The sequence below is a fragment of the Bacillus cereus group sp. BfR-BA-01380 genome (assembly GCF_022663535.1).
Classification (GTDB): Bacteria; Bacillota; Bacilli; order Bacillales; family Bacillaceae_G; genus Bacillus_A; species Bacillus_A cereus_BB.
The window spans coordinates 1-57,671 of sequence record NZ_JAKUFS010000026.1 but is presented as its reverse complement, the minus strand read 5'-3'; the positions used below and the strand labels follow the sequence as shown (position 1 = coordinate 57,671).

Below are 57,671 nucleotides of genomic sequence, written 5' to 3'. Positions count from 1 at the left end.
CGAAATATTACAAAACGGTTTGACGGACTTGTTGCAGTGAAAAGTGTTGATATGAAAGTAAGCAAAGGATCGATTACAGCTGTAATTGGACCGAACGGAGCAGGGAAAACGACGTTTTTTAATATGGTAACAGGTGTGTATAAGCCAGATGAAGGTGATATTCTACTTGGAGAAGAAAAGATCACTGGTTTGAAGCCGCATGATATTTCAAAGCATGGTATTGCTCGTACGTTTCAAAATATTCGTCTTTTTAACAATATGACGGTACTTGAAAATGTAATGGTAGGACTTCACAATCATTTAAAAAGTAATCTTTTTGGGGTCTTGTTACATTTGCCAGGGGTAAAGAGAGAAGAAGAACGAGCGCAGCAAAAAGCATATGGGCTTCTAGAATATGTAGGTTTAGCCCACTTATTAAATGAAGAAGCGCAAAATTTATCGTACGGGGCACAGCGGCGCCTTGAAATTGCTAGGGCGCTCGCGGCGAAACCGCAAGTATTACTATTGGATGAGCCAGCAGCCGGAATGAATCCAAAAGAAACGAAGGAATTAACAGCTCTTATATACCGTATGCGTGAAGAGCTGGACGTAACAATTGTATTAATTGAACATGATATGAAACTTGTCATGGAGATTTCTGAGCATATCATTGTATTAGATCACGGTGAAAAAATTGCAGAAGGAAGACCGGAAGATATTCGTAACAATCCAAAAGTTATTGAAGCGTATTTAGGGAAAAGCGCAGTGTTAGAGAAGTAATACGGAATAACGTAAAAAATGATACAAAATCGTTCGAAAAAGGTAAAAAAGGGGGGAGTATTTTGCTAGAGCTTACAAATATAAATGCGTATTATGGTGGTATTCACGCATTAAAAGATATTAATATTTCTGTAGGAAAAGGTGAAATTGTAACGCTTATTGGATGTAATGGGGCTGGAAAATCAACGACGTTAAAGACGATTAGTGGCCTTGTTATACCGAGGTCAGGAGAAATTTTGTTTGAGGATAAACAGATTACGAAACAATCTCCGCACATAACAGCTTTATCTGGAATTGCTCATGTACCAGAGGGAAGACGAATTTTTTCACGCCTCACAGTAAAAGAGAATTTAGAGATGGGGGCATTTTCAGTAAAGGATAAAAAAATAGTGAAGGAACGGATGGAGCGTACCGTTCACTATTTTCCGAAGTTGAAAGAACGGCTAGAACAAAAGGGTGGTACGATGAGTGGTGGTGAACAGCAAATGCTTGCAATAGGACGTGCGCTTATGAGCCAGCCTCATTTACTTATGTTAGATGAACCTTCAATGGGACTTGCGCCAATTATTGTTGAGCAAATCTTTGAAATTATTTCAGAGCTCAATAAAGAAGGAATGACGATTTTACTTGTTGAACAAAATGCGTATCAAGCGTTGCAAATTGCACATCGTGGATATGTAATTCAGACAGGAGAAATTAAAATGGTAGGAGAAGGGAAATCATTGATGCATAATGAATTTGTGAAAGAAGCGTATTTAGCATAATATGAGGGCTACCCTAAGTAGGGTGGCTCTTTGTTATATTAATCTATGTTGCCATTATAAAGTGAAACTTTAATCAGTGGGGGTTTTCTTCACCCCCTACTGATTATCAGCCCTCACCAATCGGGCTTTTACGGGCAGTTTATCTCCCACCTAACTTCTTAAGAAAGGCGGAAGCGGCTCGCTCAGAATCGCAGGACGTTGGAGCCCCTGACAGAGAGGCGCTTTCTGCCTCGTCCGAGGGGGCGAAACGACCGGAGATTCTAGCCACTGGAACTGGACAATGCTTTCGCTGAATTTTGAGGTGGGAGTATTACTGCCCACAAATAGCGGGATAAAAAGCAAAACATTATGTAGAAAAAAGATAAGTTGATATAATAAAAGTTCATCATATTCCATACATAATTTGGAGGGGTTTTATGAACAAAATAGGTGTTGGTATTGTGGGTTATGGATTTTCTAGTACAACCTTCCATATTCCGCTGCTACAAACAATCGAAGATTACGAAATTCGCGCGATTGTTTCTTCACAAGAAGCGAAAGTAAAAGCATCATTTCCACATATAGAAGTTGTGACAACAATCGATGAGCTTGTTATGCAAGAGAACATTGATCTTATTATCATTACATCTCCTAACACAACGCACTTTGAATATGCAAAAAAGGCAATTCTCCGTGGTAAACATGTTGTCGTTGAAAAACCTTTTGTCGTTTCTGTTGAAGAAGGAGAGGAGTTGATAGCGTTAGCGAAGCAGCATGGCGTTGTGTTAAGTGTATATCATAATCGCCGCTTAGATAACGATTTCAGAACGATTCAAAAACTATTACAAGATGATAAAATCGGTAAAGTTTATACGTATGAAGCTCATTTTGATAGATTTCGTCCGCATGTTCGCGATCGTTGGCGGGAACATAAATTACCAGGATCAGGAATGCTGTTTGATTTAGGTTCACATCTGATTGATCAAGCGTTACATCTATTTGGAATGCCGAGAGCAGTTTATGCAGATGTTATCAATCAGCGCCCAGGATCGCAAATAGATGATTATTTTCATATCATTCTTCATTACGAAGAAATGCGTGTTATTCTTCATAGCAGTAGTCACGTTAAATGTGCGGGACCACATTTTAGCATTCACGGTGAAAAAGGCTCGATTGTTAAATATGGAATGGATTCCCAAGAAGAGCAGCTAAAGGCAGGAATGAAACCTGGTGATGAAGGATATGGAGAAGATGCTATACATATGTATGCTACTCTTTCCACAGAGGAACAAGAAATTCGTATTCCAACAGAAATAGGGTGTTATGAGAATTATTATAAAGGTGTCCGAGATGCGATGGTGAAACAAGAAATGCCACCTGTTACTGCTGAGGAAGCCCTAAATGTGATTCGTGTTATTACAGCTTGTTTACAAAGTAGTCGCAAGGAATTATAGTGAAATGGTAGAGTCAGTGCATGTGCTGACTCTTTTTGTATGTTAGCAAATCATGTCGGAATTTTACGAGAAAACACTAACGATTTTTATTGTGCAACCTTTATGTATGAATTAATATTTTAAATATTAAAAATATTACGAATTTAGGGGGAGTACAGTGAAGAAAAAGATATCGCTTTTGTTATCAGGAGTTTTATTAGCGGGAATGATGGCAGGGTGTACGGGTAAAGGAAATGATAATTCAGCTTCTACGAAAAATGAAGCAAGGACAAGTAAAGTAATTAAGATTTCTTCTGAATCCCCTCTTTCTGGTGGATCGGCTGCGTTTGGAGAATCTATTAAGCTTGGAACGCAAATTGCGGTAGATAAACAAAAAGAAGAGTTTAAAAAACTAGGTTTTGACTTACAATTTGTTCCGCAAGATGATCAAGGTGACCCGAAAAAAGGAGTTGCTAATGCTCAGTCTGTCGCGGCTGATAAAGAAGTATTAGGCGTTGTCGGACATTTAATGTCAGGTGTATCTATTGCCGCTTCTGAAACATATGAGAAAGCAAATCTTGTTATGGTATCACCATCAAGTACGGCAGTTGAATTAACAGAACGTGGATTAAAAACTGTTGCACGCCTTGTTGCAAGAGATGATTTCCAAGGTCCGGCAGCGGCGAAATATGCGACTGAAACAGTAAAGGCAAAAAATATTTTTGTAATTCAAGATAAAACGGCATATGGTACAGGGTTAGCCGATGCATTTAAAAAAGAAGCAGAAAAGCTAGGTGCAAAAATTGTCGGCTATGAAGGGATTACAGTTGGTGAGAAAGATTTTAGTGGTGTGTTAAACCAAGTTGTCGCGAAAAAACCAGACCTTGTATATTTTGGTGGTATGTATTCAGATGGTAACGTACCTATACATTGAAATAAAGATAGTATGAAACTATCTCAATTTATATCCAGTTATCTCAATTACAGCTTTCTTCCATCTTCCGTTTGCCTTGCTAATTTCTTTAAATTCTATGCTGTCAAAAATACTTCGAATAGCATACATTTTTGTTTCATCAGAAATGATATTCCAATTATAAATCAAGTTTTCAAGTGTTTCTTTTACAACTTCTACAGAAATGGTTTCTTCTTCTTGTGATAGAAGGGTGTACAATTCTTTTTCTTTCTCATTTATAATGTCTATTTTTTCTTTCATTTCATCACGATCTATAACATTGTCGAGATATAAATTTTTTACTCTTTCTTTCTTTTTTGCTAAATTATCTAATTCTTTTTTTATTGAATCAAGGTCTATCTTGTCGGAAATATTAATTTCTATGTTATCTAACGTTAGGTTAAGAGTTTTTAAAAATGCTGTTTCCAGTGTTTCTAGGCTTACGTTATAACCCTTACAAAATCCTTGTGCTTTTTTAGCGCACTTGTAATACTTATATTTTTTACCTTTAATCATGTATGTAACGGCTGATAGTCTTTGACCACAGTTAGGACAAACGAAAATTCCAGAAAAATAATTATATTCACCATATCGTGGTTTTGGTGCATTAGTCTTTCTATTTTCAAATATCTTTTGACATTCATCAAACATTTCTTTAGATATTATCGGTTTAAAACCTTTTGCATTGAATTTTGATATAACAACTTCTTTAGAATCATTACCTTGAACTCCATAACGTCTATAACCACAATAAATAGGGTTTGTTAAGATACGTTTAACGGCTTCCTTATGCCACTTGTGACCACCTCTCGTCTTGTAACCTCTCTCGTTTAACTTTAAAGAAACAGCTAAAAAACCATTTGAAAGAGCTAGTTCAAACATTTCTTTGATAATTACACTTTCATCTTTATTAATGATGATACTATCATTAGTTTTAATATAACCGAATGGAATTACTCCGCCATTAAATAAACCAAGTTCAGCACGTTTGTACATATTTTCTGTAACTCGCTCAGCAGTCTGTTCTCGCTCCCATTGTGCTAATGTTCCAATCATATTAATCATCATACGACCTGTTGCGGTTGTTGTATCTAATGCCTCGGTTGAACTCTTAAACTTAACGCGATATTTTTCGAAATCCTCAATCATATCGTTAAGATCTCGTACTGAACGACATAGACGATCTAATTTATAAACGAGTATTACATCGAATCGTTGTTCTTTCATATCAGTTAATAATCGTTGGAGTTCGGGGCGGTTCATGTCTTTAGCACTATAACCATCATCCATGTAATCATCAATAATATCCCATCCTTGTGATTGTGTATATGCTTCTAATCGCATTTTTTGAGCTTCTAAAGAGAAGCCTTTTTCAGCTTGTATATCTGTTGATACGCGTCTATAAATTGCACATTTCATCATTTATTCCACCTTAATCCATTCTTTCGGAGTATCGATATAACCATCGATTTCGTATTTCGTTTCGCCATCTTCCTCGTAAATGCGTGTAACGATGGGGATTTTCAACATTTCTTTTTGTTTCCTTTTTTCTCTTTCAATAGCTAAGTCAATAATCAAAAATCATCACCTCCTTCTAATAAAACTTATAAAACTCTAATAATTCCACTGGAATGTTATTCTTATATGCTATACATGCTTTTGTATCACCTGGAACAATAGTTTTTTCATCTATTAACAAAAGCGCAGCGAAGATATTTGCTTCAATTTCTAATTTATCAACAGATAAAAACGTGTTTTTTCGTAAGAAAGGGGTATTTGCTTGAGGATGCAAAATAGCATGTCCTAATTCATGTGCGCAAACCGCCCTTTGCATAGTTGAAGATAAGTTACTATTAATAGCAATAAATTTATTTCTTTTGTCATACTTGTAGAATCCATTAATTTCTTCGTGTAAGTCATGGTGAAAAACATTTATATTTAGAGAATTAGCAAGTTCAAAAGGGTCTTTGGTGTTATATTTTTTCCAAAGTTGATTGATTGTGTTGTTTATTACGAATTTCAATATGATCACTCCTGAACTTACGTTAATTATCTTTACGATATTTTTTAGGAATGTATTTTTTATTGATAATCTTTGTTTGTCGAACAATGTACTCCATTGCATCTAATAAAGAATCTACAGCTTCTTCACTCATTGGTTCACCAGAGAACATCAGTCCTTGTGAATCTTTTAGATCGCGTTTTATTTCTTCCATTCGTTTTTCAATATCTTTTTCATCTTTTCGATTTAATTGAGGTTGATTTTCTCTCCCTAATAAGGAATCAATTGTTACATAGAAATAGTCAGCAACCTTTTGTAACTTATCTGCAGATGGTGAGGTTTTATCCCATCTACGTATGGTACCATTACCAAATTCTAATTCACGTTCTAGTGCTGAAATTGTAGTTTTTCGTTGTGCGCATAGACTTTTAATCGTATTAACTAAAGTCATTTTAATCACCTTTCCAATTTAGCGCAGGTTGAATTTAGCATATTTGCTATTTATTTGTTGACTTATAGCAAATATGCTATTAATATATACCTGTAAGCTAATTTATTAGCGAAAAAGGACATAAAAATACCGTATTGATAAAGCAGTAATGATCGCTGGGGGGCGATGTAATATTGGGATTTTTGTGTCTTTTTTTCATACTTTTAATTTAGCATATTTGCTAAATTATAGTCAATGTTTTAGCGAAAATTTTCTCATAAGAAAGGTGTGTACATCAAGATGAAGTATTCTGATTTTGGTATAGAAGTGAGGAAAGTGTTGTTAGAACGGGATTTAACACTTACTTCATTAGCTTCCGATCTAGAAATTTCAGTTTCATATTTATCAGATATTTTAAAAGGTTCTCGAAAAGGGAAAAAGCAAAAGAAAAGAATTGCAGATGTTTTGGGATTAGAAGTATGCGAGGAGGATTTAAAATGACAGATCAATTAACAGTAGTAAATGAAGTTCCACAGCAAGTTTTAGTTTTTGAAAATAACGGTGATGTAGTAACCGACAGTTTAACCGTTGCTGAAATGTTTGGTAAGCGACATGACCATGTAATGACAGACATTCGCAAGCAAATGGAATATGCAGGAGAAGAATTTTCGCTCCTAAATTTTCGGGAGTCAAATTATCGAAGTCGAGGAAAAGAGTACCCTAAATACAATCTAACCGAAGAAGCGTTCACATTAGTCGTATTTGGATACAACACAAGAGAAGCGGTGCAAACAAAAATTAAATTCATTCAAGAATTCAAACGTTTGAAAGAGTACATCCAAAAACAACAAAAGGTTCCTAATGATCCATTTGGACAAATTGAACTTCTCGCAGCTGGTACAAGTAATTTAAATAAACGAGTTTCTACATTAGAAAATGTTGTTGAAAATCAACTAACAATTGATTATGGACAACAACGAGTTATAGAAAAAACGAAAGCAAAGCGAATTTACTACTTAAGAGATAACTGTCATATCAATAGCGAAGTGCATGATTCAACTCGTAAACTATTTGGTTTACTTGGTCGCAATTTAAAAGATGCATTCAATGTAAATAGTTATCGCGACATTTTGAAGAAAGATTTCAACGAAGCGTTAAACTTCATTAACGGTTGGAGACCAATGATTTAGGAGGTAGTAATCTTGAAAATCGTATTAAACGGAGAACAAACAAAAAGATTTTGCGCACCTATTATCAAAGAGATATTAGCGAATCCAGCTAAATTCAAGAAATTAGCAGCTGAACGCAAGGAGGTGGAGCGCAATGAAACTATCAATCAACTACAACAACGTAAAAGTAGCTGATTATCTTAAGCTATTGGCTCATTACAAACTACCAAACAAGAAGCAGCGTCGTCTTATTGAAAATCGGTTCGTGTGTATAAACGCTCTTGTGAAGAGTGGCGGTGAACAATATGTCAATTGAAAATCTGGTTCTTCCGGAAGATGCAGAATTAGCAAAGTCATTGCGCAACAAGAAAGAGAACTACATAAAGAATCAATTCTTACTATCTCGTATCGTTAGTCAGAAAAATGCAGAGGGCAATACGAAAGAATTCTATGAAGCTTATAAAGAGTATGAAGAGTGGGGGAACAAAGCGAAAGAATGTGATGAGCAACTGGCAAAGCTTTTCTTCAATAAGAAAGAACGTGATCGTGTTGAAATGGTTGCTAATCGGATGCGTGAAGTAAATATTCCGGCCCACATTATTGAGTATGTGTTAAATGCATAAAAAGACCCCTGTTGCAGCAGGAGTCATTAAGAAAAAACATATGTCATCAGTATACCAACCACAGAAAGAGAGGTAAAGACATTGTCAGAAGTAAAAGTAAAATGGATTAAACTCTCTACTACTATGTTTGAAGATGAAAAAATCCGTTTAATCGAGAGTATGCCAGAAGCAGATACATTATTAATTATATGGATTAAGCTTTTAGCGCAAGCTGGAAAAATAAATGCAAGTGGATACGTTTTCTTAAATGAAAATATCCCATATACAGAAGAGATGCTTTCTACCCTTTTTAATAGGCCCCTTAATACAGTTAGAATGGCACTTAATACCTTTAAACAATTCGGAATGATTGATATTGATGAAAATCATTACATCAATATCACAAATTGGGGGAAACATCAGAGCTTAGATCGCTTAGATGAGATTAAAGAACAAAATCGAGAGAGAAAGCGCCGCCAAAGAGAAAGAGAGAAACAAGCTCGTTTAAATTCTCCACAAGAATGTCACGTGACAGGTCACGAAGAAGTCACGGACAAAGAAGAAGATAAAGATTTAGATATAGATAAAGATTTAGAAGAAGATATAAAGAAAGAATATAGTCCTGAAGGTAATCAGGACATATCTTCAAAAACATCTATTCCTTATGAAGAAATTGTTTCTTATCTAAATCATAAAGCAGGTAAGTCTTATAAAGATAAAACGGATAAAACAAGATCGCTAATCAAAGCTAGATTTAAAGATGGTTTTACATTAGAAGATTTTAAGTATGTTATTGACGTTAAAACATCTCAATGGCTCAATGATTTCAATATGAATCCATACTTAAGACCAGAAACATTGTTTGGTAATAAATTTGAAGGTTATTTAAATGAAAAACCTATACAACAAAAAAGAGCATTTAAGGGAGGCTCAAATAATGGAAGCTCTCAACAAAGTAATGACCAGGATTTTGAATACATCGGCTTGTGATGAAAACGCAGAAGGTTATGAATGTCCAGAGTGTAAAACATTTATTCCAGCTATTTCGGTAGAAGTAGTATCACTAAATTTAAAACGTAAGGTCTTTCCAGCATGTCCTTGTCATGTAGAAAAAGAAGAAGCGCGTATTCGTGAAGCGCAAAGTTTCCAACGTCGCAAAGAAGTTGAAAGGTTATTTAGCATTAACAATCTTGGAGAACGTTTTAAAAAATCTACATTTGAATCATTTCTAGAAAGAGACAGATCAATAACTGCAGCGCAAATATCCCAAAAATATGTACAAGAGTTTAAAAGTTGGAACGGTGAATCTTTAATGATTTGGGGAGATCCAGGAAACGGGAAAACGCATTTAGCAGCGGCAATAGCAAATGAGTTATCAAAGAAAGGTCATATTGTAGTTTTTCAAAGTGTTCCAGAACTTTTGCAGCGGATTCGAAGCACTTTCAATAGTGAAAACAAAGAAAATGAAGCACAAATCATGCGGGCCCTACTAGAGTGCGACTTACTAATTTTAGATGATATTGGAGCAGAAAAAGCAACTGAATGGGTAGAAGAAAAGCTATTTAACATTATCGATGGTCGTTATCGTAAAGAAATTCCAACATTGTATACAAGTAATTTACATCCAAAGCAACTACAAGAACGGATTGGAAAACGCTCCTATGATCGAATGGTCGAAACAAGCTTAACAGTAGAAAATAAGGCAACAAGTTATCGAAGAGAAATCGCTAAACAGCGTCTTCAGTTATTTGGAAGCTAAGCAGATTTAAATATATCTAATAAACGGGGGGAATTCAGATGAAAAATACAGGTGTTTCAAGAAAAGTTGACGAGTTAGGCCGCGTGGTTATTCCGATTGAGTTACGTAGAACTTTAGGTATTACTGAAGGAACGGCATTAGAATTTCATGTTGATGGTGAGAGTATTGTTCTAAATAAAAATAAAAAGGCATGCTTTGTAACTGGTGAAGTCTCAGATAATAACGTTGAGTTGCTAGATGGCAGAATGTTTGTAAGTAGAGAAGGTGCAAATGAATTAATGAATGCCATTATGGCTCAAGGCGAATCGAAGGGATGGCTAGGTAAATAAATTCCATAATATCAGCTTAATAAGGAGTGAAGTAAGCAATGGCAAAGCAGTTAAATATTTTTGATGTTGAGCCAAATATCATGGAGTTTGATGTAACTAAAGCAAAGGTAAAAAGAGGAACCGGAAATGTTGCATATGCTGATGTGCGTGTTGTAGTTCCTCGAAATGCCAAAAGTATTGATGAGCTCCCACGTACAATCAAACCTGATAATCGTTATGAAACTTTTGAAGAACATGTAATGGGAGCCTGGCGATTTATACGAGCTACAGATAAAAGTTTTAATTGGGAAGCAGCTGAAGAATTATGCAAGGCAGCAAGGGACCATAAAGAAGCCATTCCAGTGCGGATATATTTAGGAAGTGGTTTTTCGCCTCAAACTGTAGTTGAGTATTTGAAATAAAAAAAGATCAGGAAGCTTCTGGTCATGATATAGGGTATTCATCGATAGATGATTACGTTGATTATAACTTAATAGATTGGTGGGACATATATGTCTAAAGAAATCTTTACAAAATCTAAACAATTAACAGCTGAAATAGATATTACGAAAGACCGTATTTTCGTGGTTAAAGGTGGACAAGTTACTCCATACGAAAAACCACAGACGGGATTTGGTGAACAAGTTGTGATTTGGCAAAACGGTAAAGCTGTTCGTGTAGAAACAAAGTACACAGAAAAGATTGAATAGTGAAATTTCATAACTGGAAATAGGAGTTGAAATGTAATGAGCAAAAAAGGAATTAAGTTATCTGAACTGTTCAGAATGCAAAAGATATTGGATCAAGATATTAAATCTAAACATCCGCAAAACTATGGTGATCGTATAGAAGTACTTCAAGATAAAGTGTTTGCCTTAAAAGTAGAAATTCATGAAGCATGGAACGATACAAGAGGGTTTAAGCGTTGGTCTACACAGTACAAAGTAATTAAAGATAGTTTTTTAGAAGAAATGATAGATTCACTTCATTTCGTGCTATCTATCGCTATTGATTACAAATTAGAAAAAGATATGAAAGAGTTTTTCATAACACCAAGCGGATTTGCAAATCTAAACAAGATGTTCTTCTTTATGGATAAATACGCAAGTCATATGCTTAACAAAATAGTTTGTCATGATGTGAGGGGAATTAAAAAGGACCTACTTGCTGTATTAGATGTTTGGTTCAAAATCATTAGAAATCAAGGTTATACATTTGATGATGTAGTTCGAATGTACAAACAAAAGAACGAAGAAAATTTCAAAAGGCAAGCTAGTGGTTACTGAGGAGAGATGAAGATGGCTAAATTAAAGAAACGGAAGATCAGGAAAGCTATTTTACGTCGTGCGAAATCAGTAGAAAACCATCAAGTTGCAAAGGTATGGAGAAATATTTTTGTGAAGTCTGGAATCTTGAAATGATAATACAATTTGAATTTTATTAAGAAAAGGGGAATGGGTATAACAGTTCACATTATTTGAACATTTATTACAATAACGTGATATTAAATTAATAGCACCAAGTAAATGTTTCCAATAAAAGAGCAGCTAGCAAAAACTAACTGCTCGGCTCCAAGGTATCTCCAAAAAGGGGACAGAGAAAGAAATTCAAATGAGTTTTGGCTGGTTGGCCTATCTACAGTATTGACGGAATATTAGGATTCATTCAGTTTGTACTCAAATTACGTTTTAACTTAATGCATATCCTACAATCAAAATAAGTGTTAAAAATACAGACAATGAAAATGTTAGTAGGACTGTTACTACGCTTCTAAGCATCGATATCCAATTATTTATCTTAGAGAAGCCAATCATGCCAGCAAAAAAGGTTCCTATGGTTAAGATCAGTAAAAAAAATAAAGGGTGGAAATATACAGAATTCGTAACATATGGGGATCCTGCTCCAAGATATAAGAGGAATAAACTGATGCAAATGAATGAAAAAATAAAGGACCATAGGTTTATAGTTTGTTTCATTAATTTCTCGCTCCTTTTAATTACCATATTTAGGTTTTAATTCTAATATAAAACAAGGGGAAAATAAACATTTTTTGTTAGTAAGATTTTTAAACAAAATAATCCTTTGAATATAGTCCGGCTGGAAAACCAGAGGACACCAAATTACTAGAGTAGTAACTTATTTGCTGCATAGTGATTGGTGTCCTTTTTATTTTATAAAAGGGAGATGTGAAGAATGAAGGCGCTGAAAGACCAATTATGTGAGTGGAAAAAACAATCGCAGCAGATGAAAAAGAAAAATAAGAAAAAACGTAAGGAGCAGTTAACTAAACGTGATATTGAAGATTTGATGGGAATTCGTGGTCCTAGATATGAACGTCGCCGCGGAGCGTTAAGACAGAAGTAATTAAAAATAAAAAAGGAGTGGTCTTACATGACTAAACAATTATCTTTCTTACCAAAAATCGATAGAGCAGCAACACAGGAACGTTTGGAAGGCGTTCTTGAAAGTGTACGTATATATAGACAGTTTGGAATGATTCGTAAAGAAATGAAAGTCACTCCTTCTTATGAAGTTCGAGAACATGGACCTACACATACAGTTGGTAATCCATTAGAAGATGTTGCAGTAGAAAATTTACAGCAACAACAACGCGAGGAATGGCTTGAAAATATGTCATTTCGTATCGAACAGTTCCTGATTCGTTTAGGGAATAGTCGAGCAGGTAAAATTCAAAGAGATATTATTAATAAGCGTTATTTAGATGAAGAAGATGTGTGTGATTATATGGTTTATAGCGAAATTGGAATGGCTGAACGCACCTATCGTCGTTGGAAATCTAGGACTTTTTATATTCTTGCCTTTGCTCTTAGATTAGAAGTTTATGAGCAAAAAGAGAAAGCTGGAGGTGAAGAACAATGAATTTTGTTCAACCTATACGTGATCCAGAGCAGATACAGCAAATAAAAGAATATCTTAAAGAAAAGAGCGAACGTAATTATATTCTGTTTGTAATGGGAATCAATACAGGCTTACGTATTAGTGATATCTTGAAGCTAAAGGTTGGTGACTTAAAAGGGAGCCACATTTCAATGCGTGAAATGAAAACAGGTAAGCAGAAGCGTATTCAAATTACTGCAGCATTGAGAAGAGAGTTGAAATGGTTCATTGATGAGAGAGAAGACCAAGAATACCTAATTAAAAGCCGACAAGGTAGTAATAGGCCAATAGGTAGGAGCATGGCATATAAGATACTTCGAGCAGCGGCAGCAGAGTTTGGTTTAGATGAGATTGGTACACATACATTACGTAAGACATTCGGATACCATATGTACATGCAGACAAAGAATATAGCATTGTTAATGGAGATATTCAATCACTCATCAGAACGGGTAACGCTTAGATATATAGGAGTAAACCAAGACGCAATGGATAGAGCGATGACTAAGTTTAAGATTTAGTAATTCGCTTTTTATTTATGTAGATGGGCAGGTACAACATAAAAAGTATCGAATAAATACATTCAATAGTATTGTTTGCTTTGGATATGAATATTAGTTAAAGGTACATTCCAGTCAGTAACCAAAAAGAAGATTAAATAACAGAGGGAGCAAATTACATGGAAAATATATTAAAAGTATCATCAAAATCAAATCCCAATTCAGTTGCAGGCGCAATTGCAGGCGTATTAAGAGAAAGCGGTAATGCAGAAATTCAAGTGATTGGAGCTGGCGCTTTAAATCAAGCAATTAAAGCCATTGCTATTGCAAGAGGATTCGTAGCTCCTAGTGGTATTGATTTGGTTCTTATTCCAGCGTTTCAAGAGATTTCAATCGATAATCAAGAAAGAACAGCAATCAAATTAATTGTAGGTCCTAGAAAATCTAGGTCTTAGAAGAAACCAACAATATAAGAATATTTGAAAAGACCGATAGAAGTCGGTCTTTTTCTTTTTTACTTATAGTTAACCATTTTTATTGTGTTGTGTAACTCAAAAAAGAAAGTGTTATAAAGTTAATAATAGCAATGGGTTCAGCGTTCGGGACAGTTACACAAAATATAAGATATGAGTAAGTGGATAAACATGGTAATATTTAGTATATAATTCCATTTAAATATAAAAAATAAGGAGTATGTAAAATGTCAACTGAGCTTACGATTACAAGCACTGTCATTACATCAATAATTACATTTTTGGTTTTACATTTTATTATTGAACCGCGGAAAGAAAAAAGAAGAAAGAGAGAAGAAAAACTTAAAAATTTATATGCACCTTTATACACAAAACTTGTAACTAAATTAATAGAAGTGCCGGAGGCGTGGAGAGATCAGGATGCGGATATGATATTGATTAAAGAGAGAGAATTAAAGCAGGTTAAAGAAAAAGATCAGTTCGTACAATTTGTGCTAAATAATTCTCGTTATGCCAGTGTGGAACTTTTAGAGGAAATACATAAATTTGTTGAAAGGGTTGAAAGAGAAAGACACTTCCCTACTCATAATCACTTTATATCAGTAGATGAATTGGTAAAAGTAGTTGTGAGAGAATATAACAAATTGAAAAAAGGTTTAGGAGAAGACTGGGATGAAAAAGAATTGAACTATGGGGTACCTACTTTTATTGAACAATCAATAAAGCAGTCGATAAAAAAATAAATGGCAGAGTCGTGACCGCTTTTTGGCAGGAAATGTGCAGGTTGTTTTGGAATCAACGTGATATATTTGTATTGTGAGTAGTGGCGGAAAACATTGCTCACAAGATTACTTTTATAATTTAAACGGCCCTTTTGTATTGTGGTTTTGAATTTGGTTTCCGACAGCTTCGATGTTGCAGATTGAATGAACATTGAAGTATTGAAGAGCTTTTGCTCTTCTTTGAACTGATGGTAGCAGTGCTGTATATCATCAGTTGAAAGAGGCGTGAAAACTCCTTAACCAAAATTAATGAAATATGAAGCACACATGACTTGTCTATTTTTGAAAGACCGTTATCCAATCGAGGTAGCGGTTTTTTACTTTATTTGATCGGGAGTAAAAACTTCATTTATCGTATTTATAGTAATAGTAGAGTTTTGATGAAAGGGCAACTGATGCATGGTTGCTCTTTTTATATTGTACGTGGATTATAAAATATCACATACCGTATTTGAAAGTGAAGTAAAACATAATAAATACAGACATCCATTCGTTTTTTTATTATGTAGGATTTTCCTCTTTTCTGTCGAATAGTGATAGAGAGAAAGGGGAGAAGGAAAATGGAACTTTCAAAAAAAGAGAGACTAACACTTATTAACCAATACTTAATTCTTGAGAAATTATACCCTGAAGATGCAAAGTATTATGGAGACTTACGAATAGCGTTAGAAAATGGTTTTACTAAACACTATCCAGATATTTTTAGAGGAATGAGCGAAGAGTTGTCTGTGGAAGAATGCCAAGAAGTTATTGAGATTCTTAAAATGCATAGAGCGCTTAACTGGTCTTATGATAACCTTGAAGAAAAAGCTGGGATAGATAAAGAGGAATTGAAGTTTTCAGGATACGACTTAAATGACGTTTTAGAAGCACAGTATGCAGACTATGCAAAATACTATATGCACAATTTAAACTTGTTTACAGATTTAAGAGCTGAAAATGAATATGAAACTTATAATAGCCATAGACTTATGCTAAACAGGTATAGAAGAATGCTAGAGGTTTGGCATTTAACTGAAGACCCAGATAAGTTGAAGGCTCAAGAAATCAAAGATATCATAAACGCATAAAGCATCCATTTGGGTGCTTTTTATTTATAGGATTTTTCACTTTTTTGTCGAATAGATTATTTTGGAAAGGGGTGGTATTGATGGGAGAACTTACAGCTACGATAAGACCAAATAATATTTTTTATGGAGATATTTTCAAGATCCATGATCAAGGTTGTTTAATTTTTGGAAATGGAAAGAGCCAAGCGTCTAGAATCGCTTCTAATTCTCGTGTAAATGAAGATGCAGAAGTTGCTATTGATTTTGCTTGCTTAACAAGAGAAGCCGACCAGTTATACGGACACTATGAACTTGAAGTTCGTCCGCCTCACATGGAAGATCCGATAAATGAGAGAGTTAAATTAGATTATTTTATTCGTATGTTAAATAAAGAAGAAACAGAAAAGGTATTCGAGAATAAAGAATTAGGAATCATCAATGTGAGTTATGATGAGTTTGTTCAGGTATCAACTTTTAATATTACTTTCGTAGCACAAAGGTTTCCGGAAAATGAAACAAACCATCGAAAGAGAATTGAAAAATTTGTAGATTTAACGTATGGAACTAATATAGTAGGATTTTTATTAGTTCCATGGACAGAAAAAGTAGAACAGAAAGCGGAATTGATAGAAAAATATATATTAAATGATATTTAGTAATTTATAAACGAGAAGCATTCCTTATGGAGTGCTTTTTATTATGTCTAAGTAGGTGATATAGATGACATGGTTAAGCTTCTTCATTGGTTATAGTGTTGGAATGCTAGTTTGTTTAATTATTATGGTTCAGTTCATTCAAGCAAAGGAAGTAAAAGAATTAGATTGATAAGGGGTGAGGATAATGTGTGAGCATAAGTATCAAGTGTTAGATAGTGAGAGTACTTCCTTTTATTCTAATACTAAACATTTTGGTATGGATATCTCTGCTACTTTCTATTGTGAGAAGTGTATTGACATTCAACATCGTGAGAAGCGGATTGATACAGGTGTGATTGAGGTAAAGGATAGTGAATGAATACAAAACCAAACAACAGAAGCGTAAGTTCTATGATAGTGGTGAATGGAAACAGTTAAGAGAACAAGTAAAGAAGCGAGACAATTATGAGTGTCAGGAATGTAAACGTAACGGTCGCGTTCAAACAGACACCAATGAGTACAGCGAGAGTGCAAGGCGTAAGAAGATACAGTTAGTTGTCCATCATATAAAAGAACTCGAGCATCATCCAGATCTTGCTCTTGATATAGATAATCTTGAAACAGTTTGCGTTGATTGTCACAACAAAGAACACGGTAGAACATTCAAAAAGAAACAGAACAAATGGGAACATGATGAAAAGTGGTAAAAATAATTTATTTTAATACCCCCCCTTAAAAAATTCCAGTTTTTTTTCGTTATAGGGGCACCGGAGGAGGGGGTTAACTGTCAGGTTTTTTTCGAATTTACGCGCGTAAGGGGGTAGGTAGATGGCTGTTAGTATTACAAAATTGACGGAACAGCTAATGAATAGTATTGATATTACAGATTTAGTTGAGGTTGAAAAAGTAGAACGATACATTGATCTGGTTAAAGCATTTAGAAAAATAAACAGAACTATCAATAAAGAAGGTGAGTCCGTCACAATCAAAAACGGATCTCAAGTTTTTGTTAAGGCCCACCCTCTTATAAGTGAAAGGAACAAAATTAACAGTTCTTTAATTGCGTTAGGAAGAGATATAAAATATGTTCATAAATCTGATACTCCTAATGCTGGTTATAGTACAAGTGATTTAACATGATTAGGAAAAAGTATGTTGATGAGTACATTGAACTTTATCGAACTGGAAATATAAAGTTCAACAAAGAAAGAGAACTGTTAATTGAATACCTAGAAAAATATGTTCTAAGTAGAGACGATTTGTATTTTGATGATGAAATGATTGAAAATTGTATTCGCTTCGGTGAAAAGTGGTACTTTCCATTACAGTCATTTCAAAAATTCTTAATAGCATTTGTCTTTTTATTTTATAAGAAAAACGGACGTGTATTTTATCGTAAATTCCTGTGGATGCTAGGACGCGGTGGCGGTAAAAACGGTCTAATGTCTGTGATTATTCACTTTTTAATTAGTGAATTACATGGAATTCCGGAGTATAACATTTCAGTTGTTGCAAACAGTGAAGAGCAAGCGAAAACAAGCCCTGATGAAGTAAAGAAAACTGTTCGTAGACATGAAACTTTGAAAAAAGCTTTTAAAGCGACTGAAACACAAACTACATCAAAATCTACTGGAAGTATAGTGAAGTTTAGAACATCAAACGGAGATACAAAAGATGGTCTTCGTGATGGTGCGGTTATGTTTGATGAAATACATCAATATGAAAGTAACAAGGATGTTCGTGTTCATATCAGTGGTTTAGGGAAAAAGAAAAACCCTCGTGAATTTTATATCGGTACAGATGGATATGTACGAGATGGCTTTTTAGATAAATTAAAAGAAAAAGCGATGAAAGTTTTAAATGGTGAAGCACGTCCCAACGCTATATTTCCTTTCATTTGTAAGTTGAATGATGAAAAGGAAGTTGATGATCTAGATAATTGGGAGCTTGCGAATCCTATGTTATCAAAGCCATTAAGTGAGTATGCTGAAGGGTTACTAGAAACAATAAAGGAAGAATATGAAGATTTAGAAGATGATCCAAGTAACCGAGAAGAGTTCATGACAAAGCGTATGAATTTACCAGTTACAAACTTGGAGCGTTCTGTTGCAAAATGGGAAGAAATTATTGCTACAAATCGCCCGTTTCCTGATCTATACGGGCAAGAATGTATAGGAGCATTAGATTTCGCAAGTATTCGAGATTTTGCAGCATGTGGTCTTTTATTTCGGAAAGATGGTGGCTACATTTTTAAAACTCATTCCTTTGTTCGTAAAGAATTTGTTGATATATATTATGGTTATTCTAAAAAAGCAGGCGAGTTCAAGAAACAAAAATTCGCTCCAATTAAAGAGTGGGAAGAACAAGGCTTGTTAACAGTTGTGGACGAGCCAACCATTGATCCAACTCATATTGTAAATTGGTTTGTAGAAATGCGTGAGAAATATGGAATTAAAAAAATCATAGCTGATAACTTCCGTATGGAAGCAATAAGGCCTTTATTGGTAGCGGAAGGCTTTGAAATAGAAGTTATAAGAAACCCTAAAGCAATTCATAGTTTACTAGCACCGCGAATTGAAATGGCATTTGCAAACCATCAAATCATTTTCGATGATAACCCGCTTATGCGTTGGTATACACAAAATGTATTAGTTGTTATTAAAGGTGATGGAAATAAAGTATATGAAAAGAAAGAGCCAGTACGTAGAAAAACCGATGGATTCCAATGTTTTGTACATGCTCTTTATAGAGCTGATGAGATACAAGAATCACTGGATTTCATAATAGGTGATATTAAATTCTAGTGAAGGGGTGATAACAATCGGATGGCTGGATGGGGTGTTAAACAGAAATAAAGAAATAGCATTTATGTTTGACATAGATATGTTTATTGATGCGGCAAATAGAGCCCACATGAAACGATTGGCGATTGATACCTGTATATCTTTTTTAGGCAGAACAATTAGTCAATCGGAATTCAGAGTGAAGAACAAAAAAGAATTTGTAAAGAATGAACTGTATTATCGCTTAAATGTTAGACCAAATAAAAACATGACAGCGAGTACCTTCTGGGAAAAGTTCGTTCGTAAGCTCATTTATGATAACGAATGTTTAGTAATACAAGCTGATGACGGTGATCTACTCATTGCAGATGACTTTGAACATAATGAATATGCTGTTTTTGAAGATACTTTTACGAATGTGGCAGTAAAAGACTATCTTTTTAAACGAAGTTTTAAACAAAGTGAAGTAATTCATTTACAATATCGCAATGATAAGTTATCACCACTTATTGATGGGCTTTTTGCTGATTATGGAGATTTATTCGGTAGAATATTAAGCTCTCAAAAACGTAAAAATCAAATTCGTGGCACAGTTGACATGGATATGATCGGTGCTAAAACGCAAGAACAGGTAACAAAGTTACAAGAGTTTATAGATAACATGTATAAGGCGATTGGTGATAAAGATATTGCCATTGTTCCACAGCAAAAAGGGATTGAGTACAAAGAAGTATATAATGGTTCTGCTAATGGTCCGAGTGTGGAAGAAATAAACAAAGTAACAAATGGTTTTTTAAATCAAGTAGCAATGGCCATTGGTATTCCGACAGCCTTGTTATATGGAGAAATGGCTGATGTAGAAAAGCAAACAAAAAACTATATGCTGTTTACTGTAAATCCCTTACTGAAAAAAATATCAGATGAAGCTAATGTGAAATTTTTTGAAATGCAAGAATATCTTTCAGGACAAAAAATTGAAATTAAAAGCATTTCTTATCAAAGTATATTTGACCTTGCTACAAGTATTGACAAGCTTATTTCTTCCAGTGCATTTACTGGAAATGAACTTAGATTAGAGGTAGGATATGAATCTTCAAATGATCCGAACTTAGATAAACATTATATTACGAAAAACTATGCTGAAATGAGTACAGGTGAAGGAGGTGAGAAAGGAAATGACGGTAAAGCTTGATATTAAAGGGCCAATCATTTCTAGTGATGAAGCTTGGATTTATGACTGGCTTGAAATGGATGCAACAAGCCCAGGGATGGTTGCAAAAGAACTTACTAATGCCAATGGTGAAGATTTAATTGTATCAATTAATAGTCCTGGTGGTTATGTACACGAAGGATCAGAGATTTATACAGCATTAAAAAATTATCCTGGTCATGTAGAAGTTCAAATTGTTGGTCTAGCTGCAAGTGCAGCTTCTGTTATCGCAATGGCTGGTGATAAAGTTCGAATTTCTCCAACCGCACAAATTATGATTCACAATGCTTCTGTGTGGAATGGTGGCGATCATAGAGGAATGGAAAAGGCTGCTGAGATGCTGAGGACTACAGACAGAGCGATAGTAAACGCTTATATCATTAAAAGTGGAAAATCCGAAGAAGAACTGCTTAATATGATGGCCGAAGAAACTTGGATGGGCCCACAGCAGGCGTTAGAGCATAATTTTGTGGATGAAATCATGTTTATGGATAATCCAATTAAAATGACGGCTTCCAGTACCGTTTGTTCTATGATTCCACAGAAAGTTATCGATGGTTTTAGAAACGGAACAATCAACAAAGGGAAAGCTGAAGGGATTACAAAAGAAGATTTAAACACTGCATTATCAGGGTTAAAAAACGAAATCCTGAATGAATTACAAACTAATACAAAAACAAATACCAAAGAGCCTATTCAAGAGCCTGTTAATAAACAGAATTTGAGTACGCTCTTTTTAAATTTAGGAGGAAAATAAAATATGGTGATTAAATTTAATAACTTTGAAGAAAAGAAACTAGCTTTTGCGAAAGCGACACAGGAAGGAACACCAGAAGAACAATCAGCGGCATTGAATTCAATGATTGAAGCACTTGCTCAAGATGTTAGATCAGATATCTTAAATCAAGTAAACGAATCTATTGTAGATCGTTCAATTATGCAATCCCGCGGTGCCAATGTATTAACGAGTGAGGAAATGAAATTCTTTAATGCAGTTGTACAAGATGGCGGATTTAAGGATACTGAAACATTACCTAAAACAACACAAGAAAGAATCTTTGATGACTTAGTAGAAAATCATCCGTTGTTAGAACATATCGGATTAGAAAATTTAGGGGCTGTGACAGAGTATATCTATGGAGATCCAGAAGGTGCAGCTGTATGGGGACCATTATTTGGTGATATTAAAGGGCAACTAAATGCTACATTCCGTAAAGCATCTATTACTCAACTTAAATTAACAGCATTTATTCCATTAGCAAATGACATGCTTAAACTTGGTCCAGTATGGGTTGAACGATATGTTCGTACGATGATTTCAGAAGCAATGGCAGTAGGTTTAGAGCGTGGGTTTGTAGCTGGTACAGGTAAAGATGAGCCTATCGGTTTGTTAAAAGATCCAAGTGGAAGTGTTGTTGGTGGAGTATATCCAGATAAAAAATCAGCAGGAACTTTAACTTTCGAACCAGGTCGTAAAACAATCAATGAACTGAAAGGCGTTGTTAAGCTACTAGCTAAGAAGTTAAATGCTGATGGTACAGATGCAGATAGACCAAAAAATATTGCTGGAAAAGTGGTTATGGTAACAAATCCGTTTGATACTTTTGATATTCAAGCAAATGCAACAACTCAAAATGCGGCTGGAGTGTATGTAACAAGCTTACCTTTCAATCCAATTCCTGCAGAATCAGTGTTTGTACCTCAAAGTAAAGTATTATTCTTTGTTAAAGGGCAATATGTTGCAGCAATGGGTGGAACCGAACCGATTAAAAAGTTTGAAGAAACACTCGCTTTAGAGGATGCAACGCTTTATATTGCTAAGCAATATGCTACAGGTAAACCAAAGGATAAATATACATCTCAAGTTTATACATTAAAGATTGAAGAAACCTCAACTCCACCAACTCAAGGGTGATGTGAATGAATACAGTAATTTCAGGTGAGATATTACAGCAATTCAAAGAGAGGATGCGTTTAGGGGATGAGGAAGACGATAACCTAAAACGGATCCTTTCTGCATCTAATAAAGATTTAATACGAGTCTGTGGAAATTATGATCTTAATAATGACGAGGTGTTTAAGGAATTAGTTTTTGAACGCTCTCGTTATGTTTATAATGATGCACTTGAGTATTTCGACAAGAATTTTTTAAGTCAGATTAATAGTCTTAGTATCGAAAAAGCGTTAGAAGAAATGAAAGTGGATGGTGAATGATATGCGTCCTTTTCAGTATAAACCACCATTAAATACAGGAGATTTCAGAAATAGGATCATTATTGAACAGCAGCCTGTAACAATAAAAGATGATCTTGGCCAGGTAACTGAAACATCTTGGAAAGAAATTAAAAAAGCTTGGGCCATGATAAAAACACTAAAAGGATCAGAATATATGGCTGCTTCAGCTTCACAGGCAACACGAATTTATCGGTTCGTTATCCCATACACTTCTGGAATTACAGAAGAGATGCGGATTAATTTAAAGGGGCGTATCTTCAATATTATTGAACCACCGATAAACGATAATGAAGAGAATAAGACATTAACCATCATAGCTATGGAAAAGATGGGGTGAAATATTGTGGTTAGTGTGGAGAATTTGGCAAACGAGATTGCTAAAGAACTAGGAATATATACAAGAGAAATTGAGGAGAAAGTTGAAAAAGAACAGGTTGAAGTTGCAAAAGATGCTGTTAGCAAATTAAGAAGTCTTAACAACCCGAAATTGACTGGTAAATACAGAAAAGGTTGGCGAGTTAAAAAGGTTGGTAAAGATGTTTTCATTCACAATGCTACACATTATCAACTTACTCATTTGCTTGAAAATGGTCATGCAAAAGTTGGCGGAGGTCGTGTATCTGGAATACCTCATATTAGGCCCATTGAAGAAGATGCGGTAAATACATTTATTAATAAAATTGAAAGGGCCATAAGTCGATGACACTAGCTGAATTAAAAAAGATACTTGATGCTACAGGTTATCCTGTGGCTTATTCGTATTTCACAGCAACACCTAACAATCCAGTACCTTCGCCACCTTATATTGTCTATTTTTACACTGTTCATCAGGAACACAATTATTAACACAAAATGTTGTCAATACATTAGCGTTACTTGATAGTACTGTGAGTTGCTTTCCATCTAATTCTGTAAACTCTGGAAGTTATATAGTACCTCGAAATGGTATATATATAGTTTCTATTACTGCAAAAGTCACGTCACCTCTTACTGTTGCAAATTCAAGCTTAAGATTTGGGATTGCACATAACAAGGCAGGAACAGTAACCAATAGAGATTTCTGTGATCAAATGGCATCAAATTCATATGCTACGCCATTTGTTACGGTATCATTTCTTTACACTTTTACGAAGAGCGACATCGTTACTCCCTTTGTAAAACCATTAAATGAGAACATTACAATAGGAGCTGGTTCCAAGTTTTATATGTATTATTTGGGTGATAACCCGAAGGCATAATTGAAGAAAGAAAATTTAAATAAAGGGATACTTATTGTGTTTCTTTATTTATTTTGAAAGGAGAGTCAAACAAATGGATCGTATCGATGTATTAACTAAATCATTTATAGCTGCCTTCGGTGGCTTTTGTGGTTATTTTTTAGGGGGGTGGGATGTGTCGCTGAAAATTTTAGTTACAATGGCGGCAATTGATTATGTAACGGGGATGATTGCGGCAGGGTATAACGGAGAGTTAAAAAGCAAAATCGGATTTCGAGGCATTGCCAAAAAGGTAGTGCTTTTTTTATTGGTTTCATGTGCTGTACAAATAGATTTAGTAATTGGAAGTAATAGCGCTATTCGTGAAGCCACAATCTTCTTTTTTATGGGGAATGAACTTTTATCAATTTTAGAAAATGCAGGTCGTATGGGTATTAAGTTACCAGCAGCACTAACAAATGCTGTTGAGATTTTAAATAGCAAAAACAAAGGAGAGAATAAATAATGGGATACATTGTAGATATTTCAAAATACAACGATAATATTAATTGGGACGTAGCTGCCCCAAATCTTGATTTAGCAATCTGTCGTGTGCAATATGGTTCAAATAAAGTAGACAATCTATATAAACAGCATGTATCGAATTTAGAGACGCGTGGCATTCCTCACGCTGCATATGCATATGGCTGCTTTGTATCTGTGGAAGATGCAATTGTGGAAGCAAAAGACTTTATGGCTCGTGTTAGTCCTAACGCTAAGTTTTTAGTATTAGATGTTGAAGATGATACTCTATCAAGCTGTGGAGGTACTAATCTAGCAAAAGCATCACAGGCATTCATTGATACTTGCAAAGCGGCAGGATGGAAAGTAGGTTTCTATGTATCTCATCATATGTATGGATCATACGGATTACAAAATGTACAAGCTGATTTCCTTTGGATTCCGCGTTATGGTAAAAAACCTGCATATCCTTGTGATCTTTGGCAATATGCAGATAACGCAACCGGTGGTTATGTTGAAGGAATCGGAAATTGTGATGTGAACCGTTTAAATGGCGATAAGTCACTAGAATGGTTTATAGGAAGTGAATCTCAACTCGTTCCTCCACAAAAAGAAGTCTTAGGATACCTTACAACAACTGCTGATGTAGCGAATATTCGTAAAGAGCCTAATGTAGATTCTCCAGTTATGCGTACAGCTACAAAAGGAGAAGGTCATACTTATCATGCTTGGTCATATGATGGCGCTCATTTTTGGTATAAGGTAGCTACTGACAATTGGATGAGAGATGATGTTGTATCAATTAACAAGGATGGTAAGAACAAAGGTGCAGTTTGGGTAAACGCTTCTAATGTAAATTTACGCAAAGGCTGGTCAACTAGTGATTCTGTTTTAGCACAAATAAAAGAGCCGGGCGCGTATGAGGTATTATTCCGTTATGGTGATTGGATTTACATCTTCATTGAAAAAGGTATTGAAGGTTGGATGTATTTCGATGAGTCTTATGTAAGTTGGCTTAGATAATAAAGAGAGCTGGCTCTTATGAGTCGGATTTTTTATTTTTTCTGTATTTTTGTTTTTAAAATCACATAGTGAGGTAAAATATTTTATATTACGGCTATTAAGATAAATATATAACAATATAATAGTATATAACTTTAACTGTTTCTATAAAAAGGAGAGATAACATGATTCATCAAATAGATAATAATTCAAATAAATCCTTAGGTAACGAGAATATTGAAATGGAAACTAATGTGAAAACTGAGGACTCAACTTTTCCTTATGTTGATGTAAGAATGTATGGTGCAAAAGCAGACGGAACACAAGGTACATTAACAACCGAAGCTATACAAAAAGCATTAGATATTGCATTAAATGAAGGAGGAGTTGATATTTTTATTCCTTCAGGTATTTATCGTATAACAAAATATTTAACTGTTTACAAAAATACGAAAATACGTCTGGGGGAAAATGCGATTTTATTAAGAGGGCATCCAGGAGGTATTATGAAAAATGGAAATTCAGGCGATTTGTTTGAAGGCTATAATGGTAATGGCAACATAAGTATTGAAGGTGGAACGTTTGATGGTAATGTCCTTGAATTTCCCCAAGGATTTAACATGACAGGATGGGCTCGAGGGGAAAATCTAACGTTTAGAGATATTACTTTCAAAGATGTTATTAATGCTCATATGATGGATATTAACGCTTGTTGTAACGTTGTAATTGAGAGATGTAAGTTTTTGGGATACAAAGATGCAACCACGGATAAATCAAGAGGGTATGCAGAATCTATTCAAATCTCTAACCATACCAAATTAGGATTTTCTGATTTTGGGGCATGGGATGGAGAACCTTGTGATAATATAACTATTCGTGACTGTTATTTTGGTAGTAGTGATACGAAAGGGATGAATCCGATAGCCACGGGAATAGGAAATCATTCTTCTGTAATGTTCCTTTTCAATAGAAATATTAAAGTTATCAATAATACATTTGAGAATGCAACTTATGCAGGTGTTCGTGCTTTGAAATTTGGCGATATGACTATACAAGGAAATACATTCTTAAATTGCGAGAGAGCTATAACACATTCGAATCCTGATGGAAGTCCTGGTGAGGGTCAAAAAGATCGCAAAGGTAATGACACAGGAATGCCAGAATCAGGTTATAACTTTGTTGTAAAAGAAAATACATTCTCAGGAACAAGACAAGAAGATATCTATATTGTTGGATGGAAAAATGATAAGAAAGCAGCTTTCTTTGATAGCGTTAAAATTATTGATAATGAATTTAAAGAGAGAAATTCACCCGAAGATTTTGCTACTATCGTACTTTCGTATGTTGACAGATGTAAAATTAGAGGCAATACATTCAAGAAATCATTTAGACATATTTTTTTCAAACAATGTAGAAAGTTAGAAATTAAATATAATTCTTTTGAAGATTCGCAAAATGAATTCATCTATAATACAGCAGTAACTTCTTCAGATAACACTGATTTTTTAGAGGATGTTGATATTTCTAATAATATTATGATTAACTCAGGTCGTGTAGGAATCTTTCTCCAATCTATTACAAGATTCTTTATTGATAAGAATAACATTCGCAATACTTCGCTTGAAGCTGACAATCAACGTAGTGCTATTTTAGTTGGTAATGCTTCTAAAGAAGGGTACATCCGTGATAATAGAGTGAGGATGTCAACTACCGAAAATAAAAATAAATATGGGATTGAAGTTACTCCTACATGTTCTAATGTACAAGTATTTAATAATGATGTGGAAGGGAAAACAGGTTGTGTTTTAGTAGCCTCATCTGCAGGATTTGTTGGTTTCTTCGCTTATGATACGAAAGGTGTAAAAAGAAAAGTAACCATTGACAATAATGGTACTTTAGTTTCTAGCCCTGTATAAGTAGAGGACGAGATGGAAAAAAGTCGGCTCTTAATGAGTCGGCTTTTTTATACACTCGTTTGTTTTGCTATACTCCGTATGTCATTTCTTCCAAGAATTCTCCACCATTTCTAAGGCATATTACTATCCTAGAAATCGCACAATTAAAATAATGTTTTCTTGTTCCGATTGATTCTTGTGGAACAGGTTCTAAATCATAAAACATTTCCTCTTTTTTTGTGAAAATACATTTTCATAACTTTTTCTGGTGATTCTGATGGGTAATATTGATATACAACTATCTCCTCATCTTCAAATTCTTTATTCATTGTAATATGAATAAAGAATTTATCTCCTTTATGAAGTACATTATAGATACGCTGACTGGATTTATGTAACAGGTGAGGACGTTGAAGGTTGAATGTATTTTGATGAGGAATACGTACATTGGATTAAATAATAAAGAAAGCCGCTCCTTTTCAGGGCGGCTTATCATTTACTTAAATAAAATAATAAGACATATTATAAAAAATGCTACAATTAAGGGAATGATTGATAAGAAAGCATGCAATTTTTTATCTAAATGAGTATATCTATGCTTATTAAAAATATATTCTAAGCTAACTAATATACACACAAATAACAGTATAGTCAAAATACAATTTTGAACAAGTATATTAGTTGATATTTTATTATATAAAGTAATACCTAAGAGCACGATTATAGAAGCAATTAGTCTGATATGTTTTATCATAAATATGTCTCCTTTTTATTATGAATTCAACATTTAATTACCGTATATCTTAGGCGTACCCCAAGCTAGATGTATTTTGATGAGTCTTACGTAAGTTGACTCAGATAATAAAGAAAGCCGCTCATTTTTAGATGAGCGGCTTGTTCTTTAAATCTATTAAACTTGTGGTGTAGGGAAATCAGCATGACTTTCATTACTTATAACGTCAGTATCTCCATGCGCATCGTAAGAAGATCTCCCTCAGCGTCATTACTAACCATACCACCACCAGGATCTTTTACAGCTTCATTACTGATAATACCACCGTCTCCTATATTATAAGCCGGAGACCAAGTTTCTCCATGTGTATAAGCTAAATCAGGTCTTTGTGGTGTAGGTGTGTCACCTTTATTATCAGCAGGAGAGCCACCTGTATTACCATGACTATAAGCAGGTGAACCAGTACCAGGATCTTTTACAGATTTATTACTTATAATACCGCCTGTATCACCTATGTTGTAAGCTAAGTTAGGTTTTTGTGGTGCCGGTGTATCCCCTTCAGCCATAGCTACAAAGCCAACTGATATAATAGATACTAAAAGTACTGTTCCAATCTTTTTCATTACACTAACGCTCCTTTTTCTTCATATTTTTTTCTTGCTTCATTACTCATATAAAAATATTTACTTGCTTTTATATGGTTTTCTTCTGCATAAAATACAGTTGCTAATATCTCTGTATATTCTTGTACACAGCGTGTTAAACTTTCTACCTCAAAGTATGATAATCCTGCCATTACCACATTTTCTAATGTTAATGAATTACAATTATTATTCATTTTCTTTAAAATATTGAAGCGGTGCATGTATTCTTTATTTTCTACTTTGGTACAAGCTGCGATACCTTTTTCAATTAATAAGTTAGCTGCGTTGTGTTCGCCTAACTTATAATGTTCTCTAGCTTGTAAGAAGATAGCTTTGTAATGGTCTGGTAAGTGTTCTGTAACTTCTGATAGATGACGAATAGCCAATGTAGAAAGCCCTTGACTAGCGTATAACCAACCTAAATTGTTTCTAATGCGCAACAGTAACTCCGTGTTATCTATCTTTTTGACAATATCAATAGCCTTATTTAAGTATTCTTCTGCTTGTTCAAACTGTCTTATTTGTATACACGTTAAGCCTAGAACGTTTTCGCATAGGGCAATGTTAATGTCATAGCCGTTAGTTTTGCTGAAAAAGTCTTTTGCTTTATTAGCGTGTGAAATAGATGGTAGGGGTTGATAAGTTTGATAGTAAAATGAAGCAAAACGATAATGAAATTCAGCTTTTTCAAATTGGTCAGGTATGTACATTAATAATTTTTCTGCTTGTTCAAACTGTTCTTTAGCTTCATTGTAGTTTGCAAGAATGGTGTTGTGAATTGCTTGAAAGAAGTGATAATAATAGGTTAGAAAGCTATTATCAGGTATATCAAAAGAATTAATTTTATTGAAACTATCTTTTGTGATATTCAGCCCATTTGTTAATACTTTATATCTAAAGTCTAACAGTGAGTAATATAATAATAGGTTTTCATCTTCCTTTATACCAGAAAGTTTGTCTTCGATTTCTCGTTTTAAATTTGTTGCTTGTATATTTTGTTGTCGCAACATTGCTTGATACCAATCATTTAGCAACTTTGTAATCTGTTCATTCCCCTTCACTGATACTTTCATAATATCCTCCTCATCCACATGGTTATTGATTAAATATTAGCATAATTTGGATGAATAAAAATAATAGATTAATTGTTTTTCAAAAAAAGATAGAATATTCAGTTTATTTATGCCGAATAAAAAGCATGGATATCAGTACCCATGCCCAAGAAGTCGCTTAATTTTCCTGTCTCACTTTTTGGGTTCAGTTCAATTAAGTTAGCTAGTTTTTATTTATAACTTCTATCTACAGCTTTAATCAGTTCCCAATCATTTTTCAATTCTTTTTTCTTTGTGTGTATTTCATTAATAGTATGGTTTAATTCTTTGCGTAACTGCTCTAAATCTTCTGTCGCTTTTTTTCCTGCACCATTTTGTGACCATCCAGCCTGTATGAGGTTGTAGATATCATTTATTCGTTCTTGATTTTTATTTATATATGTGATTAATTTGTTTAAACGTTCAAAAGATACTTCTATATGTTCTTCATTAAAATACATTTGTCTCATTTTTTTAACCACCCAAATCCTTGGAAATTTTCGTCCGCATTTCTATATTCCTCTGCCTTTTTCTTAATAAATTCGGCAACTTCTTGTGACTTTAATGCATATACCCTGCTGGTTTGATCTAAAAGATGATAAAGTTCATTTATTCTATTTTCCATACGCTGACTCTTTGTTGATTTTAGAGATTGTTTTACTTCATCAATTACACGTGGAATATGATTTCGGAAGTCTTCTGCGCTCTGTTTCATTTCGTTTGCTGACTTCTCTAGATATTCCATGATAACACGAACTTCCCCAACACCGTTAAGTGAGTATCTTGGAGATTGATAAAGCTCTTTTCCTGTACTAGCATCTATGAGCTTACCATTGTCTATATTACCGAATTTATCAAAATGATAATTTTTTAGTCCATGAAAATCTTTTGCTCCGATTGAATCTAAAAACCTATCAATTTGATGCATCCCATAGTCATTATTTGCTGTTTTAAAATCAGAATTGACCATATAGGTATCACCAATATGTGTTTTATCTTCTCTAAAAGCACCACCAGAAATTGAATCTTTCGGATTAATATAATTAATTATTTGCCCTTTATATTCCCCTGTATCTACTTTCTTCTGTATGTCCTTTGGAAGCATATCATAAATACCGGGAGCACTGTAAGTAACAGCAGGTACGCCGCACATTGCACTAGCAAATTGGGCATTTGCACCACCTAAAGAATGCCCTGTAGTTGAAATTTTTGCATCGGGATATTCATGTTTTACTATTTCTAAAAGTGATACTGATTGTGTAAATTGGTTAGCTGCTATTACTTGACTTTTATCATACGGATTTATTTTCTCTCCATCTTGTATCGGATTCTTACCCATTAATATATAGTTTACATCAGTTTTAAAATCTGGTCCTGATCTATCTATTGATTTATATCCTTCTGTACCTCTGTAGGAAACAACAACTTCTTTAGTTTTCTCATTGTAAAAAACGGTTGCATCAAAACCCGTTGTAGGATCATGCAATTTTGCTCCTTTGGGTTCAATTACTGTCCAGTCTTCTCCTCCTTTGGACGTGTATATTGAGCCTTCTTTATAATCGGGGTAGGATGCGTTGGATAATTCGTTATAGGTTCTATCAGAAATGCTAGTTTTCATAATATTCCTCCTAATATTATATTGTTTCTATTATAATAGATTAGGGGTGATAAATGAATGAAAAAGGTAATATTTGTTATTGTTTTGGTAGCTCTTGGTTTTGGGGCGTATGTTGCTGTTCAATATAACAAAGCGGCACATCCTTACACCAAACAGGAAGAAAAGGATATGAAAGAAAAATCTTCACAAGTTGCTATTGAATATTTTAAAAGAGAAAAAAATTGGGATATTAAAGTTACTAAAGTCGAGTTTTCTGGATCCTGGGGAGTTAGTTCTATCTTTGTATCTGGATATGTTAAGGAAAATGGGGAAGAGGTATCTGCAATAATAGATTATAAGAATAATTACGAAGTATCTGGAGTAACTGTGAGCAAAAAACTACATAATATAGAAGGTCGTAAATAGTGAAAATTCTATTAATTAAATATAATTTGTAATTTCGGTAAATATCATCAAGTAAAAAGGCTAACTGAAATTAGTTAGCTTTTTACCTTATCTTTATATACTGACTCAGATAATTTATAATATGTTGAATCTGATATAGTAGTACTCAGTTCTTCTCCCCCCTTTCTTTAGTTTTATTGATTTGATCATATAGGTATAATTAAAGAAAGGTGAAATACAATGAAAAAGCTAACAAAAATTATAATTATATTAAGTATTATTCTTATCAGTGTTGCAGCTTGTACCGTTATTAAATTAAGGCCGGTTATAAGTCCTATAACATCTATGTCACCTGAAGAACGACAAAAAATAAAAGACAAAGATGAACATGCTACTATTGATTATTTTAAAAAAGAAAAAAATGTTGATGTTGTTGTTACAGACATGGAATTTTCAGGAGAGTTAGGTGGGGGTAGCATTTTTGTTAATGGACATTATACTAATGATAAGGCCAAAATATTTGCTGTTACTGTTTACTCGAAAGATGATTATACAGTTCAAGAATAGTAATGTAGAATAAAAAAGAGACCTAGACTATAGGGCTCTTTTTGCTTTATATATAAACTCTACCTTTTACAAATTATCATTATAAATCAGATATACTTCGAACTTCTTTTTCTTTCGATTTGAATACTTTTTTGTATTGCTTAAATTCTTGTTTATCTACTCTAAACTTTTCGCCAGTAGCTACGTTTTTAACTAATCATGTTTTAGCTGTAAATTCTCAACATATCCAAAAAGATATTGAAAGGTTGGAATAGCTAAAAGAAGTCAAACTATAAATATTACAATATCTAGACTAGTGTTCACTCAATTTAAGACTAACCGGTTACCAACAACAGCTTCCGCTTGTTGTGTATGCGTTGAAGTGATGTGACTATATCATAATCCAATGTATAGGCACGTTTGGTGAGGGATCCGTTTTAGTAAAACAAGCACGTGAAAAAGGAGTTACAGCACCAATTATGGGTGGTGACGGTATCGATTCTCCAACAATGGCAGAAGTTGCAAAAGATGGATTAAAAGATACGTATTATACAACAGTAGCGACAGCACCAACAGTTACAGAGAAAGGGAAAACATTTGTAACAGAATATAAAGAGAAGTTCAAAAAAGATGTGGAAGCATACTCTGCATATGGATATGATTCAGCTGGCGTTATTTTACAAGGAATTAAAGATGCTATTAAGAAAAATGATGGTAAGTATCCAACACGTGAACAAGTACGCGATGCGGTTCGGGCTATAAAAGAATACGATGGCGTTATTACGAAAGTAGCTTTTGATGATAAAGGTGATAACAAATTTGCCAAAGTTTACATTTATAAGTATGAAGGTGCGAAATATCCAGGGAAGCAAGAAGGAGAGGTAAGTAAATAATGAAAAAAACCCGGCATCTGCCGGGTTTTTAGTTTGGATTAGAAAGTCCATAGAAAAACATTGTGAGGATATCTTTTGTTTGTTGTTCGCGATTTTCACCGACTAGATGCGTGACGAATTGATCACTCATCTTAGAAAACGCATTGATATATAACAAAATCATCTCTTTTGAAAGGTTTGGATTAATTTCTTCTTTTTGCTGTGCCTCTTCAATAAAACGAAGAAAAAGGGGAAGTGCTTTTTCATTTTGATATGTAAACAGAAAATTACGCAATTCTTCATCTGTTTGCATGGCTTGTTCGATCATTTCAGGATGAAAAGTGCTCACACTTTGTAATTTTCGAGTGATTATACGATGTATTTTTTCTTGAAAAGTTAAGTCGCTCTTAAACAGTTCTTCATAATAATGAACTTCTTGAATTGTAAACTCTTGAATGAGCTCACGAAATAAAGCATCTTTACTTCCAAAATGATTATATATTGTAACTTGTGAAACCTTCGCTTGTTTTGCAATATCTTCAATTTTTACATCTTTATATCCATGTTTTGAAAACAATTCTAATGCAGCCATTTTAATAGCCTGCTTTTTCTTTTTTTTCACCTTTTCAAAACCGTTCATATGAATCACCTCCACTTAAATATACAAGATGATAAGAAAGGAAACAACATTTTTGAAATATAGGCTTTGATAAATTTCAAAAAATATTGCTTCTCTTATAACAGAGGAGTATAATGATTTTGAAATATAAAATGTATAATATTTCAAAAATGAGGTGGGATCATGTTAATTGTTCAAAATGTCACGAAAAAATTTTCAAACGGAAAAGGTTTATTCGATGTTTCATTTCAAGTAAAAGAAGGGGAAGTATTTGGTTATTTAGGCCCCAATGGAGCAGGGAAATCAACAACAATTCGCAATCTAATGGGGTTTATACAACCTACTACTGGATCAGCGACGATTTTTGGACTCGATTGTTGGAATGACGCAGCAAAAATTCAAAAAAGTGTTGGTTATTTACCAGGAGAGATTTCTTTTATAGAAGGAATGAACGGACTGGAATTTTTACAACTTATGCAAGGAATGCGTGGGATGAAAAATAACAGTCGCCGTGATGAATTAATTGAACGTTTTCAGTTTGATGTGAAAACACCTATTCGAAAAATGTCTAAAGGAATGAAACAAAAAGTAGGAATTGTAGCAGCCTTTATGCATAATCCTGAAGTGCTCATTTTAGATGAACCAACTGCAGGTTTAGATCCACTCATGCAGCAGTTATTTGTTGATCTCATATTAGAAGAAAAACAAAAAGGAAAAACAATTTTTATGTCTTCGCATATTTTTACAGAAATTGAACGGACATGTGATCGTGTAGGGATTATTAAAGACGGAAAGTTACTCACAGTAGAAAATATTCATGATTTGAGAGCAAAACAAAGGCAAGTTATTGATGTGACAGTATCTTCGCATGAAGAATTGCAATCGTTAAAGAAAACGGCACTACAAATTGAGAATGTGCAAGGGAATACAGCTTCTATCATTGTACAAGGAAATTATAATGAACTTCTTCAAATATTGGCGCAGCATGATGTAATTGGTTTTCAAGTGAGAACAATGGACTTAGAAAATATCTTTATGCATTATTATGATGCGGAAGGAGAAAATCGATTATGAGTAAAGCGTTATTTGTTGCTAGTTTAAAAGCAAATGCCAAAATGATTTTGAACTATGCTATTGGTTCAGTTCTTTATTTATGGTTACTCATTTGGATCTTTCCATCATTCTCATCTGTAAAGGGATTAGATGAAATATTGAAAGCGATGCCTCAAGGAGTATTAAAAGCAGTGGGATTTGAAAAAGGAATTGAACAATTGAATGATTTTTTAGCCGGAGAATATTATGGTTTAATCTTTGTTTTATTGTTGATGATATATAGTATTTTAGCATCGACACAACTTGTTGCTCATCTAGTTGATAGAGGGTCAATGGCCTATTTATTATCTACATCTGTTTCGCGTACAAAGGTAATTTTGACACAAGCATCAGTCTTAATCATCGGACTATTTACAATCGTCATAGCTACTTATCTTGGTGGTTTAGTTGGCGCAGAATGGCTAATTGAAAAAGTATCCCTTGATAAAGTGCTATTTTTAAAACTCAATTTTCTTGGTGGACTTGTGTTTCTTGTTATTTGTGCCTATTCATTTTTCTTTTCTTGCTTATTTAATGATGAAAAGAAAGCGCTAAGTATCTCTACAGGCATAACAGTATTGTTTTATGGACTCGATATGTTAGGGAAATTGAGTGAAAAACTGGAATGGATGAGAAATCTATCTATATTTAACTTGTATCGCCCACAAGAAATAGTGGATGGAACTTATAACATATGGCCGCCAAGCATTGGTTTACTTGCAGCATCTTGTATTCTTTTTGTAATGGCTATTATGCTGTTTAAGAGAAGAGATTTACCTTTATAAAGATGCTATACACTTTATCCCGCTATTCGTGGGCAGTAAAACCCCCACCTCAAGATTCAGAGAGAAGCGAGGAAGATAGGTGGGAGATAAACTGTCCGTAAAAGCCCGATTGGTTCAACTAATAATCAGTGGGGGATGAAGAACCCCCCCACTGATTAAAGTTTCACTTTATGTAAACATGATATAAAAGACAAACAACCTTATTTCGCTATGCAACGGAGATAAGGTTGTTTTTTGATTTCTTTTTCTTGTAATAATCTCTTTATATTCAAAATAGTAATATTTGTTTTTGAGAATGCTCATTTAAAATAATATATTCAAGAGGAAAAAACGACACAAAACCCCCTTTCTATTTAGGAGAGGACGAGAGCATCTGGCCGCGCATAGAAGTGCCAGATGCGAGGTTTCAAATAAAGGGAAAAAGCGAGTACAGGGCATGCTGTATTATGAATAGAAGCGAATTATATGGCGAAAAATTAAAATGGATTTAAATAGTGTAAAAAAGAATAAGAAGGTTGCCATTGTTGTGAGTAGTAAAAATGAATTTGTTAGATAAAACATGAGAAAATTTTTTCAGCAATACGAGAGAAACAAAGAAAAGGGTTAAAAAAAGATATGTATAAGAATACAATAGCACTCAAATAATTGTTTTGAATGAGTGTAACAAAGTAGCAATAAATAAAAGAGTTATAGCACATTTAGTGAGGGGGATTCTTTTTTTAAGTGTATTTTACGGAATAATTATTAATATTACTGTAATAAAATAATTTTTTGATTTTTTTGATAATAACACTTTACAAAATAGAGAAAAATAGTAGAATGTTAATTAACGGAAATTTCTGATAACTATTCAAAAGCATAAAATTGTCAGAAATTTCAGATTACTTGTATCGTGCATAAAAATTAGGGAGGGTACAAAATGAAAAAGATGAAAAAAATCACAGCTGTAGTAGCACCAGTATTAGCGATGAGTGTGGCACTATCAGCATGTTCTGGGGCAGGGGACAAAAAAGCAAATACAGAGCCGAAAAATGGAGACAAACAAACAGAAGGTAAGATGGCAGCAAAACAAGTGCTAAACTTAGTAGAAGCAAATGAAATTCCTTCAATGGATGTTTCAAAATCAATAGATACAGTTTCTTCCCTTATCTTAGGGAATACAATGGAAGGGTTATATCGTCTTGATAAAGATAATAAGCCTATTCCAGGTATCGCGGAATCTTATAAGAAGAGCGATGATGGTAAAAAATATACATTTAAACTTCGTAAAGATGCAAAATGGTCAAATGGAGACCCTGTAACAGCAAAAGATTTCGTTTTTGCATGGCAACGTCTATTAGATCCAAAAACGGCTGCCGAATATGCGTTTATTGCATATGATATAAAAAATGCAAAAGCGATTAATGAAAGTAAATCACCAGTTGATTCTTTAGGTGCAAAAGCAGTAGATGATTATACATTAGAAGTAGAATTAGATAACCCTGTTCCCTATTTTCTTGGCCTAACAGCATTTACGTCTTTCTTACCGCTAAATGAGAAAGTTGTAAAGCAACATGGAGATAAATACGGTTTAGAAGCTGATAAGATGGTTTATAATGGACCATTTAAAATGACAGAATGGAAGCATGAACAAGGCTGGAAATTACAGAAAAACGACCAGTACTGGGATAAGGGAACAGTTAAGCTAGATGAAATCAATTGGAGCGTTGTAAAAGAACAATCTACTCGTGTGAACTTATATGAAAGTGGACAACTTGATCGCATTCTTTTAACGTCTGAATATGTAGATAAATATAAAGCGAATAAAGATGCGTTTGGAACGCTACTAGAACCGGCAACATACTTCTTACGTTTAAACCAAAAACGAAACGGTCAAGATACAGTATTTAAGAATAAGAAAGTTCGTGAAGCAATTGCAATGGCATTTGATAAAAAAGCATTAACAAATGTTATCTTAAATGACGGTTCTAAACCAGTAGATGCTCTTATTCCAGAAAAATTTGCTAATGGCCCTGATGGAAAAGATTACCACGAATCATATAAATCTACAGGCATCAAAACGGATGTAAAGAAAGCGAAACAAGTTTGGGAGGAAGCGAAAAAAGAATTGGGGAAAGAAGAAGTAACAGTTGAGTTTTTAAACTATGATACAGACAATGCAAAGAAAATTGGTGAGTACTTAAAAGAACAGCTTGAGAAAAACTTACCTGGTTTAAAGGTGAATATAAAACTACAGCCGTTTAAGCAAAAATTAAAATTAGAAACAGCACAAGATTATGATCTTTCTTACGCAGGCTGGACCCCAGATTATGCCGATCCAATGACATTTTTAGATATGTTCCAAACAGGAAATCCACAAAACGAAATGAGCTATTCAAATGAGAAATATGATGAGATTATTAAGAAATCTCAAGGTGAATGGCTAACAGATCCGAAAAAACGTTGGGGAGAAATGGGGAAAGCTGAGAAGATCTTACTTGAAGATGAAGCAGCACTTGTACCGATGTATCAAAGTGGAAGATCATTTTTACAACGTCCTACTGTACACAATATTTATAAGCACAACGTTGGTTGCCAATACAGCTACAAATGGGCATATATCACTGAAAAAGAAGGTAAATAATCATTTGAAAAGAGGATGCGATATCGTATCCTCTTTTCACTGTGCGCATTTTGACGTGTGATGAATACATATGCAGTACTATAAATGGAAGTTTTACTTTATTTCATAGAATGATTATAAATATTACTGTAAAAAAATAATTTTTTGATTTTTTAGATAATATACTTTACAAAATTTTAAAAAATAGTAGAATATTAATTAATAGAAATTTCTGATAACTATATAGAAATATAAAATTATCAGAGATTTTCGGTAATTAGCATCGTACATAAAAATTAGGGAGGGTACAAAATGAAAAAGATGAAAAAAATCACAGCTGTAGTAGCACCAGTGTTAGCGATGAGTGTGGCACTATCAGCATGTTCTGGGGCAGGGGACAAAAAAGCAAGTACAGAGCCGAAAAATGGAGACAAACAAACAGAAGGTAAGTTAGCGGCAAAACAAGTATTAAATTTAGCAGAAACAGCAGAAATTCCTACAATGGATACTTCGAAATCAAAAGATTCAGCATCTTCTCTTATCTTAGGGAATACGATGGAAGGGTTATATCGTCTTGATAAAGACAATAAACCAGTCCCAGGTATGGCGGAATCTTACAAAAAGAGCGATGATGGTAAAAAATATACATTTAAAATTCGTAAAGATGCGAAATGGTCAAATGGAGACCCTGTAACAGCAAAAGACTTTGTATTTGCATGGCAGCGTCTTTTAGACCCAAAAACAGCAGCTGAATATGCATTCATTATGTATGATATAAAAAATGCAAAAGCAATTAACGAAGGGAAATCACCATTAGATTCTTTAGGTGTAAAAGCAGTTGATGATAATACATTAGAGGTAGAATTAGATAATCCTGTTCCCTATTTTCTTAACCTAACTGCATTTACATCTTTCTTACCGCTAAATGAGAAAGTTGTAAAAGAATATGGAGATAAATACGCTTTAGAAGCTGATAAGCTGGTGTATAATGGACCATTTAAAATGACAGAATGGAAGCATGAACAAGGCTGGAAAGTAAAGAAGAATGACCAGTACTGGGATAAGGCAAACGTTAAGTTAGATGAAATCAATTGGAGCGTTATAAAAGAAGTATCTACTCGTGTAAACCTATATGAAAGTGGACAAATCGATCGTGCGATTTTAACATCTGAATACGTTGATAAATATAAACCTAGGAAAGATGAATTTGGAAGCTTTGTAGAGTCGTCAACATTCTTTTTACGTTTAAATCAAAAACGTAACGGTCAAGATACAATCTTTAAGAATAAGAAAGTTCGCCAAGCGTTTGCGATGGCCTTTGATAAAAAAGCGTTAACAAATGTAATCTTAAATGATGGTTCTAAGCCGGTAGACTCTCTTGTTCCAGAAAAATTTGCTACAGGACCTGATGGAAAAGATTACCGCGAAACATTTAAATCTACGGGCAACAAGACGGATGTAAAGAAAGCGAAACAACTTTGGGAGGAAGCGAAAAAAGAATTAGGGAAACAAGAAGTAACGATTGAATTTTTGAACTATGATACAGAGAACGCGAAAAAAGTTGGTGAGTACTTAAAAGAGCAGTTTGAGAAAAATTTACCAGGTTTAAAAGTAAATATGAAACTTCAGCCATTTAAGCAAAAAATAAATTTAGAAGTAGCACAAGATTATGATCTTTCTTATGCAGGCTGGAACCCAGATTATGCGGATCCAATGACATTTTTAGATATGTTCCTAACAGGAAATCCGCAAAACGAAATGAGCTATTCAAATGCAAAATTTGATGAAATTGTGAAGAAATCTCAAGGTGAATTACTAACAGATCCAAAAAAACGTTGGGAAGAAATGGGGAAAGCTGAAAAAATCTTACTTGAAGATGAAGCAGCACTCGTACCAATGTTCCAAAACGGAAGATCATTCGTACAACGTCCTACGGTACACAATATTTATAACCACAACGTTGGTTGTGAATACAGCTACAAATGGGCATATATCACTGAAAAAGAAGGTAAATAATCATGTGAAAAGAGGATGCGATATCGTATCCTCTTTTCGCTGTGCGCATTTTGAAGCGTGATGAATACATATGCAGTACTATAAATGGAAGTTCCACTTTATCCCGCATTAACGGGCAGTAATACTCCCACCTCAAAATTCAGCGAAAGCATTGTCCAGCTCTAGTGGCTAGAATCTCCGGTCGTTTCGCCCCCTCGGACGAGGCAGAAAGCGCCTCTCTGTCGGGTGCTCCAACGTCCTGCGATTCTGAGCGAGCCGCTGCCGCCTTTCTTAAGAAGTTAGGTGGGGGATAAACTGCCCGTAAAAGCCCGATTGGTTCAACTAATAATCAGTGGGGGATGAAGAAAACTCCCACTGATTAAAGTCTCACTTTATTTCATAGAATGATTATAAATATTACTGTAAAAAAATAATTTTTTGACTTTTTTTAATAATAACACTTTACAAAATTAAAAAAATTAGTAGAATATTAATTAGTGAAAATCTTCTGATAACTGTATAGAAACATAAAGTTATCAAAAACTTTCTCATAGTTAGTATCGTACATAAAAATTAGGGAGGGTACAAAATGAAAAAGATGAAAAAAATCACAGCTGTAGTAGCACCAGTATTAGCGATGAGTGTGGCACTAACGGCATGTTCTGGGGCAGGGGACAAAAAAGCAAGTACAGATCCAAAAAATGGAGACAAGCAGGCAGAGGGTAAGTTAGCGGCAAAACAAGTGTTAAATTTAGCAGAAACAGCAGAAATTCCTACAATGGATACTACGAAATCGAAAGATTCAGCATCTTCTCTTATCTTAGGGAATACGATGGAAGGGTTATATCGTCTTGATAAAGACAATAAACCAATTCCGGGTATCGCAGAATCTTATAAAAAGAGCGATGATGGTAAAAAATATACATTTAAACTTCGTAAAGATGCAAAATGGTCAAATGGAGACCCTGTAACAGCAAAAGACTTTGTATTTGCATGGCAGCGTCTGTTAGACCCAAAATTAGCAGCTGAATATGCATTCATTATGTATGATGTAAAAAATGCAAAAGCAATTAACGAAGGGAAATCACCGGCGGATTCTTTAGGTGCAAAAGCAGTTGATGACAATACATTAGAAGTAGAATTAGACAATCCTGTTCCTTATTTTCTTAGCTTAACTGCATTTACAAATTTCTTCCCGTTAAATGAGAAAGTTGTCAAAGAACATGGAGATAAATACGCTTTAGAAGCTGATAAGATGGTGTATAATGGCCCATTTAAAATGACAGAGTGGAAGCATGAACAAGGCTGGAAAGTAGTGAAAAACGATCAGTACTGGGATAAAGCAAACGTTAAGTTAGATGAAATCAATTGGAGCGTTATAAAAGAAGTATCCACTCGTGTAAACTTGTATGAAAGTGGACAAATCGATCGTGCTCTTTTAACATCTGAATACGTTGATAAATATAAACCTAGGAAAGAGGAATTTGGAAGCTTTGTAGAGCCGTCAACATTCTTTTTACGTTTAAATCAAAAACGTGGTGGTCAAGATACAATCTTTAAGAATAAGAAAGTTCGCCAAGCGTTTGCAATGGCATTTGATAAAAAAGCGTTAACAAATGTAATCTTGAATGATGGTTCTAAGCCAATAGACTCTCTTGTTCCAGAAAAACTTGCTGCAGGTCCGGATGGAAAAGATTTCCGCGAAACATTTAAATCTACGGGCAACAAAATGGATGTGAAGAAAGCGAAACAAGTTTGGGAGGAAGCGAAAAAAGAATTAGGCAAGCAAGAAGTAACGGTTGAATTTTTGAACTATGATACAGAGAACGCGAAAAAAGTTGGTGAGTACTTAAAAGAGCAGTTTGAGAAAAATTTACCAGGTTTAAAAGTGAATATGAAACTACAGCCATTTAAACAAAAAATAAATTTAGAAGTAGCACAAGATTATGATATTTCTTACGGAGGCTGGCACCCAGATTATGCGGATCCAATGACATATTTAGATATGTTCCAAACAGGAAATCCGCAAAATGAAATGAGCTTTTCCAATGAAAAATTTGATGGAATTGTGAAGAAATCGCAAGGTGAATTACTAGCAGATCCGAAAAAACGTTGGGAAGAAATGGGAAAAGCTGAAAAAATCTTAATTGATGATGAAGCAGCCCTTGTACCGATATATCAAAGTGGAAGATCATTCGTACAACGTCCTACGGTACACAATATTTATAACCACAACGTTGGTTGTGAATACAGCTACAAATGGACATATATCACTGAAAAAGAAGGTAAATAATGATTTGAAAAGAGGATGCGATATCGTATCCTCTTTTCACTGTGCACATTTTGACATGTGATGAATACATATGCAGTACGACAGTAAAGCGAAACTTTCATCAATATGTAATCTATATCATTCCATCGCTAAGTATGAAATAGAAGGAGATACTTATGAAACAATATTCTTATTTAGATTTCCTTGCAGCATTTGGTGTTGGCAGTGCACATCCAGGAGGGTTTACATTAACAAAGCAGTTATTAGCACAGCTTTCACTGGGACCAGATACAAAGTTATTGGAAATTGGGTGTGGAACGGGCAAGACAGCCTCTTATATTGCGAAACAATATGGACCTGTGGTATGTGCAGTTGAAGTGAATGACACGATGGTTCAAAAAGCTAGGAAGAGATGGAATAAAGATGGGGTTAATATTGAACTCATCAAAGGAAGTGCAGAAGCACTACCGTTTCAAGATGAAGCATTTCATATTGTTTTAGGGGAATCTGTTCTTGCTTTTACAAACAAAAGGAAAGCAATAGATGAATGTTATCGTGTCTTACAACGCGGCGGAGAATTGCTTGTTATTGAAATGGTAACTGAGAGGCACCTATCAGTGCATGAGGAAGAACAGATTATAGCTTTATATGGAATGGAACAACTATTAACAGAGCAGGAATGGATTGCACTCTTTCAAGAATCACAATTTACAACAGTACGTGTGGTAGGAGGCGGAACGATTGCAGAGACGATTTCTGCACACGTAGAACAACCAGAGTGGGATATATCGGATTTTATTTCACAAGATTTGTATGAGGCGTGGATTGCGCACGAACATATTTTACAGCAATATAAGCATAGATTAGGACACCGAATTTTTATGTGTCAAAAATGAAAAAGCCAACACATGTTGGCTTTTCTTTATATGAAAAATAAAGCAGCTAATGTAATGCCGAAAATAAATCCAAACCCGAGTTCAACAGCCCCGAATCCACCTCTACCAAATCCAAACCCGCAATTATCACACTCTCCTAAACCGCCGCAAACATCACACCCACAGTCAGAATAGCCAAATCCGTAGTCAAATCGCTTTTTATGAACTGGTTCAATCCATACTGATTTATCTGAAATATCGACAATTTTCCCAATATGAATTTTGCCGTCATAGTTTTCAATGCGTACCACACGTCCGTGATATCGTCGACATGTGTGATAATGTTGATTAGAACGCATATAATTTCTCCCCTTTCTCTTTCCAATATTACGATATGATACAAGGACAAGAGCGGCTTGTACGTTTGTCTATTCCTTCATAATTGTGATGAAAAACGGGAAGGATAGGGAAAGAATGTTTTCTAGTAATGAAAAATCCTATTGCCTGTTAGATGAAATAAAAAGGAGAGAAAAAAATGAATCATTCAGATACGTTTCAAACGTATGAAATGTCATGGGAGAAATTGATTGATGCACTTCGAAAAGAAATGACACGTCAAGTTGGAGCCGATATTATTGATAGTATTGTTTGTGATTTAAAAGATGGATTTGAAGTGTATACATATATACAAGGAGATCTTGCGTTTGAGTATAAGGAAGCACTTGAACGAAAATATGGAACAGATAGCAAAATTCCTAACCTATTAACGGTATTGCTACTAGCAACTATTTATGATACGAAAGAAAGTAATATTCGTCTTCACGCCGACCGAAAAGAAAATCCGGTTGTAGAAGTATATGTGAAACAATAAGAGTGCTTATAGATGGCACTCTCATTTTTGCTATAATAAAAAGAAAGAAAATTGAGAAAAAAGATGAGAGGATGAAACGAGTACGGTTGCGTGAATTGGGAATGAAAGTCGGAAAATATAATAACTTGAAACTTGAAAAGTATATGTTAGAAGAAATTTGCTATTGAGGTTAGAAAAAATAGCAAACAATCCTCCTAATAATCAGTTTACATAATGATATTATAATCTTATTTGTTTTTCGAAATACAAGTCATATCTTGTATTTCTTCTCATAAGTTTAAACATAGGAATTTGTCTACAAAGGTGGCGAAGCCTCAACATGTACATTCGAATCATAGCCACGTCCATTTTATTTTTTTTACTCGTATGTATAAACCCTTTTTCTAGTTTAGCGAAAGGAGAAGAAGCGAGGCAACGTGTTGTTTCACTTGTCTATGATGATTCTGGAAGTATGCGTAATAACGATCGCTGGAAGTATGCCAATTATGCACTGCAAAGTTTGATTGCATTGTTAGATGAAAAGGATACGTTTTCTTATGTACCAATGAGTCATCCAGCAGAGGGGATATCAGTTTCTTTGGAGAATAATAAGCGACAAGGAGAGATTGGCAAGATTCAAACATGGAATGAGCAAGCGAATACACCTTTTCAATCGGTAGAAACAGCAATTCAATCGATGAAGAGGGAAGCCCAAGTGAATGCCAATCGAGAATTTTGGCTTATTATTCTAACAGATGGTGCTTTTAATGAATTAGAAAAGCAAGATGATAGTGAGAAAAAGCGAATTTCAGAAACGTTAAGTAAGTTTAAAAAAGAAATGGAAGCAAAAAAAGTTTCTTTACATGCAGTATTAATTACGATGGAAGAAAATTTAGGTGCGCAAGAAAAAACACAAATGAACATCTTTAAAGACATTTGGAAACAACAAATAAATGGAATCGTGCTACCTACAAGCGGAGAAGATGGTGTGATTCACAGTGTAAACCAAGCGGCTGCATTCATAGCGAATCGTGATCCGTTTTCATCAGTAGAAGAAGCGGTGAAAACAAATATAGTAGGAAACAAAATTGAAATTACAACACCATTTCCATTAAAGCGAATTACGCTTGTTAATCAATCTTCTCAGAAAGTGCCGTATCGTATTCAAAATATAAATGGCTCACTCCAGTTGCAGTCAAAATTTTCCATTCAAGCACCAGCAGGAATGGGGCTATATGGTGGCATTACACATATTATGTCTAAAAAGAATACTGTAATCGAACCAGGTAGCTATATATTAGAAATTGATCAAGTAGTTTCAAAGGAAAATATGAAAGTGCTTGTCGAACCAGCATTAGATTATACTGTTTCCATATATGAAAAAGGAAAAGAGCAGAAAAAGACAGCAGAACAAATCTATGAAGGTCAAACAGCGATTATAGAAGCAAAACCAACAAATGTACCAGTAGATGCTTCATATTTTACCGCACAAGTAGAAATAAGTGGTCAAATATATGAGATGAAATGGGATGGAAAGCGAAAAGCTTTCTACTATGAAACAAAGATAGGAAAAGAATCGGTGCGCGGAAATGTGCACATGAATATAAAAGGGTTTTATCGCCAAACGAAAGAATTTTATATTCAATCCGTTCCAAGACCAAAACTATCATTACAGGTTGTGACAACGAATTATACAGAAAAAGTAACGAATTTAAAGCATAGCACACCATTTATTATACAGCCGCTATTAAATGATGAAGCAATGTCAGAAATAGAAGTAAAGGAATTACTGAAAACAGCTACTGTTACATTTCATAAATCTATCAACTATGAGATAAAGCAACATGGAAATCAACTGTACGTCTATCCTCGTCCTTATTACTCCAACACATTTAATTTTACAGATACCGGCACCGTAGAAGCTACCATCACATTACGAGATTCACAATCACAAAAAGTGAGTAAACAGATTTCACTTTCTATTATCGATGTTTCTTTTTTTGAGCGTTATGCGACTATTTTTCAATTCGTTTTACCGTTTAGTATCATCTTACTCATGATTGCAACTCTCATTATTGGATGGGTGGTTCGTCCGCGCTTTCATGGGAAGGCGCTTATATATTATGAATGGGACCAATCTATTGCGGAAGATTGGTTATATAAATCTGAACCAGAACCACTGCGAACAAAATGGTGGAATCATTATTTTGGTATTCCATTTCGAGCAGAGCGGAAGACAGTGCAGTCTGTTACATTTATTGCAAAAAAAAGATCAAAATCTATATTTGTTACAAAAGATTCCCAAGTACCAGGCATGGTGATTGATGGTATTTTTTTAACAGACGAAGAAATAGGACGTGAGCATAAAACGTTATATCCGAACGAAATGGTTGTCATCGATCGCGGTTATGGAAAAGAAGTATATAAGTATGAATGTGAATAAAGTGAAACTTCCATGAGTGGGGGTTTTCTTCATCCCACTCATGGAAAGCTCTCACCAATCAGGCTTTTATGGGCAGTTATCCCCCACCTATCTTCTTTGTTATCTCTCAATCTTGAGGTGGGGATCTTACTGCCCGCAAATAGCGGGATAAATAGGAAGGTGGTTCACATGGATTTTCAAGTGCCGACAATTTTAATTGGACTTGGAGGAATTGGTAGCACGATTACGCATGATATTTATCGAAAGCTTCCACTAGAACGACGTAAAAAAGTAGCGATGCATGTATTTGATACGGATATTAATACGTTAAGTCATTTTCAGCATATTCGTAAATTTGTGACGCAAACGAGCTCTAGTAAAACACCGCGCGAATATATAGCAGAAGATCCAACAATCCCAGACTGGTTTCCGATTGATCCAACTATACTAGATAAACCGTTAACAGAAGGTGCAGGTCAGCTTCGGGTTATTTCCCGCTTAGCACTTCGCGCAGCAATGAAGGAAGATAAATTAACATCGTTTTGGCAGGAAATCGAGAAAATTTTTCCGGTCACTAGTGATAAAACAGAGTACGGTGTACGGGTTATTATTATTACATCGTTAGCTGGTGGTACAGGTTCGGGGATGTTTTTGCAAATTGCTCTTTATTTACGGGAAATGCTTCGGAAAAAGTTGCAACATCACAACATTTTAATTCGCGGCGCTTTCTTACTTCCTGACGCTCTCGTAAAGACGCGTACAATAAGCGGGAAAGAATTTGAAGCAGTGCAGGCAAATGGCTATGCATCATTAAAAGAATTACACGCTATTACATTAGGATCTACAGGAGAACTATCGTGCCGCGGTGGCGTTACAATTGAGTTAGAATACAGACCTGACCAAGTGGATGAAGATGGTCGTACAAATCATACAATTATGCAGCATCACTTACCATATAATTATTGCTTTTTATATGATTATGAAAATTTACATGGACATCATCTAAATAGCTTGTCTGATTATATGGAACAAATGACAAATACGATTTATTTACAACTATTTAGTCCAATGTCAACGAGTCATTTCGCGCAGGAAGATAATCAAATTCAGCAACTTGCAGATTCAAATGGTAAAGCTCGTTATTGCGGAGCGGGAGTCGCAAAGCTTATTTATCCATATGAAAATGTTCTTCGTTATTGTGCTTTGAAATGGGCGGTACAAGGGCTAGATGAATCATGGCTTCATTTAGATCGACTTTTTTTAGAGAAGAAAAGTCGATATGAGCAAGATGTTCGCCGTGGTATGCAACGTGAAAAACCAGAGCGAGGGAAAAGCTTCTTAGAGGATTTAGAACATTTAGCGACTCGGCCAGAACAAGCACATGTATTTTATAAACAAATGTACTATGAAGCACGTGAAGGAGCAGAAGGTGGAAAAATCGGTATATCAAAGGCAAAATTGTTTCTCGAGTCGGTAGAAAGTTATGTGCAGCGTACGGTGCAAAAGGATGAAGAGTTAAATCGTTTGCAGCGGGAGTGTAAAATTTCGGCTGCAAAGTTGAAAATTGCGGAGCAAATGAAAGGGGAAGTGGCGCGAGTTGACCATGCAGTGCGTTTATATGCGTATGCAATCCCAAGCCGTGTACATGAGCATGTAACAACATTGGTATATGACATAATTGAAGCAGATCGTTTTACGCCAAGTGGTTCAGAGGGACAGTCATATCAGTTAAATACGTGGTTTTTGAAGAAAACTGATCCCGTTCATCCTGTTGCTGCAAGGTATGTGTTATATGAAATTCGTAAATTGTTAACTGAGAAAATGAATCGTTTGCACGAAAATAATGAGCAAAAGCGTAATCTCATTCAAAATTATGATAAAAAGTTTAATGTGGGCAATATTGAAGGAACGGTAACAGCCGTCCGACGTGTTGAACTCGCACAGCAGCAAGGATGGATTGGAAAGGTATTTCATAATGAGCAGCGTTTATTTCGAAAAGAATTTCAAGATATCGCCACCCAATATGTACACAAGTTAAATGAGTACCGAAAAGAAATGCTGCTAGAACTTGTGTATCAATCTTTATATCAAGCTGTAGTTAAAATGATTCAATATTGGGAGCGTTTCTTTGATAATTTACAAGAAACTCGTGAAAATTTATTATTAGACATTCAAAAGCGTAGTAAAGAATTTGAGGGGAAAACAAACCCAACAAATGTATACGTATTAGCAGATGAGCGAATGCAGGAAGAAATATGGAACGATATTCATCACCATGTAAACAATGGTGTGCTACCAAAAGAGATATCTGCTGAAATTTATATGAGTTTATATCGAGAGTATTGCCGAGAAGCAGGGGCGGAGGAAGGGCAATCTCAAAAGGTAGAAGATTTTTATCGGAAACACATTTTAACGTATTGTGAAAAGGAACTGCAAGAACGGTACAGAGATAAGCTTGAATTAAATATTATTGAAGCGCTTCGAAAAGAAGCTACTATTCAAAAACGTGATATGACAGAGTATGTCAGTGAAAAAACAGAAGATTTGTTACACCTTGCAAGTCCATTTATACCGAAAGTGCCGCATCATCGTGAACTGCAATATTGGGGTATTCATCCATTTGTTCAGCAAGAGTTAAATGAAGAAGCGCTTCAAGAGATGTTTCAAGAAAAAGAAACTGTTGATAAAGCTTTTTCGCCATATGAAATTGTATGTTACCGTGCGCATTATGGCCTATCCCTGCAAGATTTTCCGAAATTGTCATCCGGGCATACTGTAAATGGGTATGTGAACGAGAAGGGAGACTACTTTCAATCATATTATCGCCGCGTAAATAAATTAAACATTCGTAAATCCAATTTAACGCCTCATCTCGATAAATATTGGCATTTGCCAGCGTTTATGCCAGATTTAAATGCAACGCAAACGAAGTTGGATTATGAGAAATGTAATCGCGCTTTATTATATGCATATATATTTCGTTGGATTAGCCTTGCTGCGGTAGACGGACAGTTCGTTTACCAATATAACGGAGTAGGTCGAAGTTCTCTTATTCAGTCGATGGGGAAAAATGTAACAAATGAAGGGTATAAATTACATCGTGCCCTGCTTCATAATCCATTTATATATGAAAATATCATTTCTCGTTTTGAAGAAGAACAGGAAAAAGCGTTGCAGCATGGGGGACATTTGTACACACATTCATTTGTATTAGGTGCGCAAGATATAAGATGGCTTCGGAAAGAACATGTTCATAATATTTTAGACATTATCTTGATGTATGATAAGGAAGCGAAATATGATCCAACGTTAGAAGAAACTTCTGATGAGTTATTACGATTACTCGTTGATGAAATTGAACAGTATTTTAAAGCTTATTACGGGACTGGTGCAGAAACGGCGGCTAAAAAAGAAGCAACTTTATTTGTAAGGCAACTATGGAATCGCTCATACGCAAAAGAATTTGTAGATCCAAACAGTGCACCATATAAGAAATGGTTACATCTTCTTAATATCCAAATAGAAGAGGAAGATACAAAAACGAATGTTTAAGAAAAGATAGGGAATCCTTAATTTTGGAATGTATTATTTGGAAAAGAGGGATTCTCATGCCGTTTCTTGGAAGTGTGTACCAAGTGTTTGGATCGTATGCGGAAATTTATTACGCAATGGTTTATATGGAGAATAAAGATGCTCAGTCTAGTGATGATGCTATCAGTAAAGATGAAAATGAAACTGTAGAAGAATAATAAAGAACATGCAGGTTAACCTGCATGTTCTTTTCGTTTTCTTATAGTTTTACAATATTCTTAGGTTTTGACCTCTGTTAACTTGCTTGAATGCAATTTACTGTAACATTACTATCATTTGGTACTTCGTACATTCAAATCCTTTTTCACTATTAAACCATTTTACTGTCCTGATTGTTTTCATATAAAAACTTTTAAAATATTTCTAAGGATGTGTTTCCTATTTATATGAACCGAGCAAATATAAACATGTATTTAAATCTGTTATCGTTTTTACGTTAAAATGGAAGATAAGAACAGTAAATGTTCATTATCGTTTTTGAAACCTCAAAACAACGAAAGCCCTACCTCTCTTTCGTCCTTACGGCTCCGATGACCGTGCCAGTATGAATCGGGATATCCAAAAACAATGCTTGGATAAATGAACCTCATCGTATACTTAGAAGTATGGGAATAAAAAGTGGTGAGAATAATTCATTTAGAGGAAAAAGAATTTTTTCTTAGAGGGTAATGTTCCTATAATCAAATCGTATTTGTAATCATATCATATTGAGGTACATAAAGCAAAAAAAAAACAAAATAGATGTTAGGCTATTTTGTCGTTTTAGGTATCTTATATAATTTAAAATCAAGTTCAAAACGGTTTTAAAAGGATTTCTTTACCTAGCCGACTTTCGTATTTAACAAATCAATTGCCTGATTTTCAGTAATTCCTTTAATTAAGCTCAATTCACTAATTAAGATTTTTTGTGCGTTGTCTAACATTTGTTTTTCACTTGTATTAAGCGCCCTTACTTTATTCCTACGTATTAAGTCGCGAACTACTTCAGCACCTTCTTGTATTTCACCCGTCTTCATTTTCTCCATGTTTTGAGTATATCTTTGCTTCCATGAGAGTGAATGATCTGATTCGCCGTACTGAAAAATAAGTAATACATTTTCTAATGTAAGCATATCAGCAATTAATCGTATACGTGATTGTATCATTTTTTTCATCGGAATCATTACTTCCATATTACTAATTGGTATTCTTATTACATAATATTTTTGTTTTTCTCCTAGGATTTCTTTTTCTTCTATGGCTTCAATCACACCTGCTCCGTGCATTGGATAAACAATTTTATCACCAATTTTAAACAAATAATCCACCTCCATATAGGGTAACCTTTCTAAGGTTATCATATATAAGATGATAAGTAAAATTATTTATAATATCACAAAATAATTATCATAGTCAATATTTTTTGCTGGATTTGATAAAATCATTGTTACATATTTACAAAACTAAAAAATAAAATGAGTGTATAATAAATTGAAACTCCCATCCGTGGGAGCTCACTGTCCGTTAGTGCGGGATAAATAATTGATTGGAAAAATGTATGAAAGAGGTTTTCATAATATGTTGAAATGGAGTTATTTTGTATTTATTAATGTTCTTGCCTTTATAATGATGGGACTAGATAAAAGGAAAGCAAGGAAGAAGCAGTGGCGTACACCGGAGAGTACGTTGTTTTTAATTGCAGCAGCAGGGGGAGGGATTGGAGCTTGGATTGGGATGTATATGTTTCATCATAAGACGCATAAAAATAAGTTTGTGTTTGGTATTCCGGTTCTTGCCGCTGCGGGAGTATATGTGTGGATTTAAAATAAAATTGTACCGTTTTGAAAAAAGATGAACTGAAATCCTTACTTCATACAGATGGGATTTCAGTTTTTTCTTGTGCTAACAGCGTAGTTCAAGAAGTAGATAAATATGAATGTAGAAATGAAGTAGGCGTCAAGTCATTCATTATTTTTCAGTAATATGTTAATTGAGTATGGATGTTTTTGGTAAAAATTGTTTATTTGATCTTGCGTAAAGGGTTTTCTTTCTTCCAAATTTATGCTCTAATCAATACTAAGGGGGCAGGTAGATGGATAATGATATTAAACGATATTTAATATGCACTTTCATATTTACGTGGGGACTTTGGGGGATATTAATTAGCTTAATAAAATTGAACATTACTACACATGGAACTCCATTAGCAATGATATTGTTTGTTTTCGGGGGGATCATGCCAGCAATTATTGAAATTATTCTAAAGAAAAAATATGGATCGAAAGAGGAATTTAGAGTTTTTATCAAAAATATTGTTAATCCTAAACATCATTTTGTATGGTATATTTTGATAATTGTTCTAGCTTTTATTAGCTGTTATCTGCCAACGATATTTGATGGAGCAACGATGCAAAAGCCATTATACGTGGGATTACTTAGTTTTCCGATAATGATTATTGGTGGTGGACTTGAAGAAATTGGCTGGAGAGGATTTTTACAACCTGCACTTCAGAAAAGGTATTCTCCATTTTTAAGCACCGTGATTGTGAGCATAATATGGGCTATTTGGCACCTGCCGTTATGGTTCATTCCAGGCACGAACCAATCTCAAAGGAACTTTATATCTTTTACAATTACGATAATTGCCATATCCTTCATACTAACTACAATTTATAATGCAACTAAAAGTATTTTTATGTGTCTCATTTTTCATGCGCTTATGAATTCTTTTTGGGAAGTATACGTGCCAAATGATAAGATTTTACCAGCCTTTGCAACTCTTATTTTTGGAATTTTCGTTTTTATTTCGTATAAATTGGTAATAAAAAGAAAAAGCACTTTTCATAAGAGTCATTCAATTTAACGCAAGAAGAGCATGTTTTGATTAGTCTTTTTAAAACATGCTCTTTTCTTTTGGATATTATAAAGAGTTTATGTAGCGGAAAATTATAAACAGATAGAAGGACACTTTATAATGAAGAAAAAAGAAAAGAGGAGAGGAGAATCAAATGGAAGCGCAAAAAAAAAGGATGATATATGCGACAAGTGCATATATGATGTGGGGGGATCCTTCCGCTTTATTGGAAATTGATAGACGAAGTTCCAGCAGAAGAAATTTTAGCGCATCACATCGTTTGGGCATTCGTTTTATTCATTTATTCGTTTTAATTTCAAGAAAATATTGAAATGTGTGTCAACCTATGTTAAGGACTTATTATTATTTGGAATTTAAAAATAGCCTAGTAGTCTTATCAATAAGACTACTAGGCTATTTTAATAATGATAGTAATTGATAGAGTTGGTCTATTGGTGTTTTTTATCTGAATTTTCTAATTTGATTATTTCAACTTTATGAATATAGTAGGAGGGAATTTTGTGTGATAGTATTTTAGATAGAAAATATAGGGAATTCTGAAAAAGGTGGTGTGGATTGGATGTTCAAACTACTGTAAATAATAAAGTTATAGAACTATTAAATCATTATTTTCATCGAGTAAATGTGTATCTTGTAGTATATGAAAATCAAAGAGAATTATATGAACATGAATTAGTTAGTGAACTATTCGCGTTGTTTAATGTTGCAGGGAATGACAACATGAATAGAGGTTTTCTAAATCGCCTTGGTTCATTTGTAAAGGAGATTATTTCAGAGCAAGAACAGAAAATGAAAGAACTTAAAAAAACAAGAGATGAAGAGATAAATGTATTTGATTTAGTAGATCGTCAAAAAAGAAAAAAGGCGTTGAACTTTATGAATAATTGAAGTTTGAATTGTATTAAAGTTTAGATAAAAGTATTTAAAGTGATTAATTATGTCCAATAAAGGGGTCTCATGTACGCAAAAACATCCACTTTAGTAAACTTAAGGAGATCGTTTTTATGAAAACTACTGACTCAAAAAGTCTGTGGAGAAATCCAATTTATTTACAAGTTTTCTCTGCGTATTCACTGATTATGCTCGGAGTATTTATTGACATGTTAGCCATTATGACCATTGTTGGTTTTGAATGGGAAGTAGACCCCACCATGATTGGATTGATTCCCGTTGCGTATGCACTTCCTGGAATTTTATTTAGTTCATGGGCAGGTGTGATTGCTGATCGCTTTAGAAAAATTCCAATTATGATGTTTAGTAATCTTATGGTTGGTCTATTAACAATTGTTCTTTTATTTGTCCAAAATATTTATTGGCTTTTGTTAGCATTAATGATTCGATCCATTTTTACCGTTTTCTATTATCCTGCACAGCAAACACTAACACGACAAATTGTATCCCCTAATTTGCTTACCAAAGCGGTAAGTATCAACGGTATAGTTGAGCAAGGAACCAAGATAGTGGGTCCGCTTATAGGGGGAGTGTTACTGAGCTGGTTTCAGCCAGAGTTTTGTCTTGTAATAAGGGCAATATGTAGTTTACTAGCTGCTTTGGTTTTATTGCCCACAATTAGGTTTAAGGAATCTCTGTCAAGAGAATATATAGAAAAGCAACAACAAAGTACTTGGACTGCTTGGTTACAAGGTTGGAGTTATGTATTATCCAATCGGATGATATTATCAACCATGATTTTCTTTACAATAGCTATGGCAGTATTACAATTAGTAGACTCACAGTTCCCTACTTTATTTAAGAGTTTGTTCCCAAATGATAAGAGTAAAATGGGATATATCATTTCTATTATTGGTATTGGGGGAATACTTGGTGCATTCTTAACTCAAAAAATAAAACATTTTCAATATGGTTGGGTAGTATGTGGGGGCATTATTTTAATGGGAATTGGTTTTGGTGGAATTAGTCTGATAAGTCTGGCAAGTCCCGGTACATCCCTTATTTTTGGCTATCTGATTAGTTTTATCGCTGGTATTGGAAGTGGACTTATGTTTGTATCCAATCAAGTCATTCTGCAAATAGAATCTCATCAAGAACAGGTCGGAAGAGTGTTTGGAATTCAAAGCAGTTTAGCAAATGCAGTCCTCATCATTTCTCCGTCTATGAGCGGACCACTGGTTCACCTTTTCGGAGTAATTCAACTCTATCTTTATGTGGGTATTGGGCTCATCATCATTGGAGTAATTGGGGCTTCATTACAAAAATATTTTTGGGTTAAACATGAAAACGAACACATAAAAGTAACTAATCTTTGAAGGGAGATTTTTTTATGTCCAATGAGGAGTGTTATCTTTTAAGTCATCCGCAGAGAAGAATATGGTATACAGAAGTTATTTATTCAGATAAAGGTATGTGTAATCTAAAATTCTTGTTCAAGATCCATCGAAAAATGAATTATTCAATATTAAATCGAGTCATGAATCGTGTTATTAGTGAAAACGATGGTTTGTGTATCAGGCTGAAAGAAAATGGAAATATGGAACCTGAGCAATATTTTGTTAAACATCAAGAACGAGAATTTGACTTCTTCGATTTCAGTTCCGAGAGAGATTCAGATTTGTTGGAAAAATGGATTGAGCAGAAGGCGCAAGAGACGTTTACGTTATTTGATTCTGATTTATACTATTTCGCTTTAATAAAATTAAGCGATAATGAGTGTGCCGTCTTTGGCAATGTTCATCACATTATCATGGATGGTTTATCAATCCAAATTTTTACTAGTCAGATTGCTAAATATTATCATGAGTTTCATAGTGAGACAGATGTGAGCATACCTAGGAACTCATATGTTCAGTTTCTAGTCAATGAACAGACATACTTGAACAGCAGTCGTTTTCAAAAGGATCAAAACTTTTGGTTAGAGGAATTCAAAACACTTCCATCCGTGACGGGATTGAAACCCTGTAATGCTTACCAAGTTAGTACGAGAGCATCACGCGAGACATTTGTATTATCTGGATATTTTAAGAAAAAGATAGAAGAATTTTCTGAAGAATACAAATACAGTATATATACTCTTTTTGTTGCTGCGCTTTCGTTGTCGATGTATCGATGGACCTCATCGCTTGATATTGCCCTAGGAATGGCTTATGGCAATCGTATGACTAAAATGGAGCGTGAATTAATTGGAATGATGGTGAGTACAGTTCCTCTAAGAATGGATATCGATCCTGAAGAAGAAGTACTCTCATTTATTGGTCGAGTGTCCAGAAAACAAAGTAAATCATTACGACATCAGAAATATCCATTTGATTTGTTATTAAAGCAGACTAATAAAGAGAATAACAGTAATGTTCGACTTTTTGGAACTACGATTGATTATAGAGATCGTGCTGAAAGTGGTGACTCTCTTTGGATTCCAAATCGTGAAGAGGTACAAGATTTTGCAGTACATATCGAAAATTTGACTGATATAGACTCTTTACAAGTACATGTTGATTATCGTGAAGAGCTATTTTCCAAAGAAGAGATAATTCGATTTTTTAACACCATGCTAGCATTAATGGAAAACACATTTAAAAATCCGAAGCAGAAGGTTTCTGAGATCGAAATTATTTCAGAAGAAGATAAAAGAAAAAGTTTAGTAGAGTTCAACGATCCTAAGCTTGACTTTCCACCTCAAGCAACTATCCATAAGTTGTTTGAGCAGCAAGCGACGATTCATCCCAATGCCATTGCAGTTATGTATGAAAAGGAGAGGCTTACCTATAGGGAGCTTAATGAACGTGCGAATCAGTTAGCTCACTATCTACAGAAAAAAGGAGTAGGACCTGATTCCTTGGTTGGACTTTGTGTTGAACGTTCTCTTGAAATGATTGTAGGTATTTTGGGGATTTTGAAGGCTGGTGGAGCTTATGTTCCACTTGATCCAACATATCCAGTGCAGCGACTTCAGTATATTTTAGAGGATGCTAGCATTCAGCTAGTCGTAACGCAAGAGAGTTTAAAAGAATCGAAATGGTTACCAGAGAATATTAAATCGATTTGCCTTGATCGAGATCAAGGTGAGATTGAGAAAGAAAGTACTGCTTTATCGATTTCTGATGTAAGTCCTCAACATCTCGCTTACGTGATCTATACTTCAGGATCAACAGGGAATCCGAAGGGAGTTATGGTAGAGCACCATAATGTGATTCGCTTATTTAAATCAACGGAATGTTGGTATCAGTTTGATGAAAAAGATACTTGGACGCTTTTCCATTCTTATGCGTTTGACTTCTCGGTATGGGAGATTTGGGGAGCATTACTCTATGGCGGAAGATTGATTGTTGTTCCTTACTGGATCAGTCGATCGCCCAAGGATTTCTATCAACTGTTAGTAAAGGAAAAGGTTACGGTTCTTAATCAGACACCTTCCGCATTCCGACAACTAATACAGGTGTGTGAACAAGAAGATGAAAATAAAAACTTGCATCTGCGCTATGTCATATTTGGTGGGGAAGCACTCGATCCTGCCAGCTTACTACCGTGGTTTCAA

At 34.5% G+C, this 57,671-nt stretch carries 63 protein-coding genes and 5 pseudogenes (1 of these 68 running past the window's edge); 54 read left to right on the top strand and 14 right to left on the bottom strand.

Annotation, left to right across the window (positions count from 1 at the left end):
• The 4 genes and pseudogenes from MR076_RS20440 to MR076_RS20425 all read left to right on the top strand — a co-directional run.
• Nucleotides 1-759: the 3' portion of an ABC transporter ATP-binding protein gene (locus tag MR076_RS20440; RefSeq protein WP_242223716.1), read on the top strand. It extends 18 nt beyond the left edge of the window; 759 of the gene's 777 nt are visible here — the last part of the coding sequence; the start codon falls outside the window, past its left edge; it ends in the stop codon at nt 757-759.
• Nucleotides 760-821: 62 nt separating this feature from the next.
• Nucleotides 822-1,523 carry an ABC transporter ATP-binding protein gene (locus MR076_RS20435; RefSeq protein WP_242223713.1) on the top strand — a complete coding sequence of 234 codons (702 nt, stop codon included), beginning with the start codon at nt 822-824 and terminating at the stop codon, nt 1,521-1,523.
• A 416-nt stretch (nt 1,524-1,939) separates the two neighbouring features.
• The gene (locus MR076_RS20430) at nt 1,940-2,956 is read left to right on the top strand and encodes an oxidoreductase (protein ID WP_242223710.1); all 1,017 of its coding nucleotides are present in this window, start codon (nt 1,940-1,942) and stop codon (nt 2,954-2,956) included.
• 205 nt (nt 2,957-3,161) lie between these two features.
• Nucleotides 3,162-3,863: pseudogene (locus MR076_RS20425) on the top strand (branched-chain amino acid ABC transporter substrate-binding protein); the annotation flags it as partial.
• A gap of 24 nt (nt 3,864-3,887) precedes the next feature.
• Here MR076_RS20425 and MR076_RS20420 read toward each other — a convergent pair.
• Genes MR076_RS20420 through MR076_RS20405 form a run of 4 tightly spaced genes read right to left on the bottom strand, consistent with a single transcriptional unit; the run spans nt 3,888 to nt 6,340 of the window.
• Nucleotides 3,888-5,306 (bottom strand): recombinase family protein, encoded by a 1,419-nt coding sequence (locus MR076_RS20420; RefSeq protein WP_242223707.1) that lies wholly within the window; start codon nt 5,304-5,306, stop codon nt 3,888-3,890.
• A gap of 3 nt (nt 5,307-5,309) precedes the next feature.
• Nucleotides 5,310-5,465: a hypothetical protein gene (locus MR076_RS20415; RefSeq protein WP_242223705.1), complete on the bottom strand. Its 156-nt coding sequence runs from the start codon at nt 5,463-5,465 to the stop codon at nt 5,310-5,312.
• A 16-nt stretch (nt 5,466-5,481) separates the two neighbouring features.
• Nucleotides 5,482-5,910 carry an ImmA/IrrE family metallo-endopeptidase gene (locus MR076_RS20410; protein WP_242223703.1) on the bottom strand — a complete coding sequence of 143 codons (429 nt, stop codon included), beginning with the start codon at nt 5,908-5,910 and terminating at the stop codon, nt 5,482-5,484.
• Nucleotides 5,911-5,932: 22 nt separating this feature from the next.
• Nucleotides 5,933-6,340 carry a helix-turn-helix domain-containing protein gene (locus MR076_RS20405; protein WP_242223700.1) on the bottom strand — a complete coding sequence of 136 codons (408 nt, stop codon included), beginning with the start codon at nt 6,338-6,340 and terminating at the stop codon, nt 5,933-5,935.
• Between the two features lie 279 nt (nt 6,341-6,619).
• Between MR076_RS20405 and MR076_RS20400 the strand changes: the two genes are divergently transcribed.
• The 11 genes from MR076_RS20400 to MR076_RS20350 all read left to right on the top strand — a co-directional run bounded on the left by MR076_RS20400 (nt 6,620) and on the right by MR076_RS20350 (nt 11,578).
• Nucleotides 6,620-6,820 carry a helix-turn-helix domain-containing protein gene (locus MR076_RS20400; protein WP_242223697.1) on the top strand — a complete coding sequence of 67 codons (201 nt, stop codon included), beginning with the start codon at nt 6,620-6,622 and terminating at the stop codon, nt 6,818-6,820.
• The gene (locus MR076_RS20395) at nt 6,817-7,509 is read left to right on the top strand and encodes a Rha family transcriptional regulator (RefSeq protein WP_242223694.1); all 693 of its coding nucleotides are present in this window, start codon (nt 6,817-6,819) and stop codon (nt 7,507-7,509) included. Before MR076_RS20400 ends, MR076_RS20395 begins: the two co-directional genes overlap by 4 nt.
• 133 nt (nt 7,510-7,642) lie before the next feature.
• The gene (locus MR076_RS20390) at nt 7,643-7,804 is read left to right on the top strand and encodes a hypothetical protein (RefSeq protein WP_242223691.1); all 162 of its coding nucleotides are present in this window, start codon (nt 7,643-7,645) and stop codon (nt 7,802-7,804) included.
• Nucleotides 7,794-8,111 (top strand): hypothetical protein, encoded by a 318-nt coding sequence (locus MR076_RS20385; protein ID WP_242223689.1) that lies wholly within the window; start codon nt 7,794-7,796, stop codon nt 8,109-8,111. Before MR076_RS20390 ends, MR076_RS20385 begins: the two co-directional genes overlap by 11 nt.
• Before the next feature lie 81 nt (nt 8,112-8,192).
• Nucleotides 8,193-9,080 (top strand): phage replisome organizer N-terminal domain-containing protein, encoded by an 888-nt coding sequence (locus tag MR076_RS20380; RefSeq protein ID WP_242223686.1) that lies wholly within the window; start codon nt 8,193-8,195, stop codon nt 9,078-9,080.
• The gene (locus MR076_RS20375; protein WP_242223683.1) at nt 9,028-9,849 is read left to right on the top strand and encodes an ATP-binding protein; all 822 of its coding nucleotides are present in this window, start codon (nt 9,028-9,030) and stop codon (nt 9,847-9,849) included. The genes MR076_RS20380 and MR076_RS20375 overlap by 53 nt, the downstream gene beginning before the upstream one ends.
• A 38-nt stretch (nt 9,850-9,887) precedes the next feature.
• Nucleotides 9,888-10,178, top strand: a complete 291-nt coding sequence (locus MR076_RS20370) for an AbrB/MazE/SpoVT family DNA-binding domain-containing protein (RefSeq protein WP_242223681.1) — start codon at nt 9,888-9,890, stop codon at nt 10,176-10,178.
• A gap of 38 nt (nt 10,179-10,216) precedes the next feature.
• Complete coding sequence (locus MR076_RS20365; RefSeq protein WP_242223679.1) at nt 10,217-10,579, top strand: cell division protein SepF; 363 nt, start codon at nt 10,217-10,219, stop codon at nt 10,577-10,579.
• A gap of 90 nt (nt 10,580-10,669) precedes the next feature.
• Nucleotides 10,670-10,867 (top strand): DUF3954 domain-containing protein, encoded by a 198-nt coding sequence (locus tag MR076_RS20360; protein ID WP_242223677.1) that lies wholly within the window; start codon nt 10,670-10,672, stop codon nt 10,865-10,867.
• Nucleotides 10,868-10,903: 36 nt separating this feature from the next.
• Nucleotides 10,904-11,443: a dUTP diphosphatase gene (locus MR076_RS20355; RefSeq protein WP_242223675.1), complete on the top strand. Its 540-nt coding sequence runs from the start codon at nt 10,904-10,906 to the stop codon at nt 11,441-11,443.
• Nucleotides 11,444-11,455: 12 nt separating this feature from the next.
• Nucleotides 11,456-11,578, top strand: coding sequence for a DUF3983 domain-containing protein (locus MR076_RS20350; protein WP_242223672.1), 123 nt, complete (start codon nt 11,456-11,458; stop codon nt 11,576-11,578).
• Nucleotides 11,579-11,845: 267 nt separating this feature from the next.
• Here MR076_RS20350 and MR076_RS20345 read toward each other — a convergent pair whose 3' ends face one another.
• Nucleotides 11,846-12,133: a hypothetical protein gene (locus MR076_RS20345; RefSeq protein ID WP_242223669.1), complete on the bottom strand. Its 288-nt coding sequence runs from the start codon at nt 12,131-12,133 to the stop codon at nt 11,846-11,848.
• Between the two features lie 217 nt (nt 12,134-12,350).
• Between MR076_RS20345 and MR076_RS20340 the strand changes: the two genes are divergently transcribed.
• From MR076_RS20340 to MR076_RS20245, 20 genes are all read left to right on the top strand, one after another.
• The gene (locus MR076_RS20340) at nt 12,351-12,521 is read left to right on the top strand and encodes a hypothetical protein (RefSeq protein ID WP_242223666.1); all 171 of its coding nucleotides are present in this window, start codon (nt 12,351-12,353) and stop codon (nt 12,519-12,521) included.
• A 27-nt stretch (nt 12,522-12,548) separates the two neighbouring features.
• Nucleotides 12,549-13,037, top strand: a complete 489-nt coding sequence (locus MR076_RS20335; RefSeq protein ID WP_242223663.1) for an ArpU family phage packaging/lysis transcriptional regulator — start codon at nt 12,549-12,551, stop codon at nt 13,035-13,037.
• A complete protein-coding gene (locus MR076_RS20330) occupies nt 13,034-13,576 on the top strand; it encodes a site-specific integrase (protein WP_242223661.1) in 543 nt (180 codons plus the stop codon). The genes MR076_RS20335 and MR076_RS20330 overlap by 4 nt, the downstream gene beginning before the upstream one ends.
• A gap of 158 nt (nt 13,577-13,734) precedes the next feature.
• The gene (locus MR076_RS20325; protein ID WP_035434673.1) at nt 13,735-14,010 is read left to right on the top strand and encodes a stage V sporulation protein S; all 276 of its coding nucleotides are present in this window, start codon (nt 13,735-13,737) and stop codon (nt 14,008-14,010) included.
• A 245-nt stretch (nt 14,011-14,255) separates the two neighbouring features.
• Nucleotides 14,256-14,771: a hypothetical protein gene (locus tag MR076_RS20320; protein ID WP_242223658.1), complete on the top strand. Its 516-nt coding sequence runs from the start codon at nt 14,256-14,258 to the stop codon at nt 14,769-14,771.
• 599 nt (nt 14,772-15,370) lie between these two features.
• Complete coding sequence (locus MR076_RS20315; protein ID WP_242223655.1) at nt 15,371-15,880, top strand: YfbU family protein; 510 nt, start codon at nt 15,371-15,373, stop codon at nt 15,878-15,880.
• Between the two features lie 80 nt (nt 15,881-15,960).
• The gene (locus MR076_RS20310; RefSeq protein WP_242223653.1) at nt 15,961-16,515 is read left to right on the top strand and encodes a hypothetical protein; all 555 of its coding nucleotides are present in this window, start codon (nt 15,961-15,963) and stop codon (nt 16,513-16,515) included.
• A gap of 184 nt (nt 16,516-16,699) precedes the next feature.
• Nucleotides 16,700-16,873, top strand: coding sequence for a hypothetical protein (locus tag MR076_RS20305; protein ID WP_242223651.1), 174 nt, complete (start codon nt 16,700-16,702; stop codon nt 16,871-16,873).
• Nucleotides 16,866-17,201: an HNH endonuclease gene (locus MR076_RS20300; RefSeq protein ID WP_242223639.1), complete on the top strand. Its 336-nt coding sequence runs from the start codon at nt 16,866-16,868 to the stop codon at nt 17,199-17,201. Before MR076_RS20305 ends, MR076_RS20300 begins: the two co-directional genes overlap by 8 nt.
• Before the next feature lie 121 nt (nt 17,202-17,322).
• Nucleotides 17,323-17,634 (top strand): P27 family phage terminase small subunit, encoded by a 312-nt coding sequence (locus tag MR076_RS20295; RefSeq protein ID WP_242223636.1) that lies wholly within the window; start codon nt 17,323-17,325, stop codon nt 17,632-17,634.
• A complete protein-coding gene (locus MR076_RS20290) occupies nt 17,631-19,298 on the top strand; it encodes a terminase TerL endonuclease subunit (RefSeq protein ID WP_242223632.1) in 1,668 nt (555 codons plus the stop codon). Before MR076_RS20295 ends, MR076_RS20290 begins: the two co-directional genes overlap by 4 nt.
• Before the next feature lie 7 nt (nt 19,299-19,305).
• Nucleotides 19,306-20,469 carry a phage portal protein gene (locus MR076_RS20285; protein WP_472927088.1) on the top strand — a complete coding sequence of 388 codons (1,164 nt, stop codon included), beginning with the start codon at nt 19,306-19,308 and terminating at the stop codon, nt 20,467-20,469.
• Nucleotides 20,453-21,244: a head maturation protease, ClpP-related gene (locus MR076_RS20280; protein WP_242223630.1), complete on the top strand. Its 792-nt coding sequence runs from the start codon at nt 20,453-20,455 to the stop codon at nt 21,242-21,244. Before MR076_RS20285 ends, MR076_RS20280 begins: the two co-directional genes overlap by 17 nt.
• Nucleotides 21,245-21,247: 3 nt before the next feature.
• Nucleotides 21,248-22,402, top strand: coding sequence for a phage major capsid protein (locus MR076_RS20275; RefSeq protein ID WP_242223628.1), 1,155 nt, complete (start codon nt 21,248-21,250; stop codon nt 22,400-22,402).
• A 5-nt stretch (nt 22,403-22,407) separates the two neighbouring features.
• Nucleotides 22,408-22,701 carry a hypothetical protein gene (locus tag MR076_RS20270; RefSeq protein WP_242223626.1) on the top strand — a complete coding sequence of 98 codons (294 nt, stop codon included), beginning with the start codon at nt 22,408-22,410 and terminating at the stop codon, nt 22,699-22,701.
• Nucleotide 22,702: 1 nt separating this feature from the next.
• Nucleotides 22,703-23,059, top strand: a complete 357-nt coding sequence (locus MR076_RS20265) for a phage head closure protein (protein WP_242223768.1) — start codon at nt 22,703-22,705, stop codon at nt 23,057-23,059.
• Between the two features lie 3 nt (nt 23,060-23,062).
• Complete coding sequence (locus MR076_RS20260; protein WP_396021725.1) at nt 23,063-23,425, top strand: HK97 gp10 family phage protein; 363 nt, start codon at nt 23,063-23,065, stop codon at nt 23,423-23,425.
• A gap of 608 nt (nt 23,426-24,033) precedes the next feature.
• A complete protein-coding gene (locus MR076_RS20255) occupies nt 24,034-24,444 on the top strand; it encodes a phage holin family protein (protein WP_242223623.1) in 411 nt (136 codons plus the stop codon).
• A complete protein-coding gene (locus MR076_RS26865) occupies nt 24,444-25,463 on the top strand; it encodes a GH25 family lysozyme (protein WP_277928558.1) in 1,020 nt (339 codons plus the stop codon). Before MR076_RS20255 ends, MR076_RS26865 begins: the two co-directional genes overlap by 1 nt.
• A 164-nt stretch (nt 25,464-25,627) precedes the next feature.
• Nucleotides 25,628-27,358, top strand: a complete 1,731-nt coding sequence (locus MR076_RS20245) for a right-handed parallel beta-helix repeat-containing protein (protein WP_242223621.1) — start codon at nt 25,628-25,630, stop codon at nt 27,356-27,358.
• Nucleotides 27,359-27,425: 67 nt separating this feature from the next.
• Here the strand turns inward: MR076_RS20245 and MR076_RS20240 are convergent.
• From MR076_RS20240 to MR076_RS20220, 5 genes and pseudogenes are all read right to left on the bottom strand, one after another.
• Nucleotides 27,426-27,666 (bottom strand): annotated as a pseudogene (locus MR076_RS20240) (hypothetical protein).
• 622 nt (nt 27,667-28,288) lie between these two features.
• On the bottom strand, nt 28,289-28,693 hold the full coding sequence (locus MR076_RS20235; protein WP_242223619.1) for a hypothetical protein: 405 nt from the start codon (nt 28,691-28,693) through the stop codon (nt 28,289-28,291).
• Complete coding sequence (locus MR076_RS20230; RefSeq protein WP_242223617.1) at nt 28,693-29,787, bottom strand: Rap family tetratricopeptide repeat protein; 1,095 nt, start codon at nt 29,785-29,787, stop codon at nt 28,693-28,695. Before MR076_RS20230 ends, MR076_RS20235 begins: the two co-directional genes overlap by 1 nt.
• A gap of 209 nt (nt 29,788-29,996) precedes the next feature.
• A complete protein-coding gene (locus tag MR076_RS20225; protein ID WP_242223615.1) occupies nt 29,997-30,275 on the bottom strand; it encodes a hypothetical protein in 279 nt (92 codons plus the stop codon).
• A complete protein-coding gene (locus tag MR076_RS20220) occupies nt 30,272-31,423 on the bottom strand; it encodes a Tle-like phospholipase domain-containing protein (RefSeq protein ID WP_242223613.1) in 1,152 nt (383 codons plus the stop codon). Before MR076_RS20220 ends, MR076_RS20225 begins: the two co-directional genes overlap by 4 nt.
• A gap of 57 nt (nt 31,424-31,480) precedes the next feature.
• On the opposite strand from MR076_RS20220, the gene MR076_RS20215 reads away from it, so the two are divergent.
• Together MR076_RS20215 and MR076_RS20210 are read left to right on the top strand one after the other, a co-directional pair.
• The gene (locus MR076_RS20215) at nt 31,481-31,828 is read left to right on the top strand and encodes a hypothetical protein (protein WP_242223610.1); all 348 of its coding nucleotides are present in this window, start codon (nt 31,481-31,483) and stop codon (nt 31,826-31,828) included.
• A 219-nt stretch (nt 31,829-32,047) separates the two neighbouring features.
• Nucleotides 32,048-32,374, top strand: coding sequence for a hypothetical protein (locus MR076_RS20210; protein WP_242223609.1), 327 nt, complete (start codon nt 32,048-32,050; stop codon nt 32,372-32,374).
• Nucleotides 32,375-32,453: 79 nt separating this feature from the next.
• Here the strand turns inward: MR076_RS20210 and MR076_RS20205 are convergent.
• A pseudogene (locus tag MR076_RS20205) lies at nt 32,454-32,760 on the bottom strand (hypothetical protein).
• On the opposite strand from MR076_RS20205, the gene MR076_RS20200 reads away from it, so the two are divergent.
• Complete coding sequence (locus tag MR076_RS20200; RefSeq protein ID WP_313897356.1) at nt 32,749-33,246, top strand: ABC transporter substrate-binding protein; 498 nt, start codon at nt 32,749-32,751, stop codon at nt 33,244-33,246. The pseudogene MR076_RS20205 and the gene MR076_RS20200 overlap by 12 nt on opposite strands.
• A 28-nt stretch (nt 33,247-33,274) precedes the next feature.
• On the opposite strand, the gene MR076_RS20195 is transcribed toward MR076_RS20200, so the two are convergent.
• Entirely contained in the window at nt 33,275-33,865 is a 591-nt protein-coding gene (locus tag MR076_RS20195; RefSeq protein WP_242223607.1) for a TetR/AcrR family transcriptional regulator, read from the bottom strand.
• A gap of 162 nt (nt 33,866-34,027) precedes the next feature.
• Here MR076_RS20195 and MR076_RS20190 point away from each other — a divergent pair.
• From MR076_RS20190 to MR076_RS20165, 6 genes and pseudogenes are all read left to right on the top strand, one after another.
• Nucleotides 34,028-34,922: pseudogene (locus MR076_RS20190) on the top strand (ABC transporter ATP-binding protein).
• A complete protein-coding gene (locus MR076_RS20185) occupies nt 34,915-35,721 on the top strand; it encodes an ABC transporter permease subunit (protein WP_242223601.1) in 807 nt (268 codons plus the stop codon). Before MR076_RS20190 ends, MR076_RS20185 begins: the two are co-directional and overlap by 8 nt.
• Before the next feature lie 919 nt (nt 35,722-36,640).
• Entirely contained in the window at nt 36,641-38,344 is a 1,704-nt protein-coding gene (locus MR076_RS20180; protein ID WP_242223599.1) for a peptide ABC transporter substrate-binding protein, read from the top strand.
• Nucleotides 38,345-38,635: 291 nt separating this feature from the next.
• A complete protein-coding gene (locus MR076_RS20175) occupies nt 38,636-40,339 on the top strand; it encodes a peptide ABC transporter substrate-binding protein (protein ID WP_242223597.1) in 1,704 nt (567 codons plus the stop codon).
• Nucleotides 40,340-40,907: 568 nt separating this feature from the next.
• A complete protein-coding gene (locus MR076_RS20170) occupies nt 40,908-42,611 on the top strand; it encodes a peptide ABC transporter substrate-binding protein (RefSeq protein ID WP_242223593.1) in 1,704 nt (567 codons plus the stop codon).
• Nucleotides 42,612-42,766: 155 nt separating this feature from the next.
• Nucleotides 42,767-43,486: a class I SAM-dependent methyltransferase gene (locus MR076_RS20165; RefSeq protein ID WP_242223591.1), complete on the top strand. Its 720-nt coding sequence runs from the start codon at nt 42,767-42,769 to the stop codon at nt 43,484-43,486.
• A gap of 26 nt (nt 43,487-43,512) precedes the next feature.
• Here the strand turns inward: MR076_RS20165 and MR076_RS20160 are convergent, their stop codons facing one another.
• Nucleotides 43,513-43,824 (bottom strand): hypothetical protein, encoded by a 312-nt coding sequence (locus tag MR076_RS20160; RefSeq protein WP_242223590.1) that lies wholly within the window; start codon nt 43,822-43,824, stop codon nt 43,513-43,515.
• Between the two features lie 176 nt (nt 43,825-44,000).
• Between MR076_RS20160 and MR076_RS20155 the strand changes: the two genes are divergently transcribed.
• From MR076_RS20155 to MR076_RS20140, 4 genes are all read left to right on the top strand, one after another.
• Nucleotides 44,001-44,336 (top strand): hypothetical protein, encoded by a 336-nt coding sequence (locus MR076_RS20155; RefSeq protein ID WP_242223589.1) that lies wholly within the window; start codon nt 44,001-44,003, stop codon nt 44,334-44,336.
• A 319-nt stretch (nt 44,337-44,655) separates the two neighbouring features.
• Nucleotides 44,656-46,758 (top strand): vWA domain-containing protein, encoded by a 2,103-nt coding sequence (locus MR076_RS20150; protein ID WP_242223587.1) that lies wholly within the window; start codon nt 44,656-44,658, stop codon nt 46,756-46,758.
• A 168-nt stretch (nt 46,759-46,926) separates the two neighbouring features.
• Nucleotides 46,927-50,289 carry a tubulin-like doman-containing protein gene (locus MR076_RS20145; protein ID WP_242223585.1) on the top strand — a complete coding sequence of 1,121 codons (3,363 nt, stop codon included), beginning with the start codon at nt 46,927-46,929 and terminating at the stop codon, nt 50,287-50,289.
• 56 nt (nt 50,290-50,345) lie between these two features.
• Nucleotides 50,346-50,486, top strand: coding sequence for a phosphonate ABC transporter permease (locus MR076_RS20140; RefSeq protein WP_242223583.1), 141 nt, complete (start codon nt 50,346-50,348; stop codon nt 50,484-50,486).
• Between the two features lie 663 nt (nt 50,487-51,149).
• On the opposite strand, the gene MR076_RS20135 is transcribed toward MR076_RS20140, so the two are convergent.
• On the bottom strand, nt 51,150-51,641 hold the full coding sequence (locus MR076_RS20135; protein WP_242223581.1) for a CarD family transcriptional regulator: 492 nt from the start codon (nt 51,639-51,641) through the stop codon (nt 51,150-51,152).
• A 247-nt stretch (nt 51,642-51,888) separates the two neighbouring features.
• Here MR076_RS20135 and MR076_RS20130 point away from each other — a divergent pair, with 247 nt between their 5' ends.
• The 6 genes and pseudogenes from MR076_RS20130 to MR076_RS20105 form a co-directional block, all read left to right on the top strand.
• Nucleotides 51,889-52,131 carry a DUF1294 domain-containing protein gene (locus tag MR076_RS20130; RefSeq protein ID WP_242223765.1) on the top strand — a complete coding sequence of 81 codons (243 nt, stop codon included), beginning with the start codon at nt 51,889-51,891 and terminating at the stop codon, nt 52,129-52,131.
• A gap of 268 nt (nt 52,132-52,399) precedes the next feature.
• Nucleotides 52,400-53,170, top strand: coding sequence for a CPBP family intramembrane glutamic endopeptidase (locus tag MR076_RS20125; protein WP_242223579.1), 771 nt, complete (start codon nt 52,400-52,402; stop codon nt 53,168-53,170).
• Between the two features lie 145 nt (nt 53,171-53,315).
• Nucleotides 53,316-53,463: pseudogene (locus MR076_RS20120) on the top strand (EamA family transporter RarD); the annotation flags it as partial.
• Between the two features lie 274 nt (nt 53,464-53,737).
• Nucleotides 53,738-54,070 carry a hypothetical protein gene (locus MR076_RS20115; protein WP_242223575.1) on the top strand — a complete coding sequence of 111 codons (333 nt, stop codon included), beginning with the start codon at nt 53,738-53,740 and terminating at the stop codon, nt 54,068-54,070.
• A 116-nt stretch (nt 54,071-54,186) separates the two neighbouring features.
• Nucleotides 54,187-55,449: an MFS transporter gene (locus MR076_RS20110; RefSeq protein WP_242223572.1), complete on the top strand. Its 1,263-nt coding sequence runs from the start codon at nt 54,187-54,189 to the stop codon at nt 55,447-55,449.
• A 14-nt stretch (nt 55,450-55,463) separates the two neighbouring features.
• Nucleotides 55,464-57,671 (top strand): non-ribosomal peptide synthetase (locus MR076_RS20105; RefSeq protein WP_242223570.1); only part of this gene is annotated, 2,208 nt, incomplete at its 3' end.

Excerpts from the sequence above, each read along its gene's own strand:
- MR076_RS20430 (WP_242223710.1), top strand. The coding sequence starts at position 1,940 with ATGAACAAAATAGGTGTTGGTATTGTGGGTTATGGATTTTCTAGTACA.
- MR076_RS20420 (WP_242223707.1), bottom strand. The coding sequence starts at position 5,306 with ATGAAATGTGCAATTTATAGACGCGTATCAACAGATATACAAGCTGAA.
- MR076_RS20405 (WP_242223700.1), bottom strand. The coding sequence starts at position 6,340 with ATGACTTTAGTTAATACGATTAAAAGTCTATGCGCACAACGAAAAACT.
- MR076_RS20400 (WP_242223697.1), top strand. The coding sequence starts at position 6,620 with ATGAAGTATTCTGATTTTGGTATAGAAGTGAGGAAAGTGTTGTTAGAA.
- MR076_RS20395 (WP_242223694.1), top strand. The coding sequence starts at position 6,817 with ATGACAGATCAATTAACAGTAGTAAATGAAGTTCCACAGCAAGTTTTA.
- MR076_RS20390 (WP_242223691.1), top strand. The coding sequence starts at position 7,643 with ATGAAACTATCAATCAACTACAACAACGTAAAAGTAGCTGATTATCTT.
- MR076_RS20385 (WP_242223689.1), top strand. The coding sequence starts at position 7,794 with ATGTCAATTGAAAATCTGGTTCTTCCGGAAGATGCAGAATTAGCAAAG.
- MR076_RS20375 (WP_242223683.1), top strand. The coding sequence starts at position 9,028 with ATGGAAGCTCTCAACAAAGTAATGACCAGGATTTTGAATACATCGGCT.
- MR076_RS20370 (WP_242223681.1), top strand. The coding sequence starts at position 9,888 with ATGAAAAATACAGGTGTTTCAAGAAAAGTTGACGAGTTAGGCCGCGTG.
- MR076_RS20365 (WP_242223679.1), top strand. The coding sequence starts at position 10,217 with ATGGCAAAGCAGTTAAATATTTTTGATGTTGAGCCAAATATCATGGAG.
- MR076_RS20360 (WP_242223677.1), top strand. The coding sequence starts at position 10,670 with ATGTCTAAAGAAATCTTTACAAAATCTAAACAATTAACAGCTGAAATA.
- MR076_RS20355 (WP_242223675.1), top strand. The coding sequence starts at position 10,904 with ATGAGCAAAAAAGGAATTAAGTTATCTGAACTGTTCAGAATGCAAAAG.
- MR076_RS20350 (WP_242223672.1), top strand. The coding sequence starts at position 11,456 with ATGGCTAAATTAAAGAAACGGAAGATCAGGAAAGCTATTTTACGTCGT.
- MR076_RS20345 (WP_242223669.1), bottom strand. The coding sequence starts at position 12,133 with ATGAAACAAACTATAAACCTATGGTCCTTTATTTTTTCATTCATTTGC.
- MR076_RS20340 (WP_242223666.1), top strand. The coding sequence starts at position 12,351 with ATGAAGGCGCTGAAAGACCAATTATGTGAGTGGAAAAAACAATCGCAG.
- MR076_RS20335 (WP_242223663.1), top strand. The coding sequence starts at position 12,549 with ATGACTAAACAATTATCTTTCTTACCAAAAATCGATAGAGCAGCAACA.
- MR076_RS20330 (WP_242223661.1), top strand. The coding sequence starts at position 13,034 with ATGAATTTTGTTCAACCTATACGTGATCCAGAGCAGATACAGCAAATA.
- MR076_RS20325 (WP_035434673.1), top strand. The coding sequence starts at position 13,735 with ATGGAAAATATATTAAAAGTATCATCAAAATCAAATCCCAATTCAGTT.
- MR076_RS20320 (WP_242223658.1), top strand. The coding sequence starts at position 14,256 with ATGTCAACTGAGCTTACGATTACAAGCACTGTCATTACATCAATAATT.
- MR076_RS20315 (WP_242223655.1), top strand. The coding sequence starts at position 15,371 with ATGGAACTTTCAAAAAAAGAGAGACTAACACTTATTAACCAATACTTA.
- MR076_RS20310 (WP_242223653.1), top strand. The coding sequence starts at position 15,961 with ATGGGAGAACTTACAGCTACGATAAGACCAAATAATATTTTTTATGGA.
- MR076_RS20305 (WP_242223651.1), top strand. The coding sequence starts at position 16,700 with ATGTGTGAGCATAAGTATCAAGTGTTAGATAGTGAGAGTACTTCCTTT.
- MR076_RS20295 (WP_242223636.1), top strand. The coding sequence starts at position 17,323 with ATGGCTGTTAGTATTACAAAATTGACGGAACAGCTAATGAATAGTATT.
- MR076_RS20290 (WP_242223632.1), top strand. The coding sequence starts at position 17,631 with ATGATTAGGAAAAAGTATGTTGATGAGTACATTGAACTTTATCGAACT.
- MR076_RS20280 (WP_242223630.1), top strand. The coding sequence starts at position 20,453 with ATGACGGTAAAGCTTGATATTAAAGGGCCAATCATTTCTAGTGATGAA.
- MR076_RS20275 (WP_242223628.1), top strand. The coding sequence starts at position 21,248 with ATGGTGATTAAATTTAATAACTTTGAAGAAAAGAAACTAGCTTTTGCG.
- MR076_RS20270 (WP_242223626.1), top strand. The coding sequence starts at position 22,408 with ATGAATACAGTAATTTCAGGTGAGATATTACAGCAATTCAAAGAGAGG.
- MR076_RS20265 (WP_242223768.1), top strand. The coding sequence starts at position 22,703 with ATGCGTCCTTTTCAGTATAAACCACCATTAAATACAGGAGATTTCAGA.
- MR076_RS20255 (WP_242223623.1), top strand. The coding sequence starts at position 24,034 with ATGGATCGTATCGATGTATTAACTAAATCATTTATAGCTGCCTTCGGT.
- MR076_RS26865 (WP_277928558.1), top strand. The coding sequence starts at position 24,444 with ATGGGATACATTGTAGATATTTCAAAATACAACGATAATATTAATTGG.
- MR076_RS20245 (WP_242223621.1), top strand. The coding sequence starts at position 25,628 with ATGATTCATCAAATAGATAATAATTCAAATAAATCCTTAGGTAACGAG.
- MR076_RS20235 (WP_242223619.1), bottom strand. The coding sequence starts at position 28,693 with ATGAAAAAGATTGGAACAGTACTTTTAGTATCTATTATATCAGTTGGC.
- MR076_RS20230 (WP_242223617.1), bottom strand. The coding sequence starts at position 29,787 with ATGAAAGTATCAGTGAAGGGGAATGAACAGATTACAAAGTTGCTAAAT.
- MR076_RS20225 (WP_242223615.1), bottom strand. The coding sequence starts at position 30,275 with ATGAGACAAATGTATTTTAATGAAGAACATATAGAAGTATCTTTTGAA.
- MR076_RS20220 (WP_242223613.1), bottom strand. The coding sequence starts at position 31,423 with ATGAAAACTAGCATTTCTGATAGAACCTATAACGAATTATCCAACGCA.
- MR076_RS20215 (WP_242223610.1), top strand. The coding sequence starts at position 31,481 with ATGAAAAAGGTAATATTTGTTATTGTTTTGGTAGCTCTTGGTTTTGGG.
- MR076_RS20210 (WP_242223609.1), top strand. The coding sequence starts at position 32,048 with ATGAAAAAGCTAACAAAAATTATAATTATATTAAGTATTATTCTTATC.
- MR076_RS20195 (WP_242223607.1), bottom strand. The coding sequence starts at position 33,865 with ATGAACGGTTTTGAAAAGGTGAAAAAAAAGAAAAAGCAGGCTATTAAA.
- MR076_RS20185 (WP_242223601.1), top strand. The coding sequence starts at position 34,915 with ATGAGTAAAGCGTTATTTGTTGCTAGTTTAAAAGCAAATGCCAAAATG.
- MR076_RS20180 (WP_242223599.1), top strand. The coding sequence starts at position 36,641 with ATGAAAAAGATGAAAAAAATCACAGCTGTAGTAGCACCAGTATTAGCG.
- MR076_RS20175 (WP_242223597.1), top strand. The coding sequence starts at position 38,636 with ATGAAAAAGATGAAAAAAATCACAGCTGTAGTAGCACCAGTGTTAGCG.
- MR076_RS20170 (WP_242223593.1), top strand. The coding sequence starts at position 40,908 with ATGAAAAAGATGAAAAAAATCACAGCTGTAGTAGCACCAGTATTAGCG.
- MR076_RS20165 (WP_242223591.1), top strand. The coding sequence starts at position 42,767 with ATGAAACAATATTCTTATTTAGATTTCCTTGCAGCATTTGGTGTTGGC.
- MR076_RS20160 (WP_242223590.1), bottom strand. The coding sequence starts at position 43,824 with ATGCGTTCTAATCAACATTATCACACATGTCGACGATATCACGGACGT.
- MR076_RS20155 (WP_242223589.1), top strand. The coding sequence starts at position 44,001 with ATGAATCATTCAGATACGTTTCAAACGTATGAAATGTCATGGGAGAAA.
- MR076_RS20150 (WP_242223587.1), top strand. The coding sequence starts at position 44,656 with ATGTACATTCGAATCATAGCCACGTCCATTTTATTTTTTTTACTCGTA.
- MR076_RS20145 (WP_242223585.1), top strand. The coding sequence starts at position 46,927 with ATGGATTTTCAAGTGCCGACAATTTTAATTGGACTTGGAGGAATTGGT.
- MR076_RS20140 (WP_242223583.1), top strand. The coding sequence starts at position 50,346 with ATGCCGTTTCTTGGAAGTGTGTACCAAGTGTTTGGATCGTATGCGGAA.
- MR076_RS20135 (WP_242223581.1), bottom strand. The coding sequence starts at position 51,641 with ATGGAGGTGGATTATTTGTTTAAAATTGGTGATAAAATTGTTTATCCA.
- MR076_RS20125 (WP_242223579.1), top strand. The coding sequence starts at position 52,400 with ATGGATAATGATATTAAACGATATTTAATATGCACTTTCATATTTACG.
- MR076_RS20110 (WP_242223572.1), top strand. The coding sequence starts at position 54,187 with ATGAAAACTACTGACTCAAAAAGTCTGTGGAGAAATCCAATTTATTTA.